The following is a 45,989-nucleotide window of genomic DNA, read 5'->3' as shown; positions in this document are numbered from 1 at the left end:
TCAGACAAACCTGAGATCTTCAACGTATGTTTTGCAGCAAACACAGTCGCAAAAATCGACTTAACATCATAACATGACCGTCACCCATGTCCCCGAATAAACGTCAACCATCTCTCCGGGACAAACATCAAAGCCCGGGATGACATCGAAGGGTAGGATGGACTGTCTCAAAAAACTTATCCCCCCGGCCTCAAACCGTGCCCATACTAAGCGCATGCCTACGTAACGGGCTGCTGGCGGAGCGACCGTCAGTTTGTCGTAGGTTGGGCGGGGCTTCTGGAAGACGTAACGCACCTTTCAGAGGTCCGGTGAACCGAACTTCAAACGTGACCGCATGGTTTGAGGGGAAGGGCCCAGGACTATAGGGTATCACGCGGTGATAGATGCAGATGTACCGGCAGTAAAACCCTGCTTTTGCAGATGTGTTTGTCAAAGACGGAGGAACTGTCTGGCTAGGGAAACCTGACTGGGTAAGCCACTTTCTTTCCGGGAAACCGGCTATCGTGCCTTATAGGCAAAAGAGGCGACGTTGTTCATTCAAAGAAAGCCCGGGCAAGGCGTGTAGCCAATGCCGAAGAATTAGTTTCAATAAGTAGCGCAGGTATTGCCTGCCGCCTTGCTCATCCCGACTATCGGGAACTCTGGTCCAACACTGCATGGGATGCCATGTGGTGGTGTTGGTGTTTGTGGCAGAACTCAGCTCAAGCGTTGTATTCGATGATGCGGCCTTCGCCGATGAGGCGGGGGGCTTTTTCGGTGGTGGTGTAGCTGATGGCGCCTTCTTCGGGTTCTACGCGGCGGCGGTCGCGCAGGTGGGCGGCGTTTTCTTTGATGCCGATGAGGTGGGCGAGGAAAGCAGAGTTGCAGCGGAAGACGTTGATGCGCTTTGGCAGTTCATAGAACTGGGCGTCTTTTTCGTGCTGGGTCTGCGTGGTGGTGACATCCTCAGAGACTTGCAGCTCTTTGCCTGCTTTGCCATAGGTGTTCCGTCTTGAGACAGTCTCTGCGTTTTGCTCTGTGATTTTGGCGTGGCGACGAGAACTGATATCGCGATAGCGACGATCAGCGTCAGTTCCAGTGTTAATCGCTTTTCCAGTGCGGGTGACACGCATGACTTAACTCCCCCGACTGTCTCAAAATGAGACTGATGCCGTTTCCTGGGATTCACATCGCAAGGCGCGTGCCAAAGTTTAAGTTTTTATTAGGATTTTAATTAGTTGAGTGCGGTGAAATTGCTGAGAGAATGGGAAAGGTAAGCTGGTACAGAAGGTTAGAGCTTATCGATCTGATCTTCAGGACCGCTGACGAGCAGGGTTACGCCATCCTCTGTGAAGGTGCGTTCGATGATTTCCAGCTGTAGCAGAATGACCTGGCGTTCCAGTTCGGCACTGCTGGAGAAGCTGGCAGAGACACTGCGGGTTTTGATGCGCAGCCATGGCACAAGCTCAGCTTCCCGAATGGCGAGATTTGCGGCGCCGGAGTAGGCCCGTGCCAGGCCGCCGGTGCCCAGTTTTGTGCCACCGAAGTAACGGACGATGATGACGCCCACATCCACAAGGTCTGCCCCAATGAGTGTTTTGAGTGTGGGCATGCCGGAGGTGCCAGCGGGTTCGCCATCGTCTTTGCCGCCTTCATCGATGCGTCCCTCGGGGAGCATTCTGCGGAAAGCGGTGACGTGGTGGTTGGCTTTTTTGTGCTCGTCGCGAAGGTCCGCCAGCCGCTGAGCAAAGTCTACATGGGGTACCAGAAAGGCAAGAAAGCGTGACTTCTTTTCTTCCAGTATCGCGTTGTATTCCTGCTCAACGGTGAAGAGGGGCATTGGCTTATGCTCCTACCGGTTCTTTGCTTTTGAAGTGCTTGGAGAGCTTTAGTGCCTGACCCTGATAGTTGGAGCCAATGCCCTCGCCGTAAAGGGTTTCTGGCACTTCCTCCATGTGCTCGTAGACAAGGCGGCCAACCGTCTGGCCGTGTTCTACGATGAAGGGAACGTCGTGAGAGCGGACTTCGAGAACGGCTCTGGACCCTGTGCCACCAACGGTGGAGTGGCCGAAGCCGGGGTCGAAGAAGCCTGCGTAGTGGACGCGGAACTCGCCGACGAGTGGGTCGAATGGCACCATCTCAGCGGCGTATTGTGGTGGGACGTGGACAGCTTCCTGCGAGACCAGAATGTAGAACTCGTTCGGGTCGAGGATGAGCGTTGCATCGCCGCGATTGTACAGCGGCTCCCAGAAGTCTTCCGGGTCCTGTGCGTCTTTGCGGTCAACGTCGATCACGCCTGTATGGCGCTTGGCGCGGTAGCCGATGAGGCTGTCTTTGCCAGAGCCTTTCAGGTCGATGGACACCTGTACGCCGTTGTTGATTGCGTCTTCGTCCTTGCCGCCAGACACCAGTGTGTGCTGGTTGTGCACTTTGGTCAGGTCTTCATCATTGATGAGGGTTTCGCCATCGCGGAAGCGGATTTGGGACAGGCGAGAACCTTCGCGGACCAGCACAGGGAAGGTCTTTGGAGAGATCTCAGCGTAGAGCGGGCCTTTGTAGCCAGCTTCAACACGGTCAAATGCGCGGCCTTGGTCTGTGATGACGCGGGTGAACACATCGATGCGGCCCGTGGAGCTTTTGGGATTGGCTGTGGCGGATTGCTCAGCCGGGAGGTCCAGCGCCTCCTGAAGGCGGACGATGTAAACGCAGTTGGTTTCCAGCACGGCGCCCTTGGAGAGGTCGATCTCGTGCAGGATAAGCTTTTCCAGCTTGTCTTCCACTTTCGCGTCGGGGCCGGGGAGAAAAGAGGCACGGACACGCCATGCTTTGACGCCGAGGCGCAGGTCAAGACTGGCAGGTTGAATCTGGTCCTCGTCGGGCACTCTGTCTGCTTGAATTGCACCGCTGGCAAACATAGCTTCAATCGCTTTTGCCGGAAGAATGCCTGTCATTGTTGGTTCCGCCCTACTGGTACTCAAATCGTTCTGACACTGATTAACGTAAGTTTGATCTCTCGCCAAGTCTGCAACCTAAGCTGATTGATTGACCCTAGTGTATTTTCGAGGTAAAAACGCTGCCTATTCCGTGGTGATTTGGTCGACCGGCTTGCAACCACGTAAAACAAGTAGCTAAAGGGTCGGGTTCTTGTATAGACCTCGGCCCGCGCCGGGGTTTTTTAATGAAGGGGTAGAGCAATATCTCTTCGGGCAGGAATGAGCGATGACAGACGCAAAGAACTGGAAGCCAGCAACTCGGCTTGTTCATGGAGGCACAACGCGCTCCAGCTTTGGTGAAACATCCGAAGCTATCTTCCTTACACAAGGGTATGTTTACGACAGCTCAGAAGCGGCAGAAGCACGCTTTTTGGGCGAGAATCCGGGCTATATTTATTCCCGGTACGCAAACCCGACCGTAGGAATGTTCGAGCGACGAATGTGCGAACTGGAAGGCGCTGAGGCCGCACGCGGCACGGCTTCTGGTATGGCGGCTGTTAACTCTGCGATTATGGCCTGCGTGAAAGCTGGCGATCATGTGATTGCACCAAAGGCACTGTTCGGTTCCTGCCGATACATCATCGAAAAGCTGCTGCCACGTTACGGTGTGGAGTCCACGCTGATTGATGGCACTGACATCGAGCAATGGAAAGCAGCTGTTCGTCCGAACACCACAGCGGCGTTTCTTGAAAGCCCAACCAACCCGACGCTTGAAGTGATCGATATTCCTGCTGTTGCGGATATTATTCACGAAGCTGGTGGACGGCTTATTGTAGACAACGTGTTTGCGACTGCTATCTGGCAGAGCCCGCTGGCGCTGGGGGCGGATGTGGTGATCTACTCCGCGACCAAGCATATTGACGGGCAGGGCCGATGTCTGGGCGGTATCGTGCTTTCCGATGAAAAGTGGATTGTGGAAGAATTCCATGACCCGTTCAAGCATACCGGACCTGCGATGAGCCCGTTCAACGCCTGGGTTCTGCTGAAAGGTCTGGAGACATTGTCTCTGCGTGTTGAGCGTCAGACTGCGAATGCAGGCAAGCTGGCAGAGTTCCTTGCGGATCACTCTGCAGTGTCTCGGCTGATTTACCCAGGTCGTGCTGATCACCCACAGGCGGATATCGTGGCCAAGCAGATGCAGGGTGGGTCTACCATGCTGGCGTTTGATTTGGCGGGTGGTAAGGAAGCGGCCTTCAAGTTCTCCAATGCGTTGGAGATTGTCAGCCTTTCCAACAACCTTGGTGATGCGAAGAGCCTGATTACCCATCCGGCGACGACAACGCACCAAAGTGTTGCGGAAGATGCACGTCTGGAGCTGGGCATTACAGACAAGACGCTTCGTCTTTCTGTTGGTCTGGAAGATGCAGATGACCTGCTGGAAGATGTTGCTAAGGCACTGGCCGCGCTTTAAGCTTGTTGCACATTATGACTGACATGAGGGCATCCAATCGGGTGCCCTTTATGCATTAAAGCGCAATGCTTCAGACTTGTTGTTAGCTGTTGCTGGTTGCCACAACTACATCTCGCCGTGCTCCGGACAAGGTGATGATGAATCCGGCGATGACATCCAGAAATGTGATGGTCATGAGCAGAAGGAAGAGCGGAGTGGCGGCTTCTTGTACCGAGAGGAACTCAATTAGGTAAGCCACGAGGATCAACAGAGACAAGCTGTGATCTACCAGTGAGAGTGTGCTGGTTCTGGTGGCTTTGATGATCTCGACGAAGAGCAGGACCAAAGTGCCTGCAAGCAGAAGGGTGGCGACATCCAGAGGAACGAGCAGTCCGGATGGCAGTGGGATCTGGAATACAATGGCAGCCCACGGGGTGACGTTGTAGCCTTGATCAAGCACCGGCTCTAGATCTTCAAACCACCGAAATGCCACAGCGTTGTAGAGCAAGAACGGAATGAGCGTGAGTGGAATAGTCCTCATGTGGTTGTCCCCGGAAGAGCTGGAAGCGGTATCCTATCGGAAAAGATTAACATTAATGCTGGTGGTCTGTGATGCCCTGAAACCGGGAGGGGTAACGCTTCGAGTGGTTTAATGCCTAGGGCTTTCATTTTAAGTGGAGTTCTAGGGAATACGACGCGTGCGATTGTGAATAGTGAGAGGGCGTCGCACACGTTCTGTCATGCGACGTTCTATGTGAGAGAGCTCGTTATAGTTATCGACGGTGATGCCCTTCCAGTATTTGACGATGGGAAGGCCTATGCGGAGTTGAAAAGCACCAATGGGATAGTCGATGTCGCTGTGATAGCGGATCTGTCCAACAAATGTGGTCTTCAATCCAGGTACGCCAAGCCAGCCTGCGCGGGATATTTCAAACCGTCCCTGCGCCCCGCTTATCTCTTCAATGTTGTTGGCGGTTCTATAAAAGCCTCCTGCATAGATGCGGAGGCCGAACCCCAGATCATCAGTTCCGGGGAGGTCGTAGCCAATCTCTCCTGAAAGGTTGAGGAGAGGAATGCTTTCGCGTTGGTCTGTGCTACCCGGTTCCGGTTCCAGAATACGGACTTTGCTTGTCGGGAATTGTGCGTTGAAGCGAGCCTCATAGTTATTTGCCAGAAACTCAATGCCCGTGGTGACTGCAGTTGCGGGGCCGCGTTCGTAATCTTCCTTGTAATTCATGAAGATGTAGGTGCTGCCAATCAGGTTTGGCCGCACAAAGTGACGGAGGCCACCGCCAGCACTTATGAGATATACAGCATCAGAGGAGTTGCCGGAGCGGACATCAGCGAAGAACATGCCATGACTGTCCTGAAAGACTGGCGTGATGACTTCGGCGGCTCCAGATGTGTTATTGCGATCTGTCTCAAACAGGCCAATGAGGCGGGGTTGGTACTTGCCTTGCGGATTGAAGGTGAAGTGATCGTCTAAATTGAAGAGAGGTTGGGCCTGGCTGGCAGAGATATTCAGTGCCACAAGGCAGAGCAGAATACGCAACAAAGTTTGCAAAAGCTGGCCCATTTGCTCTCTTGGTGCTGACGAGAATGCGACGTTTACCAGCAGTATTGGAGGTTACTTACGTTTCTGATAGTCCCGCCATCCAGTGGGCTATCCTTGCCAAGCTGAGAGGAACTGAAGATCTTCACAGCCAGCAAACTGGGTGCATCGCTCCAGTTCAGCTTCCAATCGTTGTTGGCGGCCTTTGCCCATGCGAATGCCAGCCTCGGGCCAGAAGCGTTTTACGGCCAAAGCATTGGAGGCTTTGTCACGCTTCATATCAATGCGACCAATCAACTTGTCCCCCTCCATTACGGGGAAGACATAATAGCCGTATTGCCGTTTTGGTTCAGGGACGAAGATTTCGATGCGGTAATTGAAGTCAAAAAGGAACTCAGCGCGCTTGCGGTCTCTTAATGCCGGGTCGAATGGACTGAGGATGCGGATCCGTTGGGAATGGGCTTCGAGGGATCTCAGTTCATCTTCAATTGTTGGGCGTGCGAGACATAATTTGGGCTTCGTGTCGCTGGCAGGTTGAATCTCAACAGGGATTAGTTCCTGACGCTTCTGGGCTTGCTCACACCATGCTTTGACATCGGCAAGGTCTAGTTTGTCCCAATAGGCTGCAATTTCGCTGGGCGTAGCGAAGCCGAGGCGGTCGATTGCGGAGTTGCAAGCCCACTCTATGGTTTCTGCATGGCTGGGTTTAGCGGAGCGGTGATCCTCAGGGATGACGCGTTCTGTCAGGTCATAGAGTTTTTGAAAGTTTTCACGCCGAGAGACGGAGATTTGTCCGGTCCGCCAGAGATATTCAAGCGCTGTTTTGGATGGGTTCCACTCCCACCATCCGCCTTTGCTGCGCTTCTCATCCTTGCCGACATCTGAGGTGCCAGCGGGGCCGTTTTCTTCGATGTGCCGTAGAATGAGGTTGAGTTTTTCCTGATACTCCGCACCGCGCCAGACCTTCCAGCGGGATTGCAAGCTTTCTGCGCTTTTTTGGAAGCGGTAGTGCCAATAAGGGAAGAACTCGGTTGGAATGATTGAGGCATCATGCGTCCAGTGCTCAAAGAGGCTTCTGTCATTCTCCAGCAGTTTTTTGAGATGTTTGGGGCGGTAACTTTGGCGGCGTGACCATAAGATCATGTGGTGCGCACGCTCTACTGTGTTGATGCTATCAACCTGCACAAAGCCAATGCGGTGAATGAGATTGAGGAGATCTTCTCCTTTCGAGGAGCCTGTTGGTGCTTCAAGAAGGGCGTGTTTCTGCAGAAACAAGCGGCGCGCAGCGGCGTTATCAACTTTTAAAACTAACTGCGCTTCCATAGTCATCAAAGTCTCCTGCTTGGTCAGACGTGCCTAGGCTAGGAGAGGTAGCGCCTTGCCGCAAGCAGTCCGCAGCAGATAGTTGTGGGTTTGTTCCTATTATGTTCTCTAAGTGGAGGTTGCATTGGACTTTGCAGAAAAACAGCGGGGTGTGTTTCAGCGGATGATTGTTGGAGCGTTGGTGACCGCGATTGTGCTTTTGTTTGGTGCGCTTCTCAATCCGTTTGGATTTGCCGCGGACTGGAATGCCTCTGAGCGGCTTTGGGTGGCAGCGGTTTCATTGTTATCACCTGCCTTGCTGCTGATGATTTCCATAGGTCGTCTGGCAATGCGTAGGTTTTATCATGCTGATGACATTGATGGAGGAGGGCTAACCCACGGCAGTGAGGAAGCCAGGATGCTGCAGAGCATTTTGCAAAATACACTTGAGCAGGGGGTGTTGGCGGGGTTCATCTACATTGCCTGGGCTGCGGTTATGCCCGGTAGCACGATGTCGGTACCGCTGTTAGCTGCGCTGCTGTTTGCGCTCGGGCGTATTCTGTTTTTTGCCAGCTATGAGAAGGGTGCACCATGGCGTGGAACCGGCTTTGCACTGACTTTCTACCCAAGCATTTTAATGCTGGTGGTTGTGCTGATAACGTTGATGGCGGGAGTTTGAAGGGAAAGAATCATCTTGATAGTCGGTGGGTTAAACCTTCCGCCCGATCTGAAAGCTGTACCAATCTGTCGGCTGCATTTTGTGCTTCAGATAATGCAGCTAGAGCTTGCTCATCAAGTTCTTTAAAAGAGTCGGCATCTTGCTCCTTGCTGATAACCTTAAGTCTCTTGTTCGCATCATAGAATGTTGCAAGCTGCGTTGTAACAGTAGATTTTTTGACTGTTATGTTAGAGATGAAATCTTGCACATCGATACGCATAGTGTCGTCCAACAAAATAAGATGCTCTCTGTTTCGCTGGAACGTTTGAAGTTCTGTTTCAATCAATGTCAAATAATCATGTTGAATAGCTTTGGCTCGATCCCGGACATTATCCATCTCGGAAATGGTCTTTCTTATATTCTGAATAATGTCGTGGGAAAATTTTTTGATTGTAGACTTCTGAGTTTTCTTTGCTTTTCGAGAGATCATTTCAGATTGAAGCCATGCACTGAAAATAGACAATAGAATTCCGATGGATATGCCCCATACAAATTCACTATGTAAAAAGTACATTACTTATAAACCTCAGCGAGAACAGTTCTAGGTTAAAATTAGATGCCGATTTCGCCGCGATTTCAAGTAGCAAAGCAACAACCCGCAGTGTTTCCACTGCGGGCTTAATAACTAATTTAAAGCTTAGGAGCTTTTACCCTTTCAGGCGTCCGTCAACTCTTTTGCTTTGGTCATCTGGTTCCTCTTTGCCAGTGTACGCAAACGCAGAGCGTTGAGGCGGATGAATCCTGCAGCGTCTTTCTGGTCGTAAGCGCCGTGGTCGTCTTCGAAGGTCACCAGCTCTTCTGAGTAGAGAGAGTAAGGGGACGCACGACCAACAACGATAACGTTGCCTTTGTAGAGCTTCAGTTTAACCGTACCGGTGACGAACTCCTGAGACTTGTCGATCATCGCCTGCAGCATCTCACGGTCTGGGGAGAACCAGAAGCCGTTGTAGATGAGCTTTGCGTAGCGTGGCATCAACTCGTCTTTGAGGTGAGCAGCGTCACGGTCCAGCGTGATGGATTCCATCGCACGGTGTGCTGACAGGAGAATTGTTCCGCCTGGTGTTTCGTAAATACCGCGAGACTTCATGCCAACGAAACGGTTTTCGACCAGATCGAGGCGGCCAATGCCGTTGTCGCGACCGTAATCGTTCAGCTTGGCAAACAGGGTTGCCGGAGACATGTGTACGCCATTGATGGAGCACGCATCGCCTTTTTCGAAGCCGATTTCGATTTCGGTGACTTCGTCCGGCGCGCTGAGCGGGTCAACGGTGCGCTGGAAGACGTACTCTGGTGCTTCTTCATTCGGATCTTCCAGAACTTTACCTTCGGAAGAGGAGTGAAGCATGTTTGCGTCAACGGAGAACGGTGCTTCGCCGCGTTTGTCCTTTGGTACCGGGATCTGATGCTGTTCTGCGAACTCGATCAGGTCAGTACGGGACTTCAGTGTCCAGTCACGCCAAGGTGCGATCACCTTGATGTCTGGGTTCAATGCGTAGCATGCCAGCTCGAAGCGTACCTGGTCGTTGCCTTTACCGGTTGCGCCGTGCGCAACTGCGTCAGCGCCGGTTTCTTCAGCGATCTCGATGAGACGCTTGGAAATGAGCGGACGGGCGATAGAGGTGCCGAGGAGATAAACGCCTTCGTAAACTGCGTTGGCCCGGAACATTGGGAACACGAAGTCCCGAATGAATTCCTCACGGAGATCATCAATGTAGATTTCTCGAATACCAAGCAGTTCAGCTTTTCGTCGTGCTGGCTCTAACTCTTCGCCCTGACCTAAGTCAGCAGTAAAAGTTACAACTTCGCAGCCGTATTCCGCCTGCAACCACTTGAGAATAATCGAGGTGTCGAGCCCGCCAGAATAGGCAAGCACAACCTTTTTGATGTCGCCTTGGGCCATAGATTAGCTTCCAAATGTGTGTTCGGGCGCATAAAGCGCCTATGCTGGGCAATCTACCGAGGAGAGCCAGCAACGCAAGTGGTGATTGAGGATTGAGTGCTGAGTTATTAATCGGGATAGTTGAGCTACTTACAGGTGTTCCTGATTATTAGGTGAGTAGAAGCTGTTACCGGGTTCAGCTATCGGGTATGTAAGGTTTTGATAACGCGAAGATAATGATTACGACGTTATGCTTTGATGCCATAAAATTTGCACGTCTTGGGTGTGAGCCGTGAGTTGCTAAACTGTATGATCTCTCAACTGTATCTGCGGAAAAACCATAGAGTTTATGCGCAGAAAAATTTTCCAGAGTCCTGCAGTTAACCAACAAGTCTCTGTATCTACGAGGATTTCCGGGCAGGTCTTATGCGTCTTTTGTCTAAAATTGCGGGCAGATTTCTTTGAGGTTTGGTCAAGATTATCGAGGCCTATATTGCGCGATTTGATGACTTTGGCTCAAGGATTCCAGTCTGATGGTGCTAGCTCGAAGCCATCGAAGAGGAATCCTGGAGCAACTGTGCAACCGACTAATGTCCACTCGCCGAGGCTTCGTGCGGACTGCCATGCATGGCGAGGTACGATGCCTTGAGGGCGTTGGCCGTTTAATACATCCATGCCGAGGATGATGTCGTTTTGGCTGCCTTCTTCGGAGCTGATGGAAAGGCAGAGTGGGGCGCCGCCGTAATAGTGCCATGTCTCAATTGCATCGATCCGGTGCCAGTGAGATCTCTGGTGCTTCTTTAGGAGATAGTAGATCGCTGTTGAATAGCCACGGCCTCTAGGGCCTTCTTCATCCCGGAAGGTTTCGGTGTAGTAGCCGCCTTCCGGATGCTCTTTCATTTGCAGTTCAGCGATGATTTCTTCAGCGGTTGCTGAGGAGGTAATCTGGTCGAGCGGCATCAGAAGTTGTCCTTGCGGCGGCGTATTTCTGTAAATATATCAACTGGTTCAGCGTTGACCATGTTGAGGTTTTTCTGGACGAGAGGATCTCGGACTCTCAAAAACGGATTGGTTGAAAGCTCGGCTGCCATGGAGGTTGGCAGGGTTGGGCGACCGACTTCACGGAGCGCTTCGATGCGTTTTGTACGTTCCTGCAATGCCTGATTATTTGGGTCGATCGTGAGAGCGAATTTGGCGTTGGCCAACGTGTACTCGTGACCGCAATAGATCCTTGTTTCGGGTGGTAATGTGTTTGCCAGGTGGCTCAGAGAGGCCCACATCATTTCGGGATCGCCTTCGAAAACACGGCCGCAACCGAGGGCGAAGAGTGTGTCGCCTGTGTGAGCAATGCCTGCCTCCTGGAACCACCAGGAGATATGATCAAGTGTATGGCCTGGTGTACCTATGGCTTTGACTGCAATTGGGCCGACGAGAATGTCATCTCCATCCTCTACAAAGCGGTTCATGCCCGTGATGTGTTGGCGGGAGCGTTCTGGCCCGGTTACCTTTGCACCTGTCTTCTCAACGAGTTCAGCCATTCCGCCGATATGGTCCCAGTGATGGTGTGTGATGAGAATGTCGGTCAGGTTCCAACCGGTTTCTTCCAGAACCTGTAAGTAGGGGGCTGCTTCTGGAACATCAATTGCGACTGTACAACCGCTGTCGGGGTGGTGAACGAGAACGCCGAAATTATCTTTCAGACAAACAAACTGCCGAACTTCAACTTCAATCATCAACCAGCTCCCAAGCATACAGTATATCTTTGTGAGATCATGAGAGGACAAGCTGTCAAATTCAACTGCAAACTCATAAAACTCTGGGTGTGGTTGATTTAAGCTTGCAAATCGTCAGGAAGAGGCGTTGCGCCCAAGGCTCTTGCACCCCATGATAAGAGAAGGCAACGCGCGGAGAACCAGTTGTATCTTGATGTTACTCACTTAAAAGAGTTCTACGACCTGCCACTTGGACGGATGCTTCGGGTGTTGGTTGGGAGCCGCGTGAAAATGCTTTGGCCAGAAATGCATGGTCAGAGTTTGCTGGGTATTGGCTATGCCGCTCCTTATCTGAGGCCTTACCTGAAAAAGACCAATCGTGTGTTTGCCGGAATGCCTGCTGCGCAAGGCGTGGTGAAGTGGCCGCGTGAAGTTGAAGTGCCAAACAAAGCCTTCCTGATGGAAGATAGTCAGCTGCCGTTTCCAGATTCCTGCATTGACCGCATCTTACTCGTGCATTCGTTGGAGATGGCAGGGCAGCCTGGGGCGTTGTTGGATGAAGTCTACCGGGTCTTGTCTCCGGGTGGGCGGGTGATTGTGATTGTTCCCAATCGACGTGGTGCGTGGGCACGGTCAGAGGTTTCACCGTTTGGGTATGGTCGTCCTTATTCAAGGCCGCAGCTCGATAACTTCCTGAGCAATCATCACCTTTCAGTTGTGTCGCGGGAAGAGGCGCTGTTTGTGCCGCCGACAAATTCGAGAATGGTTTTGAAGAATGCGCGCAGTTTTGAGCGTTTAGGGGCGGTGGCCTGGTCTGCGTTTGCGGGGTTGCTGGTCACTGAAGCTGAGAAGCAGGTGTACCGTGGTATTCCGATGAAAGCGAGCCACGTGACGCGGGTCTTGCGGCCCGTCTTTCTACCAAATGGAAAGACTGCTGGTGCGCAGGCGATGAACGGGCACAGTCGCCAGCAAGAAGGAACTTTCGCCAACGAGGGCGAAAGCTGAGTTTTGATTACTTCCGTTCCAGAAGGAAGACGGCCTGATCGCCGATCAGGTTCCAGACCCACCATGGTGCGTTGAACCCAATGCGCTGACCTCTGGCATCCAAAGCTTCTGCCTTAATTACTTTAGCATGGACTTCTTCAGAGAGAGCAACAAAGTCACGGATCGTGCAGAAGTGGATGTTTGGTGTGTCGTACCACTCGTAAGGCAGATAGTCGGTGACGGGCATTCTGCCTTTGAAGAGCAGCTGCATACGGTTGCGCCAGTGGCCGAAATTCGGGAAGGACACGACGACTTTCTTACCGATGCGCAGTAACTGCTCAAGAACCTGTTTTGGGTCCATTGTCGCCTGAAGCGTATGGCTTAGAATTGCGTAATCGAAAGCATCGTCCGGGTAGGCTGCAAGATCGTTGTCTGCATCGCCTTGCACGACGGAGAGCCCGCGGGCAACGGCTTCATTCACGCCTTTTTGCGAGGTGTCGAAGCCACGGCCATCAACGCCGCGTGTATCGATCAGCAGTTCCAGAAGTTCGCCAGTGCCGCAACCGATGTCCAGAACGCGTGAGCCCGATGCTACAAAATCGCAGAGAATTCGGTGATCGCCGCGTACATTACTCAAATCATGTTTTGTCATAATGAATCTGCTTTCTGATGAAGCTTACTGCTCAGTGTTACGGTCAATCACCATTTCCCGGTGCGGGAATACCTCTGGCTTTTGCTGCTCCTGTCAGGAAGCCACGCATTGTTTTGAACAGTTCAGGTTCATCAAGAAGGAATGCATCGTGTCCGCGTGAGCTCTCGATTTCAACAAAGGAGACGTTTGCTCCAGCTGCGTTGAGGGCTCGTACAATGTCTTTGCTTTCCGAGGTTGGGAAAAGCCAGTCCGTTGTGAACGACATGACGCAGAAACGGGTTGTGCTATGTAAGAATGCGTTGGCCAGTTTGCCGCCATGTGCTGCTGCGAGATCAAAGTAATCCATCGCGCGGGTTACATAGAGATACGAGTTTGCGTCGAAGCGATCGACGAAAGTCATGCCCTGATGGCGCAGATAGCTTTCGATCTGGAAGTCTGCATCGAAGCCAAAAGTGATGGCTGAGCGGTCTTGCAGGTTGCGGCCAAACTTGCTGTGCAGGCTTTCATCAGACATGTAGGTGATGTGTGCTGCCATGCGGGCAACAGACAGGCCCTTCATAGGGCGCTTGCCTTCTTTTGCATATTGTCCGTGGCACCAGTCTGGATCCGCCATGACAGCCTGACGGCCTACCTCATGGAAGGCAATGTTCTGGCTGGAGTGGCGTGGACCTGCAGCGATTGGGACAGCTGCAAATACCTTTTCTGGATAGGCAGATGCCCATTGCAGCACTTGCATGCCGCCCATGGAGCCGCCGACAACTGCGAAAAGAGTTTCGATACCGAGCGCTTCAACCAGTTTTGCCTGGGAGCGCACCATATCGCCGATTGTGACGACAGGCAGATCGAGCCCGTAAACCTCATTGGTTTCCGGATTGGTACATGCAGGACCAGTGGTGCCGAGGCAGCCGCCGAGCACGTTTGCACAGATGACGAAGTATTTGTCGGTGTCTACTGGCTGACCAGGACCAACCATCATGGACCACCAGCCGGGCTTGCCGGTTACGGGGTTCTCAGAGGCAACATACTGATCGCCTGTGAGGGCGTGGCACACAAGAATGGCGTTGGTCTTGTCTTCATTCAGCTCGCCATAGGTCTCATAAGCAATCTGCCAAGGGGCGAGTTCTGTACCTTCATCAAGCCGGAGAGGATTGTCTGAACCAAATCGCATGAGCTTGCTGGCAGGCATATCCATCTGTGCCGCTGCAACACTGGCTTGTGTTGAGGGTGAGATATTCGGAGTCTTCTCCGGTTTTGCGCTGGCAGTCTCAGTCATGTTTTCTTCCGCGGTGTTGTGAAGGCGAATTGGGTGTTCCTCTAAAGGATTGCAAGAGAGTTTTTGCTAGGTGCCAATTGGCAGTGTGTCAACGTTTTCTTTTGCTTTCACCGTCGTTGTTTCCTATGAATTTACATAGGTTCTGTTCAATAATTCGAGTGGGTTAGTGCAATGTCTGGGTCTTCATCAGTTTCGGATTCAAAAATGAGCTTGTCTCAAGTCCGCGATAAACTAGATGAAGTTGATGATAAACTGCATGCCTTGCTTATGGAGCGTGCTGACCTGATTGAGCATATTGTTGCGGCAAAAGCTGAACAAGGTTCTATGCATGCTGTTTTTAGGCCCTCTCGTGAAGCAGATATTATGCGACGGTTGGTTGAGAACCATCGCGGTGTTCTGCCTATTATGTCATTGGAGCATATTTGGCGTGAGATAATCTCTTCGCTCACAAATGCCCAGACAACTTATCGTGTACATCTTGATGGAAGTGCAGATCGACTCGCAATGAGTGAGCTGACACGCTTCTATTTTGGTTACGCCATTGAACAGCAACGCGAGATAGACCCCTCTGCTGTGCTTGCGGCGGTTGATTATTCACAGGTCGATCTTGGTGTGATCGGGCTTGAAGAACGTGCAGAAACGCCTTGGTGGCGTGGCATGGGCGCACGGGATGATGGCACCAATGGTCCTTCGATTATTGCAAGGCTTCCGTTTTTGGTTGTTCAGGACAGGCCTGCTGATCTGCCTGCTGTTGTGGTTGCGGCTCAAACTGCTGAAACTGAGAAGCCGGATATTTGTGTTTACGATGTGCGCTGGACGGGAGCTATACCGAGCTCATTGATGCACAAAGGTATAGAAGTGTTGAGTTTTTATCGCAGTTTTGAAGGCGTAGATGCGCTATTAGCTGTTCCGGGGAATATATCCGAGCAGGAGCTGGCGACTTTCTTTGAAGCTGCTGAGGCGACGCCGGATAAACTTAGATATGTCGGTGGATACCCCGCGCCGCTTGACCTAGATGATGAATTTGATAGTGAAGCAGACGCAGTTGGTTAAATTGCGTGTTTTTTGAATAAAGGAATGAGTTGATGGAAGAGCAGGTAGTACGCCCTGTCCCTCGTGCTGGTGTGTTGGCAATTGATCCGTATGTACCCGGTAAGGCGAAGGCAAATGGTGGCCATAAACTACATAAGCTCTCTTCCAATGAATCTCCTTTAGGTGCGAGCCCAAAAGCGCTTGAAGCTTACCGCACCATTTCCGAGCTTCAGTTTTACCCTGATGGTAGCGCTGGCGAACTTCGCACAGCAATTGGTGAAGTATACGGCCTGAACCCAGATCACGTCATTTGTGGCTGTGGCTCTGACGAAGTGCTGAGCCTGCTGGCCTATGCCTATCTGGGTGAAGGTGATGAGGCTATTTATACCACGCACGGCTTCCTTGTTTATAAGATTGCAATCCACGCAGCTGGTGCGACACCTGTTGTTGCCCCAGAAAAAGACCTGAAAACGGATGTGGATGCCATTCTGGAACGTGTGACCGAGAAAACCAAAATGGTTTTTGTGGCCAATCCGAACAACCCGACCGGCACTTATATTCCGTTCGACGAAGTTAAGCGTTTGCACGCCGGGTTGCCGAAGACCTGTATTCTGGTTCTCGATGCAGCCTATGCTGAGTATGTGCGCCGGAATGACTATCAGTCCGGTATTGAGCTTGTTGCGAACTCCGAAAATGTTGTTATGACACGGACGTTCTCCAAGGCTTATGGTCTGCCAGCGCTGCGTGTTGGCTGGGCGTATGGTCCTGAGCACATCATTGATGCGCTGGGCCGTATTCGCGGGCCGTTTAACATGAATGCTGCTGCGATTGCAGCTGGTGCTGCTGCTGTGCGTGATCAGGCGTTTATTGAGCAGGCAGTTAGCCACAATAACGAATGGTTGCCGTGGGTAGTTAACGAACTGACCAAACTAGGTCTTGACGTAACGCCAAGTGTCGGCAATTTCATTCTGATCCATTTCCCTGAGGAACAGGGGAAGCGGGCTGTCGATGCGGATGCCTTCCTGCTGGAACGCGGGTGTGTGCTGAGGCAGGTGAAAGCCTATGGATTTGACAATGCCTTGCGCATGTCAATCGGCAGTGAGGAAGCCAACAGAGATGTTGTTGCAGCTCTCTCTGAATTTCTGAAGTAGTTCTAATAGAAGGTCTCCATGTCTGAACCCTTGTTTAGCCGGGTCGCACTGATTGGTATCGGTCTGATCGGCTCATCTCTTTCGCATGTCATGCGCCGCGAAAAGCTGGCGGGTGAAATTGTTATATCCACACGCTCAGAAGTTACTCTGAAGCGTGCGGAAGAGTTGAAACTTGGGGACCGATATTATCTGGACGCAGCAGAAGCCGTAAAAGGGGCAGACCTTGTTATCGTTTGTGTACCGGTTGGTGCATGTGGAGCCGTGGCGAAAACTATTGGCCCTCATTTAGCTGAGGGGGCGATTGTGACTGACGTAGGTTCTGTGAAGGCCTCCGTTATTTCAGCGATGAAGCCGCATATGCCGGACGGTGTGCATTTTATTGCAGGCCATCCGGTTGCTGGTACTGAGTATTCCGGTCCTGATGCTGGTTTTGCCTCTCTTTTTGAGAACCGCTGGTGCATTCTTACGCCAGACAACGACAGTGATGCGGGTGCTACCGCGCGTCTGACTGCCTTTTGGGAAGCGTGTGGCTCTCATGTGGACACCATGGATGCTGAGCACCACGATCTTGTGTTGGCTGTTGTGTCTCACCTTCCGCATATCATTGCCTACAACATTGTTGGTACGGCTGATGATCTGGAAACGGTGACCAAGTCAGAAGTGATCAAATACTCGGCTTCCGGTTTCCGTGACTTCACACGTCTGGCGTCTTCTGACCCGACCATGTGGCGCGACGTGTGCCTGAACAACAAAGAAGCCATTCTTGAAATGCTGTCTCGCTTTTCTGAGGATCTGTCTGCCTTGCAGCGTGCGATCCGGTGGAGTGATGGCGATGCCTTGTTCAAGCTGTTTGCACGGACCAAAGATATTCGCCATCAGCTTGTTGAAGCAGGTCAGGAATCTGCGGCGCCGAACTTTGGTCGTGAGAACGAAAAAGGTGAGCCAGCTGAATAAGATCTTGCTGGTTTTGAAATAGTTTAGCCCGGGTCAGATTGGTTCTGATCCGGGTTTTCTTTTGAAGGTGTAACCAAGACTGGTCAACTTATCAGTTGGGTAAGCGGTGTTGGTTTACCGAGGTTTCAAGAGTGATTTTGATGTGGCCTCAACGCTGAATACTCTGCGCGTGGATAGAGCGCTTTCAGGAGTTTTTGGATGATGAAGCTGAGTGGATTGGCAGCAGTTGTTGCAGCCGGGTTTGCTGTTGCGAGTTTTGCTGCGATGGCTTCTAAAGAAGATCAGGTGCCTGCTGGGCCGACTGCCGTTGCCATTATGAAAGACGTTGATGGCAAGCAGGTTGGCCGTGTGGTGTTGACTGAGACTTTGAGCCAGACGCTCCATATTACTGCGGCCTTTGATGGTTTGCCTGCTGGTGTGCATGGGTTCCATGTTCATGAAACGGGCCTATGTGAGCCAACCTTTTCGGCTGCTGGTGGTCATTTCGCACCTGAAGGGCATGAGCACGGGATTGAAGTTCCTGATGGTCCGCATGCGGGCGATCTTCCAAATCTTCATGTTCCCGAGAATGGAAAGATTGTCGTCGAGTATTTCTCCGAAATCTTAGACCTGGCTCCCGATGACAAGGACAGCCTCATTGGTGGTCCGGGCAGGGCGCTGATTGTTCATGCTGATCCGGACGACTATCACAGCCAGCCAACTGGTGATGCGGGAGGGCGGATTGCTTGTGGCGTGATTGTGCCGATCAAGCAAAATGCAGATAGTTTCCAGAGCTACCCTGAAGAAACACCTAGTGACGGCAAATAGTTTTAGCACCGCATGGCTTTACCAGCAGTGTTGAAGCATGGGTTCCCGAAAGTTCGGGAGTGAGCAAGGCGAGCAGGCAGTGCCTGCGCATTGTGAGTAAATTAGTTTCTTCGGCATTGGCTGCTCGCCTTGCCCGGGCGTTTTTGTATGAAACAAGATCTCCTCCGAAAGGCATTGGGAGCAGGCACCATCAGCAACAAGCACACCGGCCAGAGGCAGATGCGATTGTCGGTGATAGCTAAACGCCTGCCAGTGTAGACGCCCATCGGGTGACCAGCTTCCGCTTGGTCCCTGCACTAAAGACTTTCAAGGGGTGTTTCAACGAACCCGCCGGGTGATGCGTTACTTCACCCGGTAGCTCCGCCCAGCCCACGCCGCACTGATGGACGGTCCACCAGCTGCCCGAATACGTGAGCACAACACTGAGAATATGCGGGGTTGAGGGCAGGGGGATAAGTATTTGAAGTTCTCTGCTCCCTCTAGCTTTGTTTCTTGGGGGTGCCCTCCCGGTTTGATGACATATACAGGAGTGTGTTACCGTAAGGGTAACTTACCCGTGGGTGTGGGGTGCACTTCGGGTTTTGGGTTCGGTTTGGGAGGGCCATCTCAATGGAGTTTTTTGACCCTATATCGTATGCGGTGCCGTTTTTTATCATTCTCATGATTGTAGAAGGTGTGGCTTTAAAGCTGCGTGGGATTGATGGGTATGAAGTCAAAGATACGTTTTTCAGTCTGGCAATGGGGATTGGGAGTCTCATCGCTGGGATCGCGCTAGGCACATCCATGTCTTATGCGGCGCACAGCTGGATTTATGGCTATCGTCTTATCGAGACTATTCCTATCAACTGGTGGACCATCCTGATCTGCTTTGTGCTCTATGACTTGGCCTATTACTGGAAACACCGCTTTGGGCACGAGTATCGGTGGTTCTGGGCGAGCCACGTCAATCACCATTCTTCTCAGCGGTATAATCTTTCAACGGCACTGCGTCAGACGTGGACGGGTACAATCACGTTGACGTTCATCTTTGGCTTGCCCATAGCGCTTCTCGGCTTTCAACCGGAGATGATCTTCTTCGTTGCAGCCTGGAATTTGCTCTACCAGTTTTGGATTCATACTGAGCTGGTTGATCGTATGGGGCCGTTTGAGTGGATCTTTAACACGCCGAGCCATCACCGCGTTCATCATGCGACGAACCCACGATATCTGGATTCCAACTATGCGGGGACGCTGATTATCTGGGATCGGATGTTCGGGACATTCAGTCCGGAAGTTGCAGAGGACCCGCCGCGCTACGGTATTGGCAAGAACCTTGAGACCAACAACCTGCTGATTGTGGCGTTTCATGAATGGATTGCCATGGTCAAGGATTTGAAGACCGCAAGATCCCTGAGAGATGTCCTCGGCTATATGTTTCGTACGCCGGGATGGACGCCTGATAACTCACGAATGACCACAACGAAGGCCAAAGCGAATTGGAAACGGAAGCAGGCTGTGAAGACAGCCGAACTTGGGACCGTGGAGGAGCAGAAGGTGCAAGAGCCTGCTGAGTAACCGTAACTCTATGTAATCGGTACAAAACCCCGGTGCACATGTGCGTCGGGGTTTTTCTTGTTCACGCGGAGTTGAGGTGAGTGCTGTTGACCTGAGGTCGAAACCAACCATAAATAACAGTATCGTTACTTATGGTTGGAGGGAGCCATGATTACGGAATTTGGAAATCTATCGGGCACTGGTTCAACAGGTCTTTTGCGCGCGGCTCTTTTGGGCAATGCGATATTCTCTGCCATATGCGGTGTTGTCATGGTGTGTATGCCTCACCGTGTCTCTGCGGCGTTAAACTGGCAGGGCCCCAATCTCTGGCTCCTTGTTGGGCTGGGTTTGCTTGTGTTTGCAGGCGCATTGTTGTGGCAAGGAAAACAGGGCAGGCCTTCGGTAGCATGGTGTACATTGTTCAGTCTTGGTGATTACGGGTGGGTCATCGGAACTGTTTTGCTGGGTATGTTTGCGCCAACTGTGATGAGTGGTGATGGTTGGATGATTGCATGGGGTGTCTCAGCAGTTGTTGCGTTGTTTGGCAGCCTTCAGCTTTTAGGGATTGCCCGAATGATGCGAAAAACCCTGGATGCCATTGAGGAATGAGTATGAAACAGACCAATCCAGTGCGTACGTCCAAGCGGGGTAATAGCCGCTCAGATATCCTGAAGGCTGCTTTGCTGGAGTTTATCGACCGTGGTGTCGATGGCGTGCGGATGGAGCATGTAGCAGATCGGGCAGGCTATAATAAAGCACTAGTTTATAAGCATTTTAGGTCCAAAGAGCTGCTGTTTGAAGCTGTATTAACCGCGCAGTTTCAAGAACGGGAGCAGACGCGTTCCAGTATCTCTGGTGATCTTTCTGAGATGTTGATGGGGTGGTCTCAAGCCAACAAAGGTGATGCCGATTTCTTCAAGTTGCTCATGAGGGAGGCGTTGGATTTTGAAGGTGATCGCCCTGTGCATGCCGACCAGAGGAAAGCTTATTATATGCAACAGATTGCTGTGTTGGCTGACTTGCAAAAAGAGGGGCGGTTATCGTCAACATTGGAACCACACTACCTGTTTCTGGCGTTGCTTGGGATGCTTTCAATTCCGCAGCTTTTGCCGCAAGTGGCAGAGTTGGTTGTCGGTGACGCACCGGGGGGGGAAGAGTTTGAACAGGGACTGGCGGTGTTTTTTAAGGCCTTTGGAGAGGTCCTATCGCCCAAATAAAAAGGGAGAGCCGAAGCCCTCCCTCAAATAACTCATCAATTTAAGCAGACTTAAGACGCTTTGTTTGATGCGCGTTCGGCGCGCTTACGGTCATGCGGGCACAGCAGTGCTTTACGCAGACGGATGGATTCTGGGGTTACTTCCACCAGTTCATCTTCAGCGATGTAAGACAGTGCGCCTTCGAGGCTCAGCTTGATTGGGGTGGTCAGCTTAACAGCATCGTCCTTACCGGAAGAACGGATGTTGGTGAGCTGCTTGCCCTTCAGAACGTTCACTTCAAGGTCGTTACCGCGTGTGTGTTCACCAATGATCATGCCCTGGTACACTTTTGTGCCCGGATCAATCATCATTGGGCCACGGTCTTCCAGGTTGAACAATGCGTAAGGAACAGCATCGCCCTGACCGTTGGACAGCAGAACGCCGGTGTTACGACCCATAATTGCGCCTTTGTAAGGTGCATATTCATGGAACACACGGTTGAAGATCGCGGAACCGCGGGTGTCTGACATCAGCTCAGCCTGGTAACCGATAAGGCCACGGGTTGGAGCGTGGAATACCAAACGGGAGCGACCGCCACCGGATGGGCGCATTTCAAGAAGCTCACCTTTGCGTTCGGTGATCTTTTTAACAACAGCACCCTGGAACTCATCATCAACGTCGATGATAACTTCTTCGATTGGCTCAAGACGCTTACCAGCTTCGTCTTCCTGATAAACAACGCGAGGACGACCTACGCAAAGTTCGAAGCCTTCACGGCGCATGTTTTCGATCAGGATTGCGAGAAGCAATTCACCACGACCGGAAACGATGAAGGAATCTGCTTCTGCAGTTTCTTCGATCTTAAGCGCAACGTTACCTTCAGCTTCCTTCATCAGACGCTCGCGGATAACGCGGGACTGAACTTTGGAGCCTTCCTGACCTGCCAGAGGACCGTCGTTGACGCGGAACATCATGGACAGGGTTGGCGGATCGATTGGCTGTGCCTGAATTGGCTCGCTTACCTGAGGAGCAACGATTGTGTCTGCCACGGTTGCTTTGGTCAGACCAGCGATGGAGACGATGTCGCCTGCTTCACCTTCTTCAATTGCCTGACGCTCAAGACCACGGAACGCGAGAACCTTGGAGATACGGCCAGTTTCGATCACACTGCCATCACGTGACAGCGCCTTGATCGCCATGTTCGGGGTCGCAACGCCAGATGCGATGCGGCCTGTCAGAATGCGACCAAGGAACGGATCAGATTCGATTGTTGTTGCGAGGAGGCGGAATTCGCCTTCTTCAGCCTGTGGCTCTGCAACTTTGTCGAGGATCATGTCGAAGAGTGGCGCCATGGAATCCTGAGGGCCAGCTGGCTCGAGAGCCATCCATTCCTGCTTAGCGGAACCATATACGACCGGGAAGTCGAGCTGTTCTTCGTTTGCATCCAAAGATGCGAACAGGTCGAACACTTCGTCCAGTACTTCGTCAGCGCGCTGCTCTGGTTTGTCGATTTTGTTGATCGCAACGATTGGCTTCAGGCCAAGCTTCAGCGCTTTACCAAGTACGAACTTGGTCTGCGGCATTGGGCCTTCAGCTGCGTCTACGAGCAATACAACGCCATCTACCATATGCAGAATGCGCTCTACTTCACCGCCGAAGTCAGCGTGACCTGGTGTGTCAACGATGTTGATGCGTGTGTTGTTCCAGACCAAAGAGGTGTTCTTGGCAAGGATGGTGATGCCGCGTTCACGCTCGATGTCATTGGAGTCCATCATGCGTTCTTCGGTGCGCTGGTTTTCGCGGAAGACGCCGGACTGCTTCAACAAGACGTCAATAAGGGTCGTCTTGCCGTGGTCAACGTGGGCGATGATCGCAATATTGCGAAGTTTCATGGTGGCTCCGTCTGGCCATAGGAAGTCGCGGCGTGTGGGAGGATCATGAGGTGCCCGATCCACGCCATTCCTTCAATCTGGTTTTTCTCTAATGAAAGATGCGCTCTTCTATCCTATTTTTGTGTCAATTCAAACCATCTCGCTAAAAAACTGCTAAGTATTTAGTCGAGCTCACTTTTTTACTGGTGAGCCTGGTTTTTTGAATAGACTTTGCCGGAAAAAGAACGCAATTCAGCATCTGTTTAGCTGATAAGTCATCGTTCGGATATTAGAATATGAGGCTTTCGGTGCAAAAGTGTGCCAGATCACTTACTCTTCATTTATGAAGTTGTAATCATCGACAGATAGCAAACCGGATTTTCTTACCAGTCTGGAGCGTACGTCGACTTCTGCAAGGTCGTAGGCGTGCATCCATTGGCACTCATCGGGGCAGCGACCGACGATATCGTAGTTTTTTCCGGCAGGGATGTAGAACTCTTCGAAGGGCTCCAGATTGATAAACTGGCCGTTGATGCCTATAGACATACCCGAGGTGAGAGCGACAAAGATTTCTTCTGCCTCAGCAAATAAATTTCTCCAGATGCGGCCTGGCGTGTCGATTTGGTGGTGAAATGCGTAGCCACGTTCGCGAAAGCTTGCTTGCAGCTCCTGTTTCTGTTGTTCAAGGTGAGACAGTTCAGCTAAAAGCAAGCAATGCTCCTTTAATTTAGACCTTAGGCTAACTAATAAATTATGGGTAAACACCATCCGAAGACAGTCGCTTGACTACAAAAAGGAATATGGCAATCTAATACCATTCAATATCGCAATATTGGGTATTGCAATCCCCAATATTTACACCAACTTATTCGTGGTGGGTGATTAAAAGACAATAGAATACCCCCTGTGCGCGTAATCCCAAAAGTTGTTGGAAAACCAATGCAATTTGCAACCCAACAGTGGTTAGAAGAATGGTTTGCCCCACTCGCTCAAAGCGAGGGTGTGAGTGCAACCAGACATGAATGTGTCGAAGTGATTCGCATGACAACGGCGACAAAGCCTCGCGCTGTTATGTATTCACCAAGCATTCGTATCGTTTTTCAGGGTCTGGTCAGAGGCCATTTGGGTAGTCAGAGTTTCCTCTATTCCCAGCAAAGCTATGCCGCGCTCGTCTCTCCGATCCCGCTTGAGATTGAGATTGTAGAAGCGTCTCCTGAGAAGCCTCTCTATGCGGTCAATTTGGCGATCGATATCAATGTCTTGGCAGAGCTGATGCTGCTTATCGAGCAAGAGCCTCTCGAGTTTGAGTATGGCGAAACGCTCGGTCGACCAGCGCATCTGTCTGAAGAGGCATTGTTTTCTGTTTGTCGCCTGATGCAGACGCTAAATAGCGAAGAACAAACTAAAATTCTCGCTGATGGGTACTATCGCGAGTTCCTGTACCACGTGCTCAAGTCCGAGTACGGTGCGAGCCTGAGGGTGCTGTTCCAGAATAGTGAGAAGTCTCAAGGGATTGCGCGAGTTCTTCAAGTGTTGCACGAGGATTTCTCAACAAATCTCAGCGTAGACCAAATGGCGAAGATGGCATGTATGAGCATTTCTGCTTTCCATGCTGGCTTTAAAGGTGCCACCGGTCTTTCTCCGCTGCAGTACGTTAAATCGATCCGCTTGCATAAGGCGCGGTCTATGATGCTGAGCCAGAACATGAGCGCCAGTCAGGCTGCTTATCGGGTTGGTTATGCAAGTCCGTCGCAGTTCAGCCGTGAATTCAAGCGGTTCTTTGGCAGCTCTCCAACTCAGGAAGCAGCGAAGTTTCGTGTTTTAGCGTAACGCATAATGTGCTCGCTTATAGGTTTTTGACACGCGCACTCTGTAAGGAGGGCGCGTGTTTTTCGTTGTGCGCTCTACGCAATTTTCCTAGAGTTGCCGCGCATCTGATGATTATCAAGAAAACTGGTGAAGCGCATACGGGATAGCTCAGTGCCTTGCCTTGGGGTTCGGGAATGAATAAGGCAACGGGCACACACACAGAGCTTAAGCTCTCGGCTGGTCGTACGGCTGTCATTGGCGCGTTGCTGGTGACGATTGGCCCGCTTTCCATGGCGCTTTATACGCCTGCTTTGCCGACTTTGGCGGAGGTGTTTGGGACGACGGCTGCTGTCGCTAAGTTGACACTGACCGTTTATTTTGCAGGCTTCACGCTGGCGCAGCTGTTGTGTGGGCCTCTTTCTGATGCGTTTGGGCGCCGTCCTGTCATTCTCGGGTTCTTCAGCTTGTATTTGCTCGGCAGCCTTTTGGCGTGGCTGGCGCCGAACATTGAAATGCTGCTGCTTGGCCGGCTGATACAAGGGATTGGTGCGTCCAGCGGAATTGCGGTGGCGCGCGCGATTGTGCGAGATCAGTTTTCTGGTGAGGCTGGTGCACGGATTATGAACTTGCTGGCCGTGATGCTGGGGATCGGGCCTGCTATCTCTCCGACAATTGGTGCTTTAACGCTCAGCGCGTTTGGCTGGCAGGCGATCTTTATTCTGATGGTGATCTATGCCGGGTTCATCCTGCTGTTAACGCTCACCGTTTTGCCGGAAACCAATTCTCACCGAGATGTGAAGCTTATTCGGCCCAGGCAGATGGCGTCTTCTTATTGGACGCTGATGAGGTCTTTTGAGTTTATGCAGCCCTCGTTGATCCTCGGGTTTACCATTGGCGTGATCTATACGCTCTCGACGATCTTGCCGTTTGTTTTGATTGAGCGGCTTGGGTTGACGCCTTTGCAATTCGGCATGGGGATGGTGCTTCAGTCAGGTTCGTTCTTTGCTGGTGGCGTGGCCACTCGGCTGCTTCTACGACGGTTCAGCACAGAAGCGCTTCTTGGGCCGGCGCTGGTTTTGTGCGGCTTGGGTGGATTGGCGTTGTTTACAGTCACGCAGCTTGAATATCTGAGCTTTTTGAGCATCATGATCCCGATTGGTGTGTTTGCTTTTGGCGCTTCAATGGCTCTGCCAGCTCTCTCTATGCGCGGAATGGAGCCGTTTCCCAAGATTGCAGGGGCTGCTTCTGCTTTGATGGGCTTCATGCAAATGGCGGGTGGTTTTCTGGGAAGTTTGGTTACCGCGATTGTTGTGCCTGACCCTGTGACCGCTCTGGGCGTTGTGATGCCAGGCATGGCCTTTCTCGCGCTGTTCCTGTTTGTGTTGCCGGTAAAAAAACGAGACGTGGAAGAACAGTCTGTCAGTCCTTAAAAGCGCGCTGATTTGATCACCATGCAGTAAATATCGGCCATATCTTGTAGCAGGTAGAAAAGGTCTTTTGATTTTTGCTGGAAACAAAGGCGATGGGAGGCTATGAGGGGCCAGAAATTGGGAGGGAACCCTTATGGCAGAGTTTGATCATGGATTGCTGGAAAGCTCTCAGCGTCCGCTCGTCATGGGCATATTGAATGTAACTCCAGACAGCTTTTCTGATGGCGGCCAGTTTGATGCGCCAGCAGTGGCGTTGGCGCACGCGACTGAAATGATCGCTGAAGGTGCTGACATCATTGATGTTGGTGGTGAGAGCACGCGGCCCGGAGCGACGGTTGTTCAGGAGCAGGATGAGCTGGAGCGTGTTTTGCCGGTTCTTGAGCTGATCAAAGAACTGCCGGTGCTGATTTCCATTGATACCTATAAGGCGAGAGTTGCTGCTGAGGCTTGTAGGGCCGGTGCGCATATCGTGAATGACGTTTGGGGTCTGCAGAAAGACCCTGAGATGGCCAGTGCTGTGGCAGATGCTGGTGTGCCGGTGATTATGATGCATAACCGCACAGAGGTGGATGAGCCGCTGGATATCATGAGTGATATCGACCGCTTTTTTGAGAGATCCCTCAAGCTGGCCTCTGATGCGGGCATACCGGAAGAACATCAGATTCTTGATCCCGGTTTTGGGTTTGGCAAAACTCTTCAGCAGAACTATCAGATCCTGAGCCGGCTCTCAGAACTTCGGAAATTCGGTCGTCCTGTCCTAGCGGGAGCTTCTCGCAAGCGGATGGTTGGATATGTGTTGAATAATGAAGCGCCAGAGCGTATGGCTGGGTCGCTTGCAGTACATACGCTGGCTCTGCAAAACGGAGCACAGATCCTGCGAGTTCATGATGTGAAACCGCACGTGGATGCAGTACGGATCTTCCAGGCGATGAAGGAACTAGGCAGCAGCCAATAATGACACAAGAAAAAATTGTTGCAGCTCTAGGTTTGGGCTCAAATCTTGGCGATACAAAAGCGAATATCGACGGTGCAGTGGCCGCATTGAATGCCGTCGACGGAATCTCAGTTTTGCAAAAATCATCTGATTACCGGACCCCGCCTTGGGGGCCTGTACCGCAGGATGACTACCGCAATTGTTGCATTACCGTGGAGACGGTTCTTTCTCCGCGTGCGCTGTTGAATGCCGGTCTTGATGTTGAGAAGCAGTTGGGCCGTGTGCGTGATGTGCGCTGGGGGCCACGGACGATTGATATTGATCTTCTGATCTATGATCATGCAAGCGTTGAGGAAGAGGGACTTCAAGTGCCTCATCCGCGCATGGGTGAGCGTGCCTTTGTGCTTATTCCGCTTGCCGAGATCTGGCCGGAGGCACCGCTGCTGGACGGGCGAACCGCCGCAGAAGCGCTGGAAACCTGCGGAGAGAAAGAAGGCATCTACAAGCTGTAGATGCCTTGTCTTTGATCAGGCCGTTTTCATTCTGGCGACAAGATTATCTTTCAGTACCAGTTGATGATACAGCGCTGCGATGACGTGCAACGCAAATGATGCAAGCAAGATCGGGGCTGCATAGCCATGGATTGCGGCTGGCGGGATGGTGATGTTTTCTGGCCAGGCTTGCCAGTCTCCTGCCATTGCGAGCTCCATGAGGCCTGCAAACAATGACATGCTCATGCCGGAGATGACCAGAGCCAGGGGCGCGAGGTAGAGGAGCAAGTGGACCAGCTTGGATAAGCTGATCATGACGATGCCCCAATTGGGATCTGGTTTTGGACGCGCATGCTTGATCAACAGGACGATGCGATAGATCAGGAACAGGCCTGTCAGAGCGCCTAGCCCTGCATGTGCCATGAAGATATTGAGCTTTTCAGGCGAGATTGCGCTTCCTTCGAGAACTTTCCCCAAAATGAACACAGCAATGATGGTGACGGCGAACAGCCAATGAAGGATGATTGTCGGGCGGCTATATTTTTGTGGTGATGACATTGGGCTTACCTTTGGCGATAGGAATATAGTTATTTTAGTTTACATGTAAATTAGATGTCAATAATATAATCAAGTCAAAATATTCAGGAATCCGATGACTGAGAAGATCTCATACCTGCCTTCGATGGGCCGATTGCTCAACACCTTGTCTGAAGCAGCTTGCAGCATCGCAGAGGACTACTTACGTCCGCATGAGATTTCGCTGGCGCAGTGGGTCGTGCTTTCTGCGCTGTGGCGGCAGGATGGATTGAGCGTTTCGGAGCTGTCGGAGTACTCGAGCAAGAAGGCGGCTGCGCTTTCTCGATTGCTGGATCGCATGGAAAGCAAAGGGTTGGTCAGTCGTAGTGCTGTTGAGGATGACAAACGATCCGTGAAAATACACCTGACAGAGAAAGGGCAGGGGTTGTCTCATCTTATTGATATGTACAGGCACGTGAACGGAATCTTACTGTCGGATCTATCCGATGCTGAGAAGGAACAGTTGTTCCCTATGTTGGAGCGTATGCTCAAAAGCGTTCAGGTAAAATCCGGAAAGTCGTGAAATCTGAACCTGATGCTAGCGTTCTCTGTCAAAACAGCAGGGGCCTCCGAAAAGAAAATTCATAGAATTTGCATTTTGCTCTTGAAGCTACAGCGACTAGAGGTCTTATCTTCTCTTGCAATGAAGAAATTGCATGGAGTGGATCATGTCCAACGCGGAAGATCGAGGCAAGAAACTCTCTCCGGATGAGATTGAAGATCAAGCCACTAAAAGCTGCTGTTCTAACAAAGCGGAGTCACCTCAAGAGGTCGCGGATTCTTGCTGTTCAGGTAACAGAGCTACGCACAAAAGCGAGACCTCTTGTTGCTCCTCCGATCATGACAGCTCCGAAGATGACTGCTGCAGTTCAAAGAAAGACCAAGAGCAAACACATTTGCATGCCCACACAGGTTGTGGGGGCTCCAGCCAGAGTGAAGCGGCAATTCCTGATGTAACCAATTGGAAGGGTGCACGCTCTTTCAGGGTTGAGGGACTGTGCTGCGCGGAAGAGATGGGAATTCTGCGCCGTGTTGTCGGACCTGTTGTTGGAGATACTGAGTATCTGGCGTTTGATGTTTTGAACGGTAAGATGATTGTCTCTCCCGTTGCTCGTGATATCGCGGATGAGGAGATCATCAAGGCGGTTGATACGACAGGCATGAAGGCTGCTCTGTTCATTGAACAAGAAGCAGCGGATGCCCGTGCAAAGCAGCATCGGCGTCTTGGTACATTTACAGTTGCCAGTGGCTTGTTCTGGGCAATTGCGCTTGTTGTTCAGGCGGTTTTGTTTTTCTCTAGCACCAACTCTACGGATGTGTTTAGTGTCTTCCAGTCCGTGCCGTCCGGGCCGGTAGAAGTTCTGTACATGCTCGCCATCGTCGCAGGATTGCGGTTGGTGGCGCCTAAGGGATGGTATGCGCTCAAGACGTTGCGGCCTGATATGAACCTGCTGATGCTGGTTGCTGTCGCAGGTGCTATCGGCATTGGAGAGTGGTTTGAAGGTGCGACGGTCGCCTTCCTGTTTTCTCTCTCGCTTTATCTGGAAAGCTGGAGTGTTGGGCGTGCGCGTAAAGCTGTTGCAGCGCTTATGGATATTGTCCCAACCGTTGTTCGCCTGCTTAAGCCTAACGGAAGTGAAGAAGACGTTCCTGCCAACAGTGTGAAGCCTGGCGCGACTTTTGTTGTTCGGGGTGGGGATCGTTTTCCGCTTGATGGCGTCGTGCGCAAAGGTGTTGGCAGTGTCGATCAAGCTCCTATCACGGGTGAAAGTGTGCCCGTGATGAAAGAGGCGGGTGATGATGTTTATGCTGGTACTATCAACGGGGAAGGCAGCTTTGAAGTAGAAGCAACCAAGGGTGCTGATGACACCATGCTTGCCCGTATTATTCGCATGGTGAGTGAGGCGCAGGCCCGGCGTGCTGCAGCAGAACAATGGGTTGAAAAGTTTGCCCGCGTTTACACGCCTGCGGTGATGGTTCTTGCGATTTTGCTCGCTACGATTCCGCCTCTGCTGTTTGGTGCAGCATGGATGGATTGGTTCTACCGTGCACTTGTGCTGCTGGTTATTGCCTGCCCATGTGCGCTGGTTATCTCTACGCCCGTCTCCATCGTGGCTGGCTTGACCTCGGCAGCTCGCAATGGCGTGCTGATTAAGGGCGGTGTTTTCCTTGAATTGCCTGCGCGGTTAAAAGCTTTGGCCTTTGACAAGACTGGCACTATTACAAATGGTCTGCCGACTGTGACTGATGTTTATCCGTTGTCTGGTCATAGCGTTGAAGAGCTTCTTACACGTGCTGCTTCTTTGGAAGCTCGAAGTTCTCACCCACTTGCAGAAGCGATCCTGACACGTGCTAAGGAAGATGGTGTTGAGTATCAGGCTGCTGAGAATGTTGAGCTGTTGCCGGGGCGCGGTCTTTCAGGCCAGCGAAACGGTAAGAGCTACTGGCTGGGATCTCGTCGCTTCCTGAATGAAAAGGACTTCGATATTGGTGAAGCCGATGCGAAGGCGCGTGAATTAGAAGCTGAAGGGAAGACTGTTGTTGCAGTTGGAACTGATGCGCACGTTTGCGGGTTGATTGCCCTGGCTGATACCGTTCGCGATACGGCAGAAGAGTTGGTCTCCCAGCTGCATAAAGCTGGCGTTGAGAAGCTGGTGATGCTGACCGGTGATAATAAGGCGACGGCCGAACGTGTTGCGTCTTCTGTCGGGATTGATGAGGTGCGTGCCGAGTTGCTGCCGGAAGATAAGGTGGCAGCCGTTGAGCAGCTCTCTCATGAGTATGAGACAGTTGCGATGATTGGCGATGGTGTGAATGATGCACCTGCGATGGCGCGGGCCAGCTTTGGCGTTGCGATGGGGGCGATTGGCTCTGATGCTGCCATTGAAACCGCTGACATCGCGTTGATGAAAGATGACCTTTCCCGCTTGCCGTGGCTGATTCACCATTCCAAGCGGACGCTCCAGATCATTCATCAGAACATTGCATTTGCTTTTATCGTGAAGGGCATTCTGGTGGTGCTGACCGCAATGGGCTTTGCCAGTCTTTGGGCAGCGATTCTGGGTGATGTGGGAGCCACGCTGATTGTGGTGACCAATGCTCTGCGATTGCTGAAGGATAAAGCGTAATAGCCAAAAGAAAAGCCGAGGTGATTTGCCTCGGCTTTTTGTCTCTTACTTTATGTAGAGCGCAGTTTCATTTGCGATCTGAATGTTTTTGTTGCGCGCGGCACCCATAATCAGGAACCAGTCGATCAACGTCCAGATGCCGAGTGCACCGAGTGTGATGAGCTTGAGGATTCCAAGGCCGATCTGTCCGGTATAGAAGCGGTCAATGCCGAAGCTGCCAAGGAACAGGCCAAGCACGAGTGCTACAACAGGGTTCTTTTCTCTGCCTGCAAACATCACGTCAAAGTCAGACTGTTTTTCAGCTGGGATGTTATCTCTCAGTGCTTTCAACTGCATAAAGTAATTTGCTTTGTTCATAATTCACCTTTCAATTGCACAGGTGTGCGGGTGCAAATTCTTGATTGAAGAAGTAGCTTTTATATCTTCTGATTTGCAATCTGCAAGCGTTATATCGGGTTCTTCCTATCTGAGAAATTACCTAGATATTACAGAGTATTAGCCTATGGATGAAACTCTCTGTAAGAACGAGAAGTGTATTCCCTAACGAGACCCCTTCGGGGAAGATGGCTTGTCGATCCACCATCCTCCTGAACCTTTGCCAGCAATAATCCAGTAGATGAAACCTGCAATAAATCCGGCGGAGGCGGCGATGGATGAGCCGGGGCGGAAGCCTTCGGAGGCGGGTGTTGGGACTGTGGTTCCTGATGTTGAATAGGCGATGACACTGCCAGCCTCGTTGGATGCGTAAAACAGGTCGGCTGGAAGAGCTCCGCCAATGCCCCAAAGTACCAGCGCGATAATACCACCTGCGGATACGTGGTAGATAACGCCGCGCCATTTCATGAGTTCTGCAAAGCCAATTGCGAAGCCGCTCGGTATCAGGGAGAGAGCACCAATCGCGCTTGCAGAGATGATGGTACTCCATGTGATCACGAGCAACTGAATGATGTCAGTCTCTGGTCCACCGTGAACACTCAAAGTTCTGAAAAAGCCCCAGGATAAAAACAGGCCCGCCGCAATGATTGCGAGTGAGAAACCAAGAGCAATCCGGAGCAACTGGATGAAGAGCTTGGTTCCGTCGATCATTGTGCAGTCCTTTGCATCTGTCTCTGGTGTCTAGGAAAACGGCTCGCCCAGAATACACCAAGAGCTACTGAGCAAATGAGGATTTCAAATGCAAATGTCCAGTGCAATATGAAGCTCCAAATATAGTTGTCATAGATAGCTGGAATTTTGACCAGTTCAACTTGAAGTTTGGAAAATGGTGCAAGCCAGAACAGGGGAGCCGCAACACTATCAAGGACCATATGTAAAAGGCCGCCCATACCAAGGCCAAGCGGAATGACACCAACACGGAAGTTCCGATGCAAAAGCACGGCAGACAGGGCAATAAGCATCATCCATGTTATTGGCCAGTGAGTAAGATAGTGCCGGTGATGGGTGCTCTGATTGTCTATGAGATAGAAATAGAGCATGTCAGCGTCAGGTAAGACGCAGCCAATTGAGGTCCAAATGACGAGCTGTCTAGATTTTTGATCGAAGTGTTTGGTTGCTGCTTTTCCGAGCAGATAGCCGGCGGGCAAATGGGCGATAAACATGATTGAAACCAATAGACTATGAACTTCTGAGAAGCTTCAATCATGACTGTGGCGAGAGTTTGTGATGATCGCACAAAACACGCTGGCTCGCATAATCGATTAGGTTTCAGCTGCTCTCTGTTCTGGTCAGCAGCATGGCTACGCTGATGAAGTGGAAGTCGTAGAGGTGTGGAGCCTCACGGATGCGCTCTTCGCCTCGGGCATAGATGCTGTCGAGGAGCTCGCTGAGATTTGGCGTACCTGAGAGAGTGGCCTGTAGTGGAGCTTCGGTGAAGGCTCGGTAGAAGTTCACCATTTGCTGGGCGTAGGCTGAGGCGTCGTTGTCTTGCTTGTACTGATCAACAAATGAGACAGGTGTTTCATAGCATTCTGCTTTGTCTATCGTGAACAGGTGAGATAGCGAGCCACCCTCGGGATTTACTGGGGCTGTGAGCTGCTCCAAGTTGCGTATATAGACAGGATGATAGTAGCGTTCGTAGGCATCTTGAGAGATTGAGTGGTTGGCGACATGATCAAGCAAAGACAGATTGAACAAGTTCACGATCCCGTCTGCGGTTGAGACATGTTCATTTCTGCCGACAGTTTGCAGCAGGAGTTTGCCGCCTGGCTTAAGCTCATTTGCCCGTGCCTTCAAAAATGTTTCCAGATCATAGGCAGCCTGTTTCTCGAAGATTTCTTTATCCTGTGCTGAAACTGAGCCTTTCTCGGTAGCGAGGCTCGGGCCGTTTGGCAGAACGTAGTCGGGTAGACGTTCCAATGGGCGCTCTGAGAGGAACACCGTGGCGTTGAAGGATGTGGCGAGATGGGTGGAGTTGGGCGGCAAAAGCCGGTTGAACATGGAACCACCTACAATACTGCCGAAAACAGTTGGGTCGGTGTAGGGCGGCTGGGCACGGTTGCTGATGGCATCAAGCAGGGTGGAATAATCGTTGCTGGGCAGGTCACTATGGATTGTCTGGATCGAGTTGCTCCCACGTTGTCTGGCAGCTTCAGTGAGCTGCGCCATGATCTGCATTGAGTTTGCACCCTCAGAACATCCGTAGTCTACAAAACGCAGGAGAGAGCTATCGTTTGGCATTGGTAGGCTGGCCATGGCTTCATGCAGCCATGGATACACATAGGCAATTGTGGCTTGTTGTGGTGTGGAGTTTTTGTTGTAAAACCCCTTGCCTTTCATGCCAGTGGTTGTGGCGTGCTGTTGAGAGGGATGTGCTTTCTCGGTCATTGCATTGATGTCCAGTTGCTTCATCTGTCCTGAATGGGACGATAGCCGGACTCCGTGCATATGACGTGAATGAGACAAAGAAGGCTGGCGTTTCAGACAAACGCCGGCCTTCTTTTTGCATTCATGCTTTATTTTGCTCAGGCTTCGCCTTGAGCCTGTGCTTTCTCCAGCGCTTCACGCTCAGATTTGCGGAGACGCTCGGATGCTGACTTCAGCTGACCACAGGCTGCAAAGATATCGCGTCCGCGTGGTGTGCGGATTGGCGAAGCATAGCCTGCACGGTTCACAACATCTGCGAACTCTTCGATCTGTTCCCAATCAGAGCACTCATACGGAGAGCCCGGCCATGGGTTGAATGGCAGTAGGTTGATCTTTGCCGGGATGCCTTTGAGCAACTGAACCAGTTTCTTTGCATCTTCCAGGCTGTCGTTTACGCCCTTCAGCATCACGTATTCGAAGGTGATGCGTTTTGCGTTGGACAGGCCTGGATAGTCACGACATGCCTGAAGCAGCGTTTCCAGATTGTACTTCTTGTTGATCGGAACCAGCGTGTTACGCAGCTCGTCATTCACAGCGTGCAGAGAGATTGCCAGCATGCAGCCGATTTCATCACCTGTTCGTGCGATCTCTGGTGTTACACCAGATGTCGACAGGGTGATGCGGCGCTTGGAGAGGGACAGGCCGTCTCCATCAGAGGCGATCAAAAGCGCTTTCTTGACGTTTTCGAAATTATAGAGCGGTTCGCCCATGCCCATCATCACGATATTGGTGATGCGACGACGGTTGGATGTGGATGCATCCAAGCCACCTTCCGGTGCATCTGCATCCGGGAAGTCGTTGAGGCGATCTTTTGCGAGCATGAGCTGCGCAAGGATCTCTTCAGCTGTCAGGTTGCGAACCATCTTCTGTGTGCCGGTGTGGCAGAACGTGCAGGTAAGGGTGCAGCCGACCTGAGAGGAGATGCAGAGTGTACCGCGATCTTCTTCCGGAATGTAGACGGTTTCGACTTCAACTGGCTTGCCAGCGCCGCGTGATGGAAAGCGGAACAGCCATTTACGGGTGCCGTCAACGGAGATCTGTTCAGTGACGATCTCTGGACGGGCAATGGTAAAGGCAAACTCCAGCTTAGTGCGCAGGTCTTTTGAGACATTGCTCATTTTGCCGAAATCAGAAATGCCCCGGACATAGAGCCAGTGCCACAGCTGGTTGACGCGCATGCGGATCTGGCGCTCAGGGACTCCAACTGCAGCAAGGGCATTGCCTAGTTCTTCACGGTTTAAGCCGATCAGAGATGGCTTTTCTTCCTGCACAGGAATGGTTGCAGGAGAAGGGTTTGCTGCGCTGGTTGCCGCCGGATCAGCGGATTTGTGCGCGATGTCTAACGATACCGCCATGGTCATTCACCAGTTTTTCTTAGATGCTTGGCTTTAAGCTTATGTTCTTTGCGTATTCAAACCCGAAAAATGTGCCTCACTTTTCGGCAATACGATCTAGCAGGAAAAATAACAGGTTATGTGTACCCGTTGCTCGCCGCTAAAAATGCGAGAGGCGGTCGCCAGCAGCAACCGCCTACGTATTCGGCACGCTTATAGCCGAAATCGCTTAGTTTGAACATCCCAGATCTCAAATTGCGTGGCGGCAAGCTGGCGCAGGCAAGAGAACTCTGTAAATTCAAACAATTTCGGGCATCAGAACCTTATTGGCAGGCGCTGGATGCGTCTCTGACAGCAGCAGTGATGCCGCTCAAAGAGAATTTGTAGGAAGTTTGGGTGCCACGTGCGGACTGACCAGAAATAGACATGGAACTGCCTGCTTTCATTGCGTCAACCAAACGCTTTTCTTCCGCAGCGTTCTGAACCCATGCGCCGTCACCTTTGGTGAACATGGTGAACTGCTGACCATCAACATTGGTCGTGACCAAGGAACCCTCTTTAAATGGATAACCCACTATAAAGCTTGGTTCATTGGCAACGCCTTCACTTGGACGGGTAGAAACGAAGAAGAAAACTTCTCCATGGTTTCTATCAGTCGGCAGTGACTGTGTTGGTGCGGAAATGGCATAACACACCTTACCACCGCTCTGGGTGTTAAAGGTGTAAGTTGCCCAATCCTTGTTTTCTTTCAAGAGGGCAGGAGACTGCGCATTTGCAGTCGCGCCCGAGATACCAAGAGCCATAAAGGCAGTTATCAGGATACGTGCTTGCATCTTCTCCAAACCGCGTTGCGTACGACAAAATCTGAGATTCTGTGCGAAAACCCATAAAACTTAATGTTAGGGTTACTTTAAAGATGGTTACAAAAGGGTTGATACCCTGTTTTTACAGAGGCAAAAAATTATTTGCCTTTGAACCGCTCTATGAATGCTGCCATCAGAAATCTGGCGGGAGTGTGGCACGCACAGCCATAATATCAAGCGTAAAGCCACTAATGAATTTCTGTTTTAAGTGATCGAAGACAGTAGATATGCAAGTTAATTTTCGATTGTATTTAACGCGCTAGTAAATAAGGGCTAATCGCCTTTAAAAGCTCAGATTTTCCGGCTTATTTTCAAACTAATTGGCAGCATTTCACCCAGTAAAAAATATGGGCACCTTTCCACATAGTGTGCACAGATTGAGAGAAAATGCGAAGTGTGGAGCCTCAAAGAATTACGAATTTGTAATGTGGTAGAGACTGGGTGTGGGAAAGGGAAACACCTTAAAAATTTATACAAGGCATTTGCTATGGTGAGAAATAAAGGTTGCCGTTTCAGAGTATGTATCAGAAATGGCAACCGTATTTCGAATCACTCATGGGTTGCTATCGAAGCCGGGAACTTTTCGGCCGCTTCGGAAAATCGGAGCTCCGTGAATATGTTCCAGTAACGGATCTTTTGGGGCGCCTGCAGTGAGAGAACGTTCAGCGTACTTTCCGTGTGCCATATAGCGGTCATACAAAACCAGCGCGGCAGCGACACCAACATTCAAGCAGAACTTGGTTGGGATTTTGACGATGTAGTCGCAGCGTTCTTGCATTTCTTGCGAGAGAGAACCACGTTCTGGCCCGAGTATATAAGCTGCTTGCAACGGATGCCCAAAGCTTGGAAGCTCGATTGCATCGTCGGTGAGTTCAACACCCACCATCTTACAACCACGCGGGAACTGCATCTCATCAACCGAGTTCCATGCGAAGTAGGGCAGGTGGTCCGGGCTCTTGGAGGTATCAGCCTTCATCGCTTTGCCAAGGCCTTTGATGTGCGCGTCGACTGTAAAAAAGTAACTTGCTCCGAATGCATGACCAGTACGCATCAGCGTGCCAACATTCATGGATTTGGAAAGCCCTTCAGAGCCAATAGCAAAATAACCGCGCATGCCCAGTTTTTCTCGTTGTTGATGTTGTGCGCTTCATACCTCCAACTGTGGTGTTACCGCAAGTGTAGCGGCATGTATGGGTGGTTTAATCGTAAAATGACACCAAAGACGGCTTTGAGATTTTGTGATTGCCCGTGTAATTTTGGAGGTCAGAGAGAGGGTCACATTTTATGAAAGCTGTTATCTGCGAAAAACTTGGGGGGCCGGATGACCTGGTCGTTCGAGAACTGGACGACCCGAGTGTTGGAGCTGGAGAGGTGTTGGTTCGTGTGAAAGCGGCAGCACTCAATTATTTCGATACTTTGATTATTCAAGGAAAGTATCAGTTTAAACCGGAGCTCCCGTTTTCGCCCTCAGGTGAGATGGCAGGCATTGTTGAGGCCGTCGGTGATGGTGTTTCACGGTTCAAGGTTGGTGATCGGGTAGCCTCCTACGCAAAATGGGGTGCTGCAAGAGAGCTATATGTTGCCCCTGAGCATGAACTGGTGCAGGTGCCGGATGAGGTTTCGCTCAAGCATGCAGCCGGACTTTTGATCACTTACGGAACGGCTATTCACGGCCTTCGCAGCCGGGCGCGCTTACAGGCGGGTGAGACGGTTGCTGTGTTAGGCGCTTCTGGCGGAGCAGGGCAGGCGGCTGTGGAGGTCGCCAAACTGATGGGTGCTCGGGTAATCGCTTGCGCGTCTTCGGAAGATAAGCTTGCTCACGCAAAAGCTTGCGGCGCTGATGTTCTGGTCAACTATTCTGAGGGTGGTCTGAAGCAGAAGCTGAAGGATCTGACGGATGGTAAAGGGCTTGAGGTGGTCTACGACGTCATTGGCGGGGATCATGCTGATGATGCCTTGCGCGCTACGGGATGGCGTGGACGTTATCTGGTTGTTGGATTTGCCTCTGGAACGATCCAAAAGATACCTGCGAACCTTACCCTGTTGAAAGGCTGTGACGTTCTGGGCGTATTCTGGGGGGAGGCAGTCGTTCGTGAGCCTGAGGAGCATCACAAGGATTGCGAGCAACTGTTCCAATGGGTGGCTGATGGAAAACTGAAGCCACATATCCATGCGGAATATCCGCTGGAAGACATTGCTCTGGGATTGGAGGAAATCTCCAGCCGCAGAGCCAAAGGCAAAGTGCTGCTCATTCCTTGATGGGTAGATACGGAAAAGCGGGAGATGTTCCCGCTTTTCATCGTCAAATGGTAAGTTAGATTTGGTGAGATCAGACTTCCAACATCGCCATGACTGGTGCGTGGTCGGATGGTTTTTCCCAACCGCGTGCGTCACGGATAATCTGAACATCTTTGGTGTGCTGCGCTGTTTCCGGCGTCATCCAGACATGGTCGAGACGGCGGCCTTTGTTGGATGCGGACCAGTCTTTGGCACGGTAGCTCCACCAGGTGTAAATCTTCTCGTCCATCGGCATGTGTTTGCGCATGGTATCTACGTAGTTACCAGCTTCGCGAACCTCTTCGAGGCGTTGACACTCCAGTGGTGTATGCGAAACGACTTTGAGGAGCTGCTTATGAGACCAAACGTCGTTTTCATATGGTGCGATGTTCAGGTCTCCAACAACGACTGACTGGCTGTCGAAGCCTTTGAACCAGCTTTCCATTTCATCGAGGAATTTGAGTTTGTGAGCGAATTTGTCGTTGACCTCAGGGTCCGGCACATCGCCGCCTGCTGGGACGTAGAAGTTATGGATGCGGACTTTACCACCATTAAAGGCAACATCTGCGGCGATGTGGCGGGTGTCGCCCATCTCGCAGAATTCTTTGCGCTCAACATTTTCCAGTGGCACGCGTGAGAGAAAGGCTACGCCGTGGTAACCCTTTTGGCCGTGTACCTCTACATGACGATAGCCAAGCTTATTGATTGCAGCCGTTGGGAAGCTTCCATCCGGGCACTTTGTTTCCTGCAGGCACAAAACGTCTGGGGCGTGGTCCAGTAACATTTTCTCGACAATAGGAAGGCGGAGGCGGACTGAGTTAATGTTCCATGTTACAATCTTGAGGCGGTTCGTCATGGGAGCGTGTTTACCTGCTTTGGAGAATCATACCTCAAACCTAAGGCTTAGGCGGGGTTCTGGCTAGAAAAACTGATGTGAACTATGAATTTGTTCATGTTATATTCTTCAAGGCAAGACATAAACTGCTTCTAAAACCCGATGTTTTGTCAGCGCATGTTGTTAGCCCCTTGGTGGCACTCTTCTCCTAATTATGCTGGCTGTTGGTTTTGGCCAGCCTGCAATTAGGACTAGGGTCAAATGAAATACGCAATGCTTGTAGGCTGTTGTCTCGCAGCAGGTGTCGTGGTTCAATCTTTGAGTGCAAACAGCTTGTCTACGCGTTCAGGGTCCGTTGATTATCCCGGATTTCAGCAGGTTCAGTTCAATGAGCGCAGCAATATTATCCCACCCATCAAGCCTTTAGATCGACCAGTTGAGCCGGGAGACAGTTTGAGGCCGGGGCAAGCACAGCCCTACTTACCAACGGATCGGGATGCGGATCATTCGCAGTTCAATCCGCCTCCGGGAGCTTATCCTGCAGGATCTGCGCGTCCAGGCTCTTTGCCTCCACCACTTCCGGGTCCTTCAGGACCTCTGCCCGCAGCTCCACCGATTACAGGCTTGCCTCCAAGTCCAGGATCACCTGGTTCGCCGGGATTTAGTGGGCCATCCTATGGAGGCCCTTCTTATGGCCGATAGTACCTTAAAGAGGCTGGAAGGGAGCGTTATGAAGATTTTGGCTTGGGTGATTGCCGGTCTCGTTCTTCTGGCTGTTCTTATTTATTCCAATGCTGCTTTTGCACAGCGCAGGCATGCCGGATACACCACCAACGGTGTAAACATGAGGACAGGGCCTGGCACCAGATATCCTGTCATCACGACAATACCGGCGGGCGGTGTGGTTTTCATCAATTACTGCACCAAGAACGGTTCATGGTGTGACCTGACATTCCGAGGCGCTCCGGGGTGGGTTTCTGCCAGATATATTCGATATGGAGTTGCAGGGCCGCACTACTCTCGTACACTTCTTTATGTAGCACCGTATGTGGGTCTGCCCTTTGTCTATCGACGCTATCCAGTTTACCCGCGTTATCCGCGTTGGCGTCCATATCCACGCCCACGGCATGAAATTCCTGCTTATCCGTTGCAACCGTCACGGCCAATTGCTCCACCGATTCGGCCAGCTATCCCGTTAACACCAGCTCAACCGATAGCGCCGCCATCAATACCAGCCACACCGTTGTCGCCTGCTCGATAGAAGAGAGCTCACGAGGTGCCTCGTGAGCTCTTGTTTCTCTATATCTTATGCTGCCAGCTGACTTCATGGTATTCGAAGGCGCTTCCATCCTTACGAACATGCCCTAGGCCGGGGAAGTCATGGTGGATGCCGACGACTGGTGTTCTATCTGCTGAAACCTGATCCAGTATTCTGCGCCGTGTTTGTCGAGCTACTTCCTGATCGGTATCGAATGCGATTGTCCAATCCGGGTTTGCAAACTGGAGCCCAATGGAGTGGACTGTGTCACCCCAGATCAGCACTTCTTCATTATTGGAGTGAATGCGGATGCCCATATGTCCGGGTGTGTGACCGGGAAGGAAGACAGCGTCCAGTCCCTTGATGAACTCGCCATCTTTGCTGATGAGCGTTTTTTGGTTTTCATAAGGCTTTGAAACGTTCTGAGCGAGATCAATGAAATGCTGGAGGTCTTTGGGGAACTTTGAGCGTGTGCCTTCATCATGCCAGAAGTTGTATTCGACCTCATGAACGATGAACTCAGCGTTCGGGAAGAGCTTTTCTCCCGATTTAGAGATCAGCCCCCCTACGTGATCGATGTGTAGATGCGTGAGCACTACGGCATCTACATCAGAGGCGTTATAGCCAGCTGCTTTCAGGTTTTGATGGAAACGACCAAGTGTCGGGCCCATTAGATCGGCGGTGCCAGTATCGACCACTACCAACTTGTCGCCCGTATTAATGAGATATCCGTTTACAGAGATAGACATGTCCGCCGTGTTGGGGCTGAGGAAATTTTGCTTTAGAGTTTCCTCAGCTACCTTCTGGTCAAACCCAATGACCAATGACGGATCTAAACCCAAGTGTCCGTCCAGAATTGCTGTAACTTCAATGTCTCCTACCGAGAAGCGATAGATGCCGGGAACCTGTGTTCCGATTTTGGGCGCTGCTGCGAGCGCAAGAGATGATATTGCCGGGGCAACTGCACCTGCGCCCGCAATGGACGCGGCTGCGGATATAAAAGATCGGCGTGAAAGTGTCATGAAAGGCTCCTCATTTACAAGCATGAGAGCAATATTGTGGGGTTGATACTGGAAGTGCAGAGGTCCAAGCCTTATCTTGGATATAAGCAGTGCTTATGGAGCAGTTATGGATCTTCTGAATTTACTGGAGAGTTTTGTTCGTGTCATTGACAACGGGTCGTTGAGTGGTGGTGCGCGTCAACGCCATATCAGCCAGCCCGCTATGAGCCAGCAGCTGAACCTGCTTGAAGCGCAGGTCGGGCAAGAGCTTGTTTTCCGAACTAACAAAGGCGTTAAGCCGACAGTTGCCGGAAAGATCGTTTATGAGCATGCTCAAAAGATGCTGCGTCAGAGCGCTCTGATGTTTGAGGAAGTACAGGACCAAGCAGCAGCAGAGAGTGGTTCATTGGTTGTTTCTGTTTCTCAGGCTATGGGCGCTGATATAATCACACCGCTTATCTTCGACCTTCGAAAGCAATACCCAGACCTTTCAGTCTCAATTAAAATGGATGATGATCTGATTGATGTTGTGCAAACCGGTATCGATTTAGCGATCCGTACAGGCATCACCGGAGATACCTCTGGGATTTCCAGAAAAATTGCGATTGTTGAAACCTGTTTGGCAGCCAGCCCAGACTATCTTGCAAAGCATGGTATGCCGCAAAGTCCCGAGGCGCTGTCTGACCTCAACTACATTCAATACAGATACGAGAAGTTGGTCAGTTCGCTGGATATGTTCCGACATGGGCAAAAGCATGTAGTTGCTTTGAAGTCTGAGTTTGTCGCTGGGCACCCCCAGGTGATGGTGCAAGCCTTGTTGAACTCAGTTGGATTTACGCGCATGCCGTTGTTTATGATGCGAGATTTTGAGGCAAACGGGCAATTACAACGGCTACTTCCTGACTATCAGTGCGAAGAGAAGCCGGTCTACCTTGTCTACCCTTCGCGCGATGCGGTGACACGTAAAACCGAGATCTTCATCGATGCGATGATTGAACGATTCCGGGATGCTCCGGGCATACGATTGGTTGGGCAGAAGCCTGTTCAACTTGCCCAACCTGCCTAATTTTATAGGCGTTAGACAGTCTCGTTGACCTGCTCATCTACGATGCGGACAATGTCTGACATGATTTCTGTCAGGTGGAAGTCCTTTGGTGTGTAAACGGCTGCAACACCTGCGTTTTTCAGTTCTTCGGCATCCTCTGACGGTATAATGCCGCCAATGATGATCGGGATATCCTCCAAGCCGTTTTCTTTCATTTTGTCGAGCACATCATGGACCAGTGCCAAATGTGAGCCAGACAGGATCGATAGGCCTACGACGTGGACGCCTTCTTCAAGAGCGGCGTTGACGATTTGGGCAGGCGTTAGGCGAATGCCCTCGTAAACAACTTCCATGCCGCAATCACGGGCACGTACTGCGATCTGCTCTGCGCCATTGGAGTGGCCATCCAGCCCCGGTTTGCCAACGAGGAATTTAAGCCGTCGGCCCAGCTTCTCTGAAAGCTCGGAGACTTTTTTCTGCACCTCTGCAAGGCTCTTGTTGTCATCCGGCGCCGCTTTGCCGACGCCAGTTGGGGCACGATATTCGCCGAAGACTTCACGCAGGGTAGCGCCCCATTCTCCAGTCGTCGCACCTGCCTGAGCTGCTTTGATAGATGCTTCCATAATGTTGTTGTCAGAAGAAGCTGCTGCGCGGAGCTCCAGTAGAGCGGATTTAACAGCGTTCTCGTCACGTTCAGCTCGCCAGGTCTGAATGCGCTGGATGGCTTCTTCTTCAACATGCTCTGGAACCGTGAGGATGCCGCCGTCTTCATCTGATGCCAATGGAGATGGTTCAGTCTCAGTCCATTTGTTGACGCCGACGACGATCTGATCGCCAGATTCAATGCCTGCCAGACGCTTGGAGTTGGACTCCACGAGCTTCTGCTTCATATAGCTGGACTCAACGGCTGCAACCGCACCGCCCATTTCTGCGATGCGGGCAAGTTCTTCTCTTGCTTGTTCTTTGAGCGCTTCGACCTTGGTTTCAATCTCTTTGGAGCCATCGAAGATATCTGCATATTCCAACAGGTCCGTCTCATAGGCCATGATTTGCTGCATGCGCAGGGACCACTGTTGGTCGAATGGTCGCGGGAGGCCAAGAGCTTCGTTCCATGCTGGTAGCTGAACGGCACGAGCGCGCGCGTTTTTAGAGAGGACAACAGCCAGCATCTCAACGAGAATCCGGTACACGTTGTTTTCTGGTTGCGGTTCTGTCAAGCCGAGTGAGTTGACCTGAACGCCGTACCGGAAGCGACGGTAACGCTCTTCTTCAACGCCATAACGATCGCGGCAAATCTCATCCCAAAGCTCTGTAAATGCTCGCATTTTACACATCTCGGTGATGAAGCGCATGCCTGCATTTACGAAGAAGGAAATCCGGCCCACGAGTTTAGGGAAATCGCTTTCAGAGATGACACCAGAAGCGCGAACATTGTCCAGAATTGTGATAGCAGTGGCGAGCGCGAAGGAGAGTTCCTGTACTGGTGTCGCTCCTGCTTCTTGCAGATGGTAGGAACACACGTTCATCGGGTTCCATTTGGGCATGTTCGTGTAAGTCCATGAAATCACATCGGTTGTGAGACGCATGGACGGGGCGGGCGGGAAGACATAGGTGCCGCGGGATAGGTATTCCTTGATCAGATCATTCTGGGTGGTGCCAGCCAACAGAGAGCGGTCCGCGCCTTGCTCATCAGCCGCCGCCGCATAGAGCGCGAGCAGCCATGGGGCTGTTGCGTTGATCGTCATGGAGGTGTTCATGCGCTCCAGTGGGATCTCGTTGAAGAGGGTGCGCATGTCTCCCAGATGAGAGATGGGTACTCCAACCTTGCCAACCTCACCGCGCGAGAGCGGATGGTCCGGGTCGTATCCTGTCTGAGTTGGGAGATCGAACGCAACAGAAAGGCCCGTCTGACCCTTTGCGAGGTTCGTGCGGTAGAGCCGGTTGCTGTCTGCAGCGTTGGAGTGTCCTGCATATGTGCGGAACATCCACGGACGGTCTTTAGTTGCGCCTTTAGGTGAACCGGTACTCATAGTCTATTGCCTCCCTGATCCTCCCAGCATTTTATAAGGGACAAGATCTCAATTCTGCCTACACCTTTGCATAGGTTTTAATGGTTGGTGCAATGCAACATTATAAGAAGTATTCTTCGCAAGTTAAGCAATAGTTGTATATATTTCATGAGTTATTTGTAATGATAATTCTCAGATAGCCGATATTGACAGGTTGTATTGTTTTGCGTTGCAGCAAATAGTGGATTGGAAGCGTTAGCAGAGAACTTGCTTTCACTCTCATGAGGGAAGGGCGCAACGCAAACTTGGAGGAGAATATCATGAGTTCCGTTGCACGGGTTGTCGAAGCTGGGTCAGAGGGAGGCTCTGAGTTCAAGGACCTCTATGAGATTGGTGAAATTCCACCGCTGGGACATGTTCCAAAGAACATGTGGGCGTGGACCATTCGCCAAGATCGCCATGGTTCCCCTGATACAGCGATGGTCAAGGAAGTGGTGCCAACGTGGGAGTTGGACAGCCATGAAGTGCTCATTCTGGTTATGGCAGCAGGCGTGAACTACAACGGCGTTTGGGCTGCCCTTGGCGAGCCGATTTCCGTTTTTAAGGTTCATAAGCAGCCCTATCATATCGCTGGTTCTGATGCCTCCGGTATCGTTTGGGCGGTTGGTTCCAAAGTTACTCGCTGGAAGGTAGGCGACGAAGTTGTCGTTCACTGTAACCAGGATGACGGGGATGATGAGGAGTGTAACGGCGGTGATCCGATGTTCTCTAACTCCCAACGGATTTGGGGTTATGAGACACCTGATGGGTCATTTGCGCAGTTCGCTCGTGTTCAATCTCAGCAGTTGATGGCGCGTCCCAAGCATCTGACTTGGGAAGAGAGCGCTTGCTACACGCTTACTCTGGCGACTGCATTCCGTATGCTGTTTGGTCATGCACCGCATGATTTGAAGCCAGGTCAGAATGTTCTGGTTTGGGGGGCTTCTGGCGGTCTCGGTGTGTTTGGGGTTCAGCTGATTGCTGCTGCCGGAGCGAATGCGATTGGCGTTATTTCAGATGAGAGCAAACGCGAATACGTGATGTCGCTTGGAGCAAAGGCCGTTATCAATCGAAAAGACTTTGATTGTTGGGGTCAGCTGCCGAAGGTGAACTCGCCTGA

At 51.5% G+C, this 45,989-nt stretch carries 47 protein-coding genes and 1 riboswitch (1 of these 48 only partly in view); of the genes, 21 read left to right on the top strand and 26 right to left on the bottom strand.

What is annotated here, in order from left to right; genetic code table 11:
- Positions 1–701 precede the first annotated feature (701 nt).
- From PsAD37_RS00785 to PsAD37_RS00775, 3 genes are all read right to left on the bottom strand, one after another.
- Entirely contained in the window at positions 702–1,112 is a 411-nt protein-coding gene (locus tag PsAD37_RS00785) for a hypothetical protein (RefSeq protein WP_063294519.1), read from the bottom strand.
- 158 nt (positions 1,113–1,270) lie between these two features.
- A complete protein-coding gene (locus tag PsAD37_RS00780; protein WP_063286132.1) occupies positions 1,271–1,819 on the bottom strand; it encodes a YigZ family protein in 549 nt (182 codons plus the stop codon).
- Between the two features lie 4 nt (positions 1,820–1,823).
- Positions 1,824–2,930 (bottom strand): 2'-deoxycytidine 5'-triphosphate deaminase, encoded by a 1,107-nt coding sequence (locus tag PsAD37_RS00775; RefSeq protein ID WP_057460767.1) that lies wholly within the window; start codon positions 2,928–2,930, stop codon positions 1,824–1,826.
- 123 nt (positions 2,931–3,053) lie between these two features.
- Positions 3,054–3,131: riboswitch (SAM riboswitch) on the top strand.
- A 67-nt stretch (positions 3,132–3,198) separates the two neighbouring features.
- On the opposite strand from PsAD37_RS00775, the gene PsAD37_RS00770 reads away from it, so the two are divergent.
- Positions 3,199–4,383, top strand: coding sequence for an O-succinylhomoserine sulfhydrylase (locus PsAD37_RS00770; RefSeq protein WP_057460766.1), 1,185 nt, complete (start codon positions 3,199–3,201; stop codon positions 4,381–4,383).
- Between the two features lie 82 nt (positions 4,384–4,465).
- Here PsAD37_RS00770 and PsAD37_RS00765 read toward each other — a convergent pair whose 3' ends face one another.
- From PsAD37_RS00765 to PsAD37_RS00755, 3 genes are all read right to left on the bottom strand, one after another.
- A complete protein-coding gene (locus tag PsAD37_RS00765) occupies positions 4,466–4,903 on the bottom strand; it encodes a hypothetical protein (RefSeq protein WP_057460765.1) in 438 nt (145 codons plus the stop codon).
- Between the two features lie 141 nt (positions 4,904–5,044).
- Positions 5,045–5,938 carry a hypothetical protein gene (locus PsAD37_RS00760; RefSeq protein WP_208991602.1) on the bottom strand — a complete coding sequence of 298 codons (894 nt, stop codon included), beginning with the start codon at positions 5,936–5,938 and terminating at the stop codon, positions 5,045–5,047.
- 87 nt (positions 5,939–6,025) lie between these two features.
- Positions 6,026–7,237 (bottom strand): winged helix-turn-helix domain-containing protein, encoded by a 1,212-nt coding sequence (locus tag PsAD37_RS00755; RefSeq protein ID WP_063294527.1) that lies wholly within the window; start codon positions 7,235–7,237, stop codon positions 6,026–6,028.
- A gap of 124 nt (positions 7,238–7,361) precedes the next feature.
- Here PsAD37_RS00755 and PsAD37_RS00750 point away from each other — a divergent pair, with 124 nt between their 5' ends.
- Positions 7,362–7,895 (top strand): MAPEG family protein, encoded by a 534-nt coding sequence (locus PsAD37_RS00750; RefSeq protein ID WP_084407616.1) that lies wholly within the window; start codon positions 7,362–7,364, stop codon positions 7,893–7,895.
- A 10-nt stretch (positions 7,896–7,905) separates the two neighbouring features.
- On the opposite strand, the gene PsAD37_RS00745 is transcribed toward PsAD37_RS00750, so the two are convergent.
- From PsAD37_RS00745 to gloB, 4 genes are all read right to left on the bottom strand, one after another.
- Entirely contained in the window at positions 7,906–8,397 is a 492-nt protein-coding gene (locus PsAD37_RS00745; RefSeq protein ID WP_153039657.1) for a hypothetical protein, read from the bottom strand.
- Between the two features lie 192 nt (positions 8,398–8,589).
- Positions 8,590–9,834 (bottom strand): argininosuccinate synthase, encoded by a 1,245-nt coding sequence (locus PsAD37_RS00740; protein ID WP_057460762.1) that lies wholly within the window; start codon positions 9,832–9,834, stop codon positions 8,590–8,592.
- A gap of 495 nt (positions 9,835–10,329) precedes the next feature.
- A complete protein-coding gene (locus PsAD37_RS00735) occupies positions 10,330–10,773 on the bottom strand; it encodes a cupin domain-containing protein (protein WP_063294516.1) in 444 nt (147 codons plus the stop codon).
- Positions 10,773–11,543 carry a hydroxyacylglutathione hydrolase gene (gloB, locus tag PsAD37_RS00730; protein WP_208980725.1) on the bottom strand — a complete coding sequence of 257 codons (771 nt, stop codon included), beginning with the start codon at positions 11,541–11,543 and terminating at the stop codon, positions 10,773–10,775. The genes PsAD37_RS00735 and gloB overlap by 1 nt, the downstream gene beginning before the upstream one ends.
- Before the next feature lie 186 nt (positions 11,544–11,729).
- Between gloB and PsAD37_RS00725 the strand changes: the two genes are divergently transcribed.
- On the top strand, positions 11,730–12,530 hold the full coding sequence (locus PsAD37_RS00725; protein ID WP_057460760.1) for a class I SAM-dependent methyltransferase: 801 nt from the start codon (positions 11,730–11,732) through the stop codon (positions 12,528–12,530).
- A 7-nt stretch (positions 12,531–12,537) separates the two neighbouring features.
- Here the strand turns inward: PsAD37_RS00725 and metW are convergent, their stop codons facing one another.
- Both metW and PsAD37_RS00715 read right to left on the bottom strand, forming a co-directional pair.
- Positions 12,538–13,161 carry a methionine biosynthesis protein MetW gene (gene metW, locus PsAD37_RS00720; RefSeq protein WP_063286126.1) on the bottom strand — a complete coding sequence of 208 codons (624 nt, stop codon included), beginning with the start codon at positions 13,159–13,161 and terminating at the stop codon, positions 12,538–12,540.
- 43 nt (positions 13,162–13,204) lie between these two features.
- Positions 13,205–14,353, bottom strand: coding sequence for a homoserine O-acetyltransferase (locus PsAD37_RS00715; protein ID WP_063286447.1), 1,149 nt, complete (start codon positions 14,351–14,353; stop codon positions 13,205–13,207).
- A gap of 285 nt (positions 14,354–14,638) precedes the next feature.
- On the opposite strand from PsAD37_RS00715, the gene PsAD37_RS00710 reads away from it, so the two are divergent.
- The 7 genes from PsAD37_RS00710 (at position 14,639) to PsAD37_RS00680 (ending at position 21,128) form a co-directional block, all read left to right on the top strand.
- Complete coding sequence (locus tag PsAD37_RS00710) at positions 14,639–15,487, top strand: chorismate mutase (protein WP_063294514.1); 849 nt, start codon at positions 14,639–14,641, stop codon at positions 15,485–15,487.
- Between the two features lie 32 nt (positions 15,488–15,519).
- Complete coding sequence (gene hisC, locus PsAD37_RS00705) at positions 15,520–16,617, top strand: histidinol-phosphate transaminase (protein WP_063286124.1); 1,098 nt, start codon at positions 15,520–15,522, stop codon at positions 16,615–16,617.
- A gap of 18 nt (positions 16,618–16,635) precedes the next feature.
- Entirely contained in the window at positions 16,636–17,571 is a 936-nt protein-coding gene (locus tag PsAD37_RS00700; RefSeq protein ID WP_063294513.1) for a prephenate/arogenate dehydrogenase family protein, read from the top strand.
- 198 nt (positions 17,572–17,769) lie between these two features.
- Positions 17,770–18,378: a superoxide dismutase family protein gene (locus PsAD37_RS00695; RefSeq protein ID WP_208980712.1), complete on the top strand. Its 609-nt coding sequence runs from the start codon at positions 17,770–17,772 to the stop codon at positions 18,376–18,378.
- A 609-nt stretch (positions 18,379–18,987) separates the two neighbouring features.
- On the top strand, positions 18,988–19,932 hold the full coding sequence (locus PsAD37_RS00690; RefSeq protein WP_063286122.1) for a sterol desaturase family protein: 945 nt from the start codon (positions 18,988–18,990) through the stop codon (positions 19,930–19,932).
- 147 nt (positions 19,933–20,079) lie between these two features.
- Positions 20,080–20,520, top strand: coding sequence for a hypothetical protein (locus PsAD37_RS00685; RefSeq protein WP_063294512.1), 441 nt, complete (start codon positions 20,080–20,082; stop codon positions 20,518–20,520).
- Positions 20,521–20,522: 2 nt separating this feature from the next.
- Positions 20,523–21,128, top strand: a complete 606-nt coding sequence (locus PsAD37_RS00680; RefSeq protein ID WP_063294511.1) for a TetR/AcrR family transcriptional regulator — start codon at positions 20,523–20,525, stop codon at positions 21,126–21,128.
- A 50-nt stretch (positions 21,129–21,178) separates the two neighbouring features.
- Here PsAD37_RS00680 and typA read toward each other — a convergent pair whose 3' ends face one another.
- Both typA and PsAD37_RS00670 read right to left on the bottom strand, forming a co-directional pair.
- The gene (gene typA / locus PsAD37_RS00675) at positions 21,179–22,999 is read right to left on the bottom strand and encodes a translational GTPase TypA (RefSeq protein ID WP_063291199.1); all 1,821 of its coding nucleotides are present in this window, start codon (positions 22,997–22,999) and stop codon (positions 21,179–21,181) included.
- Positions 23,000–23,308: 309 nt separating this feature from the next.
- A complete protein-coding gene (locus tag PsAD37_RS00670) occupies positions 23,309–23,689 on the bottom strand; it encodes a hypothetical protein (protein ID WP_152986549.1) in 381 nt (126 codons plus the stop codon).
- A 291-nt stretch (positions 23,690–23,980) separates the two neighbouring features.
- Between PsAD37_RS00670 and PsAD37_RS00665 the strand changes: the two genes are divergently transcribed.
- The 4 genes from PsAD37_RS00665 to folK all read left to right on the top strand — a co-directional run bounded on the left by PsAD37_RS00665 (position 23,981) and on the right by folK (position 27,663).
- Entirely contained in the window at positions 23,981–24,808 is an 828-nt protein-coding gene (locus PsAD37_RS00665; protein WP_275078110.1) for an AraC family transcriptional regulator, read from the top strand.
- A gap of 173 nt (positions 24,809–24,981) precedes the next feature.
- On the top strand, positions 24,982–26,217 hold the full coding sequence (locus tag PsAD37_RS00660) for a multidrug effflux MFS transporter (RefSeq protein WP_063294509.1): 1,236 nt from the start codon (positions 24,982–24,984) through the stop codon (positions 26,215–26,217).
- Positions 26,218–26,350: 133 nt separating this feature from the next.
- Positions 26,351–27,172, top strand: coding sequence for a dihydropteroate synthase (gene folP, locus PsAD37_RS00655; RefSeq protein ID WP_063294508.1), 822 nt, complete (start codon positions 26,351–26,353; stop codon positions 27,170–27,172).
- Entirely contained in the window at positions 27,172–27,663 is a 492-nt protein-coding gene (gene folK, locus PsAD37_RS00650; RefSeq protein WP_057460749.1) for a 2-amino-4-hydroxy-6-hydroxymethyldihydropteridine diphosphokinase, read from the top strand. The genes folP and folK overlap by 1 nt, the downstream gene beginning before the upstream one ends.
- 15 nt (positions 27,664–27,678) lie before the next feature.
- On the opposite strand, the gene PsAD37_RS00645 is transcribed toward folK, so the two are convergent.
- Positions 27,679–28,200 (bottom strand): cytochrome b, encoded by a 522-nt coding sequence (locus tag PsAD37_RS00645; protein WP_063294507.1) that lies wholly within the window; start codon positions 28,198–28,200, stop codon positions 27,679–27,681.
- A 94-nt stretch (positions 28,201–28,294) separates the two neighbouring features.
- On the opposite strand from PsAD37_RS00645, the gene PsAD37_RS00640 reads away from it, so the two are divergent.
- Both PsAD37_RS00640 and PsAD37_RS00635 read left to right on the top strand, forming a co-directional pair.
- Positions 28,295–28,741, top strand: coding sequence for a MarR family winged helix-turn-helix transcriptional regulator (locus tag PsAD37_RS00640; RefSeq protein WP_063294506.1), 447 nt, complete (start codon positions 28,295–28,297; stop codon positions 28,739–28,741).
- Positions 28,742–28,886: 145 nt separating this feature from the next.
- A complete protein-coding gene (locus PsAD37_RS00635; protein WP_208991601.1) occupies positions 28,887–31,346 on the top strand; it encodes a cation-translocating P-type ATPase in 2,460 nt (819 codons plus the stop codon).
- Between the two features lie 45 nt (positions 31,347–31,391).
- Here PsAD37_RS00635 and PsAD37_RS00630 read toward each other — a convergent pair whose 3' ends face one another.
- The 7 genes from PsAD37_RS00630 to PsAD37_RS00600 form a co-directional block, all read right to left on the bottom strand.
- Positions 31,392–31,703, bottom strand: a complete 312-nt coding sequence (locus PsAD37_RS00630; protein ID WP_057460745.1) for a TM2 domain-containing protein — start codon at positions 31,701–31,703, stop codon at positions 31,392–31,394.
- A gap of 183 nt (positions 31,704–31,886) precedes the next feature.
- Entirely contained in the window at positions 31,887–32,432 is a 546-nt protein-coding gene (locus PsAD37_RS00625) for a hypothetical protein (protein ID WP_063294504.1), read from the bottom strand.
- On the bottom strand, positions 32,429–32,944 hold the full coding sequence (locus PsAD37_RS00620; RefSeq protein ID WP_063294503.1) for a metal-dependent hydrolase: 516 nt from the start codon (positions 32,942–32,944) through the stop codon (positions 32,429–32,431). Before PsAD37_RS00620 ends, PsAD37_RS00625 begins: the two co-directional genes overlap by 4 nt.
- 106 nt (positions 32,945–33,050) lie before the next feature.
- A complete protein-coding gene (locus PsAD37_RS00615; protein WP_208991600.1) occupies positions 33,051–34,193 on the bottom strand; it encodes a hypothetical protein in 1,143 nt (380 codons plus the stop codon).
- 113 nt (positions 34,194–34,306) lie between these two features.
- Positions 34,307–35,569, bottom strand: coding sequence for a 23S rRNA (adenine(2503)-C(2))-methyltransferase RlmN (gene rlmN, locus PsAD37_RS00610; protein WP_109316522.1), 1,263 nt, complete (start codon positions 35,567–35,569; stop codon positions 34,307–34,309).
- Between the two features lie 296 nt (positions 35,570–35,865).
- On the bottom strand, positions 35,866–36,345 hold the full coding sequence (locus PsAD37_RS00605) for an invasion associated locus B family protein (RefSeq protein WP_063286442.1): 480 nt from the start codon (positions 36,343–36,345) through the stop codon (positions 35,866–35,868).
- 613 nt (positions 36,346–36,958) lie between these two features.
- Positions 36,959–37,519, bottom strand: a complete 561-nt coding sequence (locus PsAD37_RS00600) for an RNA methyltransferase (protein WP_063294502.1) — start codon at positions 37,517–37,519, stop codon at positions 36,959–36,961.
- A 170-nt stretch (positions 37,520–37,689) separates the two neighbouring features.
- On the opposite strand from PsAD37_RS00600, the gene PsAD37_RS00595 reads away from it, so the two are divergent.
- Positions 37,690–38,664: an NADPH:quinone oxidoreductase family protein gene (locus PsAD37_RS00595; protein ID WP_063294501.1), complete on the top strand. Its 975-nt coding sequence runs from the start codon at positions 37,690–37,692 to the stop codon at positions 38,662–38,664.
- Between the two features lie 70 nt (positions 38,665–38,734).
- On the opposite strand, the gene xth is transcribed toward PsAD37_RS00595, so the two are convergent.
- Positions 38,735–39,538 carry an exodeoxyribonuclease III gene (gene xth, locus PsAD37_RS00590; RefSeq protein ID WP_193778193.1) on the bottom strand — a complete coding sequence of 268 codons (804 nt, stop codon included), beginning with the start codon at positions 39,536–39,538 and terminating at the stop codon, positions 38,735–38,737.
- A gap of 240 nt (positions 39,539–39,778) precedes the next feature.
- Here xth and PsAD37_RS27965 point away from each other — a divergent pair, with 240 nt between their 5' ends.
- The gene (locus PsAD37_RS27965) at positions 39,779–40,219 is read left to right on the top strand and encodes a hypothetical protein (RefSeq protein ID WP_153039656.1); all 441 of its coding nucleotides are present in this window, start codon (positions 39,779–39,781) and stop codon (positions 40,217–40,219) included.
- A gap of 81 nt (positions 40,220–40,300) precedes the next feature.
- Here the strand turns inward: PsAD37_RS27965 and PsAD37_RS29345 are convergent, their stop codons facing one another.
- Positions 40,301–40,429, bottom strand: a complete 129-nt coding sequence (locus tag PsAD37_RS29345) for a hypothetical protein (protein WP_275078301.1) — start codon at positions 40,427–40,429, stop codon at positions 40,301–40,303.
- On the opposite strand from PsAD37_RS29345, the gene PsAD37_RS27360 reads away from it, so the two are divergent.
- On the top strand, positions 40,395–40,778 hold the full coding sequence (locus tag PsAD37_RS27360) for a hypothetical protein (protein ID WP_244272462.1): 384 nt from the start codon (positions 40,395–40,397) through the stop codon (positions 40,776–40,778). The two genes, PsAD37_RS29345 and PsAD37_RS27360, sit on opposite strands and share 35 nt — an antisense overlap.
- Positions 40,779–40,816: 38 nt before the next feature.
- On the opposite strand, the gene PsAD37_RS00580 is transcribed toward PsAD37_RS27360, so the two are convergent.
- Positions 40,817–41,797 carry an MBL fold metallo-hydrolase gene (locus PsAD37_RS00580; RefSeq protein WP_063294499.1) on the bottom strand — a complete coding sequence of 327 codons (981 nt, stop codon included), beginning with the start codon at positions 41,795–41,797 and terminating at the stop codon, positions 40,817–40,819.
- Between the two features lie 106 nt (positions 41,798–41,903).
- On the opposite strand from PsAD37_RS00580, the gene PsAD37_RS00575 reads away from it, so the two are divergent.
- On the top strand, positions 41,904–42,842 hold the full coding sequence (locus PsAD37_RS00575) for a LysR family transcriptional regulator (protein WP_057463552.1): 939 nt from the start codon (positions 41,904–41,906) through the stop codon (positions 42,840–42,842).
- Between the two features lie 11 nt (positions 42,843–42,853).
- Here PsAD37_RS00575 and PsAD37_RS00570 read toward each other — a convergent pair whose 3' ends face one another.
- Positions 42,854–44,851, bottom strand: coding sequence for a protein meaA (locus tag PsAD37_RS00570; protein ID WP_063294498.1), 1,998 nt, complete (start codon positions 44,849–44,851; stop codon positions 42,854–42,856).
- A gap of 299 nt (positions 44,852–45,150) precedes the next feature.
- Between PsAD37_RS00570 and ccrA the strand changes: the two genes are divergently transcribed.
- Positions 45,151–45,989, top strand: partial view of a crotonyl-CoA carboxylase/reductase gene (gene ccrA, locus PsAD37_RS00565; protein ID WP_063294523.1) — the 5' portion only. 457 nt of this gene lie beyond the right edge of the window; the window shows 839 of its 1,296 coding nt (coding positions 1–839); its start codon is at positions 45,151–45,153; the stop codon falls past the right edge of the window.

This window comes from Pseudovibrio sp. Ad37 (assembly GCF_001623075.1).
Lineage (GTDB): Bacteria > Pseudomonadota > Alphaproteobacteria > Rhizobiales > Stappiaceae > Pseudovibrio.
Note: the sequence above shows the minus strand (reverse complement) of the source record. Positions and strands in the feature narration are given on the sequence as shown.

Excerpts from the sequence above, each read along its gene's own strand:
- PsAD37_RS00785 (WP_063294519.1), bottom strand. The coding sequence starts at position 1,112 with ATGCGTGTCACCCGCACTGGAAAAGCGATTAACACTGGAACTGACGCT.
- PsAD37_RS00780 (WP_063286132.1), bottom strand. The coding sequence starts at position 1,819 with ATGCCCCTCTTCACCGTTGAGCAGGAATACAACGCGATACTGGAAGAA.
- PsAD37_RS00775 (WP_057460767.1), bottom strand. The coding sequence starts at position 2,930 with ATGACAGGCATTCTTCCGGCAAAAGCGATTGAAGCTATGTTTGCCAGC.
- PsAD37_RS00770 (WP_057460766.1), top strand. The coding sequence starts at position 3,199 with ATGACAGACGCAAAGAACTGGAAGCCAGCAACTCGGCTTGTTCATGGA.
- PsAD37_RS00765 (WP_057460765.1), bottom strand. The coding sequence starts at position 4,903 with ATGAGGACTATTCCACTCACGCTCATTCCGTTCTTGCTCTACAACGCT.
- PsAD37_RS00760 (WP_208991602.1), bottom strand. The coding sequence starts at position 5,938 with ATGGGCCAGCTTTTGCAAACTTTGTTGCGTATTCTGCTCTGCCTTGTG.
- PsAD37_RS00755 (WP_063294527.1), bottom strand. The coding sequence starts at position 7,237 with ATGGAAGCGCAGTTAGTTTTAAAAGTTGATAACGCCGCTGCGCGCCGC.
- PsAD37_RS00740 (WP_057460762.1), bottom strand. The coding sequence starts at position 9,834 with ATGGCCCAAGGCGACATCAAAAAGGTTGTGCTTGCCTATTCTGGCGGG.
- PsAD37_RS00735 (WP_063294516.1), bottom strand. The coding sequence starts at position 10,773 with ATGCCGCTCGACCAGATTACCTCCTCAGCAACCGCTGAAGAAATCATC.
- metW (WP_063286126.1), bottom strand. The coding sequence starts at position 13,161 with ATGACAAAACATGATTTGAGTAATGTACGCGGCGATCACCGAATTCTC.
- PsAD37_RS00715 (WP_063286447.1), bottom strand. The coding sequence starts at position 14,353 with ATGGATATGCCTGCCAGCAAGCTCATGCGATTTGGTTCAGACAATCCT.
- PsAD37_RS00710 (WP_063294514.1), top strand. The coding sequence starts at position 14,639 with ATGAGCTTGTCTCAAGTCCGCGATAAACTAGATGAAGTTGATGATAAA.
- hisC (WP_063286124.1), top strand. The coding sequence starts at position 15,520 with ATGGAAGAGCAGGTAGTACGCCCTGTCCCTCGTGCTGGTGTGTTGGCA.
- PsAD37_RS00700 (WP_063294513.1), top strand. The coding sequence starts at position 16,636 with ATGTCTGAACCCTTGTTTAGCCGGGTCGCACTGATTGGTATCGGTCTG.
- PsAD37_RS00695 (WP_208980712.1), top strand. The coding sequence starts at position 17,770 with ATGATGAAGCTGAGTGGATTGGCAGCAGTTGTTGCAGCCGGGTTTGCT.
- PsAD37_RS00690 (WP_063286122.1), top strand. The coding sequence starts at position 18,988 with ATGGAGTTTTTTGACCCTATATCGTATGCGGTGCCGTTTTTTATCATT.
- PsAD37_RS00685 (WP_063294512.1), top strand. The coding sequence starts at position 20,080 with ATGATTACGGAATTTGGAAATCTATCGGGCACTGGTTCAACAGGTCTT.
- PsAD37_RS00680 (WP_063294511.1), top strand. The coding sequence starts at position 20,523 with ATGAAACAGACCAATCCAGTGCGTACGTCCAAGCGGGGTAATAGCCGC.
- typA (WP_063291199.1), bottom strand. The coding sequence starts at position 22,999 with ATGAAACTTCGCAATATTGCGATCATCGCCCACGTTGACCACGGCAAG.
- PsAD37_RS00660 (WP_063294509.1), top strand. The coding sequence starts at position 24,982 with ATGAATAAGGCAACGGGCACACACACAGAGCTTAAGCTCTCGGCTGGT.
- folP (WP_063294508.1), top strand. The coding sequence starts at position 26,351 with ATGGCAGAGTTTGATCATGGATTGCTGGAAAGCTCTCAGCGTCCGCTC.
- folK (WP_057460749.1), top strand. The coding sequence starts at position 27,172 with ATGACACAAGAAAAAATTGTTGCAGCTCTAGGTTTGGGCTCAAATCTT.
- PsAD37_RS00645 (WP_063294507.1), bottom strand. The coding sequence starts at position 28,200 with ATGTCATCACCACAAAAATATAGCCGCCCGACAATCATCCTTCATTGG.
- PsAD37_RS00640 (WP_063294506.1), top strand. The coding sequence starts at position 28,295 with ATGACTGAGAAGATCTCATACCTGCCTTCGATGGGCCGATTGCTCAAC.
- PsAD37_RS00635 (WP_208991601.1), top strand. The coding sequence starts at position 28,887 with ATGTCCAACGCGGAAGATCGAGGCAAGAAACTCTCTCCGGATGAGATT.
- PsAD37_RS00630 (WP_057460745.1), bottom strand. The coding sequence starts at position 31,703 with ATGAACAAAGCAAATTACTTTATGCAGTTGAAAGCACTGAGAGATAAC.
- PsAD37_RS00625 (WP_063294504.1), bottom strand. The coding sequence starts at position 32,432 with ATGATCGACGGAACCAAGCTCTTCATCCAGTTGCTCCGGATTGCTCTT.
- PsAD37_RS00620 (WP_063294503.1), bottom strand. The coding sequence starts at position 32,944 with ATGTTTATCGCCCATTTGCCCGCCGGCTATCTGCTCGGAAAAGCAGCA.
- PsAD37_RS00615 (WP_208991600.1), bottom strand. The coding sequence starts at position 34,193 with ATGAAGCAACTGGACATCAATGCAATGACCGAGAAAGCACATCCCTCT.
- rlmN (WP_109316522.1), bottom strand. The coding sequence starts at position 35,569 with ATGACCATGGCGGTATCGTTAGACATCGCGCACAAATCCGCTGATCCG.
- PsAD37_RS00605 (WP_063286442.1), bottom strand. The coding sequence starts at position 36,345 with ATGGCTCTTGGTATCTCGGGCGCGACTGCAAATGCGCAGTCTCCTGCC.
- PsAD37_RS00600 (WP_063294502.1), bottom strand. The coding sequence starts at position 37,519 with ATGCGCGGTTATTTTGCTATTGGCTCTGAAGGGCTTTCCAAATCCATG.
- PsAD37_RS00595 (WP_063294501.1), top strand. The coding sequence starts at position 37,690 with ATGAAAGCTGTTATCTGCGAAAAACTTGGGGGGCCGGATGACCTGGTC.
- xth (WP_193778193.1), bottom strand. The coding sequence starts at position 39,538 with ATGACGAACCGCCTCAAGATTGTAACATGGAACATTAACTCAGTCCGC.
- PsAD37_RS27965 (WP_153039656.1), top strand. The coding sequence starts at position 39,779 with ATGAAATACGCAATGCTTGTAGGCTGTTGTCTCGCAGCAGGTGTCGTG.
- PsAD37_RS29345 (WP_275078301.1), bottom strand. The coding sequence starts at position 40,429 with ATGAAAACCACACCGCCCGCCGGTATTGTCGTGATGACAGGATATCTG.
- PsAD37_RS00580 (WP_063294499.1), bottom strand. The coding sequence starts at position 41,797 with ATGACACTTTCACGCCGATCTTTTATATCCGCAGCCGCGTCCATTGCG.
- PsAD37_RS00575 (WP_057463552.1), top strand. The coding sequence starts at position 41,904 with ATGGATCTTCTGAATTTACTGGAGAGTTTTGTTCGTGTCATTGACAAC.
- PsAD37_RS00570 (WP_063294498.1), bottom strand. The coding sequence starts at position 44,851 with ATGAGTACCGGTTCACCTAAAGGCGCAACTAAAGACCGTCCGTGGATG.